Origin of the sequence: Spirillospora sp. NPDC127506 (genome assembly GCF_040302145.1) — a bacterium.
Taxonomy (GTDB): Bacteria; Actinomycetota; Actinomycetes; order Streptosporangiales; family Streptosporangiaceae; genus Spirillospora.
Genome location: NZ_JBEORG010000026.1, coordinates 1 through 56,590, shown reverse-complemented (window position 1 = coordinate 56,590; position 56,590 = coordinate 1). Strand labels below are relative to the sequence as shown.

Here is a 56,590-nt window from a genome sequence, read left to right as displayed (position 1 = left end):
GACCGCCTCGGCCGGGTCGTCGGCGCCGTAGACCGCGCTGCCGGCGACGAAGACGTCCGCTCCGGCGTCGGCGCAGCGCTCGATGGTCTCGGCGCTGACGCCGCCGTCGACCTGGAGCCAGACGGGGAGGTCGCGGCCCTTGATCAGCTCGCGGGCGCGGCGGATCTTCGGCAGCACGACGTCCAGGAACGGCTGCCCGCCGAAGCCCGGCTCGACGGTCATCAGGAGCAGCATGTCGATCTCGCCGAGGAGGTCTTCGAAGCCGTCCACCGGGGTGGCCGGGTTGACGCCGAGGCCCGCGCGCGCACCGGCGGCGCGGATGGCGCGCAGGGTGCGGACCGGGGCCTTCGCCGCCTCGGCGTGGATGGTGACGCTCTTCGCGCCGGCCTCGGCGTAGTCCGGCGCCCAGCGGTCGGGATCCTCGATCATCAGGTGGCAGTCGAGCGGGAGCGCGCTGTGCTTCAGCAGCGCCTGGACGACCGGCAGCCCCAGGGTCAGGTTGGGGACGAAGTGGTTGTCCATGACGTCGACGTGGACCCAGTCGGCGGAGTCGGCTATGCGCGCGACGTCCTCGGCCAACCGGGCGAAGTCGGCGGACAGGATGCTGGGTGAGATCTGAGGAGCCATGATGCCTCGGAGTCTATTGGCGCAGTTCCGCCCGCTCCTCACCCGGCCGGGTGACGGCGGGGGTGGGACGGGAGGCCAGGCGGAGGCGGACGAACGCCTCGGGCGCCCCGGCCGTGATCCACAGGGCGAGCGCCGCCTGGACGGTGAACGCCTGGACCAGGTTCGTTCCGGTGGTCAGCAGGTGGGGCAGGCCGAAGACGGCGGCGCCGGCGAGCCCCACCGGAAGCCGGGCCAGGCGCTGCCAGGCCCGGCCGCCGGGGTCGAACCAGCCGCGGGCCGCGAGGATGGACAGGCCGGCCAGGCCGCCGCACAGGCCGCCCGAGGCGCTGGCCGAGTCGACCAGGGTGATGGGCCCGGTCTCGCCCCCGGCGGCTTGGACGGCCTGCACCCAGGCGTCCGGCCATTGCCAGTCCCGGAGCGGGTGCCACGCTCCCCAGGCCGCTGCCAGCAGTAGCAGGGATATCACCAGCGAGAGGACCACCTGTACGGCCAGGTGCCGGCGGGTCCACCACGGGACGAGGACGGGTTCCACCGCGAGGGCGGCCACCAGGAGGGTCAGGCCGATGCCCCAGCCCGCGAGGACCTGGCCGATCGAGTGGACCCCCAGGTAGACGCGCGACGCCCCGATCAGGGCGATGATGACGGCGGCCCCCGGCCACAGGAGCCGCCGCTTGGTCTGGGCGGCGAAGAACCCCCAGGCCACGATGCCGTTCTGGGCGTGCCCGGACGGCATCCCGAAAGAGGACAGGGACTGCCCGCCCTTGACGGAGGGGTCCGTCCAGTAGGGGCGCGGTTCGTGGAAGACCAGCTTGAGGAGCGTGTTGAGCAGCGCGCCGAACAGCAGGAGCACCGACGCCCGCGCGGCGAGGCGCGGCGCCACGCACCAGAACAGCACGACCAGCAGCGGGACGTAGAAGCCCGCGCTCCCCAGGAACGACATGAAAAGCCAGAATCCGGTGAGCACGGGTCGGTCCCCCAGGGGCTAGGTCCGGCGCAGGAGGGCCAGGAACATCGCGTCCGTGCCGTGGCGGTGCGGCCAGAACTGGGCGTACGGGCCGTCCCCCACGCCGGTGAGGTTCGGGCTGAGCGACGTCAGAACGGCCGGCGCGTGGAGCCGTTCGACGTCCTCGCGCTTGCCCACGACGTCGTCCACCACTACACGGGTCTCGGCCAGATGGGGCGAGCACGTCACATAGGCGACGACGCCGCCAGGCCGGACGGACTCCAGTGCCGTGGTGAGCAGGCTCCGCTGGAGCGCGCCCAGCTCGGCCACCGATTCGGGGCCGCGCCGCCAGCGCGCCTCGGGGCGGCGCCGGAGCGCCCCCAGGCCGGTGCACGGCGCGTCCACCATGACGCGGTCGAACGACCCGGGCCGCCATGCGGGGACCGTGCCGTCGGCCGCCACCACGCCGGTGCGGTCGTCCACCGCGCGGCGGACGAGCGCGGCGCGGTGCGGCTGGACGTCGGCGGCCAGGAGCCGCGCATCGCGCTGGGCGGCGAGAGCGGAGAGAAGACCCGCCTTGCCTCCGGGGCCGGCGCACAGGTCCGCCCAGCGGGCGTCGGCGCCGTCCATGGGGGCCTCGGTCAGCGCCAGGGCGACCATCTGGCTCGCCTCGTCCTGGACGGCGGCGCGCCCCTCGCGGACGGCCGCGACGCCGGCCGGGTCCCCTTCGGGCAGCACGGCGGCGTAGGGCGAGTACGGGGCGGGTTCCGCACCGGACTCGCGGAGCTCCTCCACCGTGGCCCGGCCGGGGCGGGCGACCAGCGTCACCCGCGGGCGGGCGTTGTCGGCGGCGAGGAGTTCGCCGATCTCGCCCGGCCCGACGGCGTCGCGCAGCGCCGACACGATCCACTTCGGGTGGCTGTGCGCGACCGACAGGCGGGTCGTGACGTCGGCGTCGGACGGCGCCACGATCTCCAGCCAGGCGTCCATGTCGCGGGTGGCGACCTTGCGGAGCACCGCGTTGGCGAACTTCGCCTGGCCGGGGCCGGCGACGGAGCGGGCCAGCTCCACGGCCGTCCCCACGGCCGCGTGCGCCGGGATGCGGGTGGCGAGGACCTGGTGCGCGCCCAGGCGCAGGACGTCCAGCAGCGGGGCGTCGATGCGGCGCAGCTCCCGGTCGCTGCACAGCGCGAGCACCGCGTCGTAGGTGCCGCGGCCGCGCAGCGTCCCGTAGGTGAGCTCGGTGGCGAGGGCGGCGTCGCGCCCGGTGAGGCCGCGGTCGTGCAGGCGCTTGGGCAGCAGGAGGTTCGCGTAGGCGTCGCGGGTCTCCACCGCCCGGATCACGTCGAACGCCGTGCGGCGGACGAGGTCCTGGGGGCGGCCCGTCCTGCGGGGGCCGCCCGGCCTGCGGTTCGGAGCGCGTCGGCGGTCGCGGGCGGGCGGCATCAGTGCAGCGCGTCCTCACCGGTGAGGGCGGCGCCGCGGACCCAGTCGGCGGCGGGCATGCCGCGCTTGCCCTGCGGCTGGACCTCGCCGAGCGCGACCGGATGCGTCCCCGTCCCCACGAGCACCTCGTTCTTCCCCGCCCGGATCTCGCCGGGCGCCAGCTCCCCGGCGCCGGGCGCCGGGCGGACCGGGCCCAGCTTGAGGCGCGCGCCGCGGAACGTCGTCCACGCGCCGGGCGCCGGCGTGCAGGCGCGGACGAGGCGGTCGATGTGCAGCGCGGGGCTGTGCCAGTCGACGCGGGCGTCCTCGGGCGTCAGCTTCGCCGCGTGGGACACGCCCTCGGTCGGCTGCGGCCGGGGTTCGAGGACGCCAGCCTCGATGCCGTTCATCGTGTCGAGCAGGAGGCTCGCGCCGGCGACGGCGAGGCGTCCCAGCAGGTCCCCGGAGGTGTCGGTCGGCCGGATCGGCTCGGTGAGGACGCCGTAGACCGGGCCCGTGTCGAGGCCCTCCTCGATCAGGAACGTGGACGCCCCGGTCATGTCGTCGCCGTGCAGGATCGCGCGCTGCACGGGCGCCGCGCCGCGCCACGCGGGCAGCAGCGAGAAGTGGAGGTTCACCCAGCCGTGCCGGGGGATCTCCAGCGCCTCGCGCGGCAGCAGGGCGCCGTAGGCGACGACGGGGCAGCAGTCGGGCGCGATCTCGCGGAGCCGGCCGAGGAACTCCGGATCGCGGGCGGAGGCGGGTTTGAGCACCTCGACGCCCGCCTCGGCCGCCAGCGAGGCGACGGGAGAGGGCCTGAGCCGCCTCCCACGGCCCGACGGGCGGTCCGGCCGGGTCACGACCGCCGCGACCTCGTGCGAGGACCCCAGCAGCGCCGTCAGCGACGGGAGCGCGGTGTCGGGGGTGCCGGCGAAGACGAGGCGCACCTAGATCGCCTTCCCGAAGGTCCGGTGCGGCGACTCCTTGACGACGGGGACCGGGTCGCCGAACCACTCGGCCTCCCGGATCGCCTTCATCGCGGCCTTGCGCTGCTCCGGGTCCATCCGGTCGATGAAGATGATCCCGTCGAGGTGGTCGGTCTCGTGCTGGACGCAGCGGGCCAGCAGGTGCGTGCCCTCCAGCGTGACGGGCTCGCCGTGCATGTTGAAGCCCTTCGCCACCACGCCGACCGACCGCGGCGTGGGGAACGCCAGGCCGGGCAGGGACAGGCAGCCCTCGTCGTCGGTCTCCTGCTCGTCGGTGAGGTCCAGGGTGGGGTTCACCAGGTGCCCCAGCACGTCGTCGACGTAGTAGGTGAACACCCGCAGGCCCACGCCGAGCTGCGGGGCCGCCAGGCCCGCGCCGGGAGCGTCGATCATCGTGTCGGTGAGGTCCTTGACGAGCTGGCGCAGCTCCTTGTCGAAGTCCTTCACCGGCTCCGCGGGCGTGCGCAGCACGGGGTCGCCGAAGAGGCGGATGGGCTTGACGGCCAACGAGGACTCCGTTTCCTGCGAGGTTCTCCTGCGAACGGGACGTGCCCGTCCAGTCTACGGAGACATCCTGTACTGATTCACACGGCGCTTCACACGCCGCGGTGCGCGCTCTGGTGCGCCGAGCGCGCCTTGTAGGCGGCGGTGCGGGCCGCCTTGGCGGTCGCCTTGTCGGGATGGTGCGCGCCCAGGGCCTCCAGCACCTCGGCCACGCCCGGATGGTGGGTGCGCCACAGCTCGTCGACCATGACCTTCATCTCCGCCTCCGGCGGCGCGTCGATGAGCGCGGCCTCGACCGCCTCCTCCGGCTCGGCGGTCTCCAGCATCCCGGCGACGGTGTCGACGAACACCCACAGGTACTCCTCGCGGGCCAGCTCCCGCCCGGACGGGTCGCCGACGGCGTTCAGCCACAGCGCGGCGTACGGCGAGACCAGCGGGTGCTCCCGCGCCGCGCGCACCACGCCGGCGGCTTCGGGGCCGATGCGGTGCAGGACGGCGGCGGCCAGGTTGCGGGCGCCCGGGCCGCCGGTGCGCATGACGTCCAGCAGGTCGGCGGCGGCGTCCTTGGGGTCGTGCGCGGCCAGCCACCCGTCGATCTCCTCGTCGGCGGCCTCCGGCCGGTACCAGGTGAGCCCGGCGATGAGCTCGGACGCGCGCGCACCGGCCAGCTCGCCGATGACGGGGGCGGTGAAGCCGTCGGCCAGCAGCAGCTCGCGGACCGCCCACACGCCGAGCGGCGTCAGCGCGCGCCCGCCGCCGGACTCCTCGACGATCCCCCAGTCCGCGAGGGTCGCGAGCTCCAGGTGGAACGCGTCCCGGACGAGGGGCGCCATGGCCTCGGCGTCGGACAGGTCGTAGGCCTCCTCGACATGGCCGAGCAGCGCCCCGGCCAGGATCTGCGGGTCGGTGGGCTCCTCCTGCTCGTACAGGTGGATGAGGACGCCGGTCATCTCGTTCTGGACGAGCTCCAGCGCGTCGAGGCCGTCCGCGTAGTCGTGGCCGGGCACCACGACGGCCTCGAACAGCGGCAGCCACGCGGCGAGCAGCTCCTCGTCGTCGTCGGACCGGAGGCCCTCGCAGGCGGGCCCCGGCGAGGCGGCGCCGTCCTCGGCGGTGATGACGTTCGCCTCGACGGCGGCCCACCACAGCCGTTCCAGCTCGCCCTCGTCCTCCATCCGCCCGTGGCGGCGCGGGGCCTCCAGGCCGAGGGCGGCGCCGGCGGCGCCGATGTCCGCCTCGGTCAGCGTGTCGTGCTCGGTGAGGGCGCGCTCCCCCGTCCAGTCGGCCAGGGCCAGCATCGCCCGCGTCAGCCGCGACCCGCGCGCCGCCGCGGCCGCCTCCGCGCGGGGCACCGCGCGGACCGGCGGGACGACCAGCTCGCCGGCCCGCCGCAGGTACTCCTCGGTGCGGGCGTAGCGCTCCGCCTCGGGCAGCGCCTCGAACTCGCGCACCCACGCGTCGACGGCCTCCTGGTCGTCCAGGGACACCCCGTCGGCCTGCAGCAGCCCGCTGATCACCTCGGCGGCGGCCTGCCGCTCCTCGCCGTCGACCGCGGCGACGACCTCGGCGAACTCGGGCTCGGTCCGGTCGATCTCGGCGGCCAGCGCGGCGGCCTCCGGCGCGGTCACGGCGGCGGTGTCGCGCAGGTAGGCGACGATCGCGCGGAGGGCGTCCAGGACGGTGGGGACGTCGTCGCTCCCGGCGACCACGGTCTCCGGGAAGACCTCCAGCAGCAGCGCCCGGACCCCGTCCGGGGTCAGCTCCTCAGGCCCCGCGAGGCCCATCTCCTCCCGCGCGAGGCCGAGCAGGATCCCGGCGCCCTGCTCGTCCAGCGTCTCACCGCGTTCGTCCGCCCACCGGCGCAGGTCGCCGGCGGTGCTCTCCACCCAGTTGTCGGCCACCCGAGAACCCTATTGGTCAGATCAGCTCCAGGGGGTCGATCTGGACCCTAACCGTCTCGGCGGCCTTGCGCGCGCTGCGCACGCCCTGGGCCTCCTTCAGCGCGCGCGCCATGGCGTGCCCGGCGGCCCGCGGCACCCGGATCAGCGCGCGCTCCTTCTCCTGGGCGTCGGTCCCCGCCTGCGGGACGGGCACGGGCCCGAGGACCTCCGCCCCTTCCGGCAGCCGGGCTTCGGACAGGAGCTCCCGCACGGCGGCCGGGGAGCCGGTCAGCGACGCCATCCGCGCGGCGGGCGGGAACCCCGCCTCCCTCCGCTCGGCCAGCTCGCGCTCCGCGTAGGTGACCGGGTCCCACCGGACGAGCGCCTGGACGGGCGGGAGCGACCCTTCGGCGGCCACGATCACCGGCCCCTGCGGGCGGACGAGCGACGCCGCGTTCATCCAGCGCCGCAGCGCCTCCTCGCCGGCGCGCAGATCGGGGCGGCCCAGCAGGACCCAGCCGTCCAGCAGCAGGGCGGCCGCGTACCCCTCGTCCGCGGGCGGTTCGGCCCCCGGCGTGGCGACCACCAGGGCAGGGGCCGGGCCGATGCGTCCGAGGATCGCGTCCCGGCCGGACGTCCGCACCGGCACGCCGGGGAACGCCCGGCCCAGCTCCTCCGCCGTGCGCTTGGCCCCCACCACGACGGCCCGCACCTGGACGAAGCCGCACTCGGGGCAGTGCCAGTCGCCCGCGATGCGCCCGCACCAGCGGCAGTAGGGGGCGGCGTGGGACGACGCCAGCGACAGGGGCCCGCGGCACCCCCCGCACCGCGCCGGCGTGCGGCAGCGCCCGCATGCGATGCCCGGCACGTATCCGCGCCTCGGCACCTGGACCAGGACGGGCCCGCCCTCCAGCGCGCCGCGGGCCGCCTCGAACGCGACGTTCGGCAGGCGCGCCGTGCGGGCGGCGGGGTCGCGGGCGAGCTGCGCGTCCTCCCCCGCGTACCGGACGCGGGGCATCACCGCGCGGACCCGGTCCCGGCCGGCGGAGAGGGCGTGCGCCCAGCCGGTCTCCACCAGCTGCGTCGCGTCGGTGGTCCGGGTGAACCCGCCGATCAGCGCCCCCGCGTCCGCCCTGTGCGCGCGCAGCGCGAGGACGTCGCGGGGGTGCGGGTAGGGCGCGTGGGGCTCGGCGTGGACGTCGTCGCCGTCGTCCCACAGCACGACCAGCCCGAGATCGGCGACGGGCGCGAACATGGCGGCGCGCGTGCCGACGACCGCCCGCGCCCTGCCGCGCAGGACGGCGAGCCAGCGGCGGTAGCGCTCGGCGGGGCCGAGCTCCGCGGTCAGGGCGACGTGGAGGCCCTCCCCCAGCTCGGCCTTGAGCGCGGCGTCGACCCGCGCCACGTCGCGCCCGTCGGCGACCACCACGATGGCGCCGCGCCCGCCGCTCAGCGCGGCGGCGACGGCCCGCGCGATGGCGGCGGTCCAGCCGGGGCCGGGCAGCGCCGTCCAGACCGCGCGGGGCGCCCGCCCTCCGGCGAGGGCGCGCAGGAACGACGGGCCGGCCGGATAGTCCGCCCAGACGCCGGCGTCGACCGCGGCCGGCGGCTCCGGCGGCTCGGGGGGCTCGGGGGGACCGGTGGCGGGCTCGGCCTCCACCCGGGCGTGCCGGGGCGGGACGGCCAGCCGCAGCACGTCGGCGAACGAGCCCGCGTACCGGTCGGCCACCTCCCGGGCCAGCGCGGCGACCTCCGGCGTCAGGACCGGCTCGGACGAGGTGACCCGCTCCAGGTACAGCAGCTTCCCGTCGTGCCCGCTCTCGGCGGCCCGCTCCAGCAGGAACCCGTCGACGAGCTGCCCGGCGAACCGCACCCGCACCCGGCACCCCGGCACGGCCTCGGCGTCCAGCTCGGCGGGCACCAGGTAGTCGAAGGGCCGGTCGAGGTGCGGAAGGGACACGTCGACCGCGATCCGCGCCACGGGCAGCTCCGCGGCCGGGCTGCGCGCCCCCTTCTTCCGCGGCCTGGCCGCCTTCTTCCCCGCGCCCTTGCCCGCCCCCTTGCCCCCAGCCCGTCCGCCGGGTTCGCCGGCGGGCGGGCGCGGGAGGTCGGCCAGCCCCGGGATCAGGTCCGCTCCCCCGCCGTCCTTCGTCACGCTCACCGTCCTACCAGACCGACCCGACAGCCGGACCGGCCCGGCGGCCGGACGCGCACGCTAGGGTTGATCCGTTTGAAGGGCGCGCGCCCGCCGGCCCATTGCCCGAGGCCCCCCTCCGCGCCCACGCCGTCCGACGAGCCCGTGCAGGCGAAGTGACCACAGCGCATACTCGAGAGCGGGCGGACGCCCCGGTCCCGCACGGATCGCCGCGCCGTCCCGCCGGCCCCCCGTCCGCATGGGCCAGATGGAAGAAGCGGGCGCGCCACCCGGTGGTGGCGGCGACGGTCGCGGCCGCCGCCCTCCACCTGGTGTGGGGGCTGTTCCTGGCGGCCGAGGGCGGGGACCTCGCCGCCCAGGCCGCGTGGACCGACTTCGCCTGGGAGCACCCCGGCGCCGCGTACAGCTTCGCCTGGTACGGCGGGATGCATCCGGCGTCCTACAGCGTGATGTCGCCGTACCTGATGGCGCTGTTCGGCATACGCACGGTCGCGGTGGTGACCGGCACGCTCTCCGCCGCCCTGACCGCGCACCTGCTGAAGAGGTTCCGGGCGCCCGTGGCGCTGCCCGCCTCGCTGTGGGCGGCGTTCGCGCTGTCGTGCAACGCCGCCTCCGGCCGCGTCACCTTCGGCCTGGGCCTGACGTTCGCGCTCATGGCGACGATCGCGGCGTTCACGCCGCGCGGCACGCCCGCCCTGCGGGCCGCGGCGATGGCGGGGTGCAGCGTGCTCGCCTCGCTCGCCAGCCCCGTCGCCGGCCTGTTCCTGCTGGTGCTGGCCGCCGCGCTGTTCCTCACCGGCCGCCGCCGCGCGGGCGTCTGCGTCGCCGTGGGCCTGCCCCTGGTGGTGGGGACGACCAGCCTGCTGTTCCCCTTCAGCGGCGTCCAGCCGATCTCGCTCACCGCGATCGTGCTGCCCGCCGTGACCAGCGTCGCCGCGCTCCTGCTGTGCGCGCCGAAGAGCTGGACGTTCGTGCGCCTCGGCGCGGGCGTCTACCTGACCGGGATCATCCTGACCTGGCTGATCCCCTCCCCCGTCGGCAGCAACGTCGAGCGCCTGTCGCTGCTGTTCGGCGGCATGTTCCTGCTGTCGGCGGTGGCCCGCGCGCAGGGCACGTTCCGGATCGCCGTGCTGTCGCTGGCGTTCATCGTCACCGCGTCCTGGCAGGTCGTGAAGCCCGTCGACGACCTGATCCACACCGAGCCCGCGGCGGCCGCGGCCGGCCACGCCCGCGGCCTCGTCGCGGAGCTGGACGCGCTCGGCGCGGAGAAGGGCCGCATCGAGGTCGTGCCGCTGCGCTCCCACTGGGAGTCGTCCGGCCTCGCCCGCCACTTCGTCCTGGCGCGCGGCTGGAACCGGCAGGTCGACGCCGAACGCCACGAGCTGTTCTATGAGGACGGCGCGCTGACGCCCGGCTCATACCGCGACTGGCTGCACGAGTGGGCGGTGCAGTACGTCGTCCTGCCCGAGCAGGAGGTCGACTGGTCGGCGCAGGAGGAGGCCGCGCTCGTCGGGGGCGGCCAGCCCTACCTCACCGAGGTGTGGCGGGACGAGCACTGGCGCCTGTTCCGCGTCGCGCGCCCGACGCCGCTCGTCGACCGCCCCGCGTCCGTCCACGAGCTGAACGCCGGTGAACTCGTCGTCGACATGCCGTCCCCGGGATCCGTCCTGGTGCGGGTCTCCTGGTCGCCGTGGCTGAGCGCGACGGGCGGGGACGCCTGCCTGGCGCGCGCGGGCGACTTCGTCCGGCTGACGGCGCACGAGCCCGGCCGGTACACCATCGCCGCCCGGTACGGCCTGCACCGCGGCAACCACTGCCCAGCCTGAGCGGCCCCATGGGAAAGGCCCCGGGGGCGCCCCGGGGCCTTTCCGTGCCCGCGGGTCAGAGGCCGGCGGCGGAGGCCAGGTCCTTGGCGCGGTCCGTCGACTCCCAGGAGAAGTCGGGCTCGGACCGGCCGAAGTGGCCGTAGGCGGCGGTCTGCGAGTAGATCGGGCGGAGCAGGTCGAGGTCGCGGACGATCGCGGCCGGACGCAGGTCGAACACGTCGTCGATCGCCTTCTCGATCTTCTCGGGGGCGACCTTCTCGGTGCCGAACGTCTCCACGAACACGCCGACCGGGTGCGCCTTGCCGATCGCGTAGGCGACCTGGACCTCGGCGCGGTCGGCGAGCTGCGCGGCGACGAGGTTCTTGGCGACCCAGCGCATCGCGTAGGCGGCGGACCGGTCGACCTTGGACGGGTCCTTGCCGGAGAACGCGCCGCCGCCGTGCCGGGCCATGCCGCCGTAGGTGTCGACGATGATCTTGCGGCCGGTGAGGCCGGCGTCGCCCATCGGGCCGCCGATCTCGAAGCGGCCGGTCGGGTTGACCAGCAGCCGGTAGCCCTCGGTGTCGAGGTCGAACTGGGCGAGCACCGGGTCGACCACGTGCTCCTTCACGTCCGGCGCGAGCAGCTCCTTCAGGTCGATGTCGGGAGCGTGCTGGCTGGACACCACGACGGTGTCGAGGCGGACGCCGCGGTCGCCGTCGTACTCGATGGTGACCTGGGTCTTGCCGTCCGGGCGCAGGTAGGGGACGTCGCCGCTCTTGCGGACCGCCGACAGCCGCTGCGCGAGCCGGTGCGCCAGGGTGATCGGCAGCGGCATCAGCTCGGGCGTCTCGTTGGTGGCGTAGCCGAACATGAGGCCCTGGTCGCCGGCGCCCTGCCGGTCGAGGTCGTCGACGCCCTCGCCCTCGCGGGTCTCGTAGGCGTCGTCGACGCCCTGCGCGATGTCGGGCGACTGCGCGCCGATGGACACCGACACGCCGCAGGAGTGCCCGTCGAAGCCCTTCTTGGACGAGTCGTAGCCGATCTCCAGGATCTTCTCCCGGATCACGCCCGGGATGTCCACATAGGTCTCGGTGGTGACCTCACCGGCCACATGCACCTGACCGGTCGTGATCAACGTCTCGACGGCGACCCGGCTCTTCGGGTCGTCCTTGAGCATCGAGTCGAGGATCGCGTCGCTGATCTGGTCCGCGATCTTGTCCGGGTGTCCTTCGGTCACGGACTCGGAGGTGAACAGGCGGCGAGACACGTACGTGAACTCCTTGCAGCGGCTGCTGACTGACGTCGCAGGACGGATTCTTTGTCGAGTTCGGAGGGGGACGGCGCCCCCGCCGGGGTTCCCCACGGGTGTTAGGGCCAACGGGTGTCAGGATCGGAAGTCTAGCGGGATCGCCGCCGGTCCCGGCTACGCACGATCCGGGACGGGGGGTTTCAGGCGGGCGGCCACGAGGTCCCAGACGACCTCGGCGAGCGCCTCCTTGGCGCCGCGCGGGACCTCGGTCTGCGAGCCGTCCGCGCCGAGGATCACGGCCTCGTTGTCGGGCCGCCCGAAGGTCAGGTTCTCGCCGACCCGGTTGACGACGAGGAGGTCGCTGCCCTTGCGGGCGAGCTTCGCGCGGCCGTTGGCGAGGACGTCGTCGGTCTCGGCCGCGAAGCCGACGATGACCTGGCCGGGGCGCCGGGTGCGCCCGAGCTCGGCCAGGATGTCGGGGTTCTTCACGAGCCGGATCGGCTCCGGCTCGGCGCCCTCGGCCTTCTTGATCTTCGAGCCCCGGTAGCCGGCCGGGCGGAAGTCGGCGACGGCGGCGGCCATCACGACCGCGTCGGCGCCGGCGGCGGCCGCCGCCACGGCCTTGTGCATCTCCTCGGCCGACCCGACGGGGACGACCTCGGCGCCGGCGGGGTCGGGCAGCGCGACGTTGGCGGAGACGAGGGTCACCCGGGCGCCGCGGGCCACGGCGGTGCGGGCGAGGGCGTAGCCCTGCAGGCCGGACGAGCGGTTCCCGATGAACCGGACGGGGTCGATCGGCTCCCGGGTGCCGCCCGCGGAGACCACCACGTGCCGCCCGGCGAGGTCGCGGCCGCCGGCGCCGCGGGCCAGGACGTGCCGCGCCACCTCGAACAGCTCGGCGGGGTCGGGCAGCCGGCCGGGGCCGGTGTCCTTGCCGGTGAGCCGCCCGGAGGCGGGCTCCACCACGATCGCGCCCCGGGAGCGCAGCGTCGCCGCGTTGGCCTGGGTCGCCGGGTGCTCCCACATCTCGGTGTGCATCGCGGGCGCGAACACGACCGGGCAGCGGGCGGTGAGCAGGGTGTTGGTGAGCAGGTCGTCGGCCAGCCCCTGCGCGGCCCGGGCGAGCAGGTCGGCGGTGGCGGGCGCGACGAACACCAGGTCGGCGTTCTGGCCGAGCCGCACGTGCGGCACGTCGGCGACGCCGTCCCACACCCGCGTGGACACCGGGTTGCCCGACAGCGCCGCCCAGGTGGGCTCGCCGACGAAGCGGAGCGCGTCGGCGGTCGGCACGACGGTGACGTCGTGGCCCGACTCGGTGAGCCGCCGGAGCAGCTCGCACGCCTTGTACGCGGCGATGCCGGCGCTCACGCCGAGCACGACGCGCGGCTTACGGGAGGTCATGGTGACACTGTCCCATCAGGCGCCCGCACCGGCGGCACCGGGTCGCCCGGCCGCCCGGACGCGGGACGCTCAGCCCTCGATGGGCTCGGCGTTCAGGAGGCCCTCGCGCGTCTCGCGGAGCGCGATCGACAGGGGCTTCTCCTGCACCTGGGTCTCGACGAGCGGGCCGACGTACTCCAGCAGGCCCTCGCCCAGCTGGGCGTAGTAGGCGTTGATCTGCCGGGCGCGCTTGGCCGCGATGCTCACGAGGCCGTACTTGGTGTCGACGACCTCCAGGAGCTCGTCGATCGACGGGTTGGTGATGCCCTCATTGCTGGCTGCCACTCGGTGGCCTTCCGCTGGTAGGTCTCGCTACTGTTCGGCCATCAAGGCTAGCAGCTCGTCGCACACGTCCTGGACGGACGTGTTGACGAGGGTGACGTCGAACTCCTTCTCGGCGGCGAGTTCGACGCGGGCCGCCTCGAGCCGGCGCTCGATCACCTCGGGCGGCTCGGTGCCGCGGCCGGTGAGCCGGCGGACGAGCTCCTCCCAGCTGGGCGGGGCGAGGAACACCAGCCGCGCCTCCGGCATCGACGCGCGGACCTGCCGGGCGCCCTGGAGGTCGATCTCCAGGAGGACCGGCTCTCCGCGGGCGAGGCGCTCCTCGACGGGCCGGCGCGGGGTGCCGTAGCGGTTCCCCGCGAACTCGGCCCATTCGAGGAGCTCCCCTTCGGCGACGAGCCGGTCGAAACCGGCGTCGTCGACGAAGTAGTACTGCACACCATCGGTCTCACCCGGGCGGGGGGCCCGGGTTGTCACCGAGACCGACAGCCACACCTCGGGGTGTGATCGCCGGATCTCGGCGACGACCGTGCTCTTGCCGACGCCCGACGGCCCGGAGAGGACCGTCAGCCGCCGCGCGAGCGGGCCGGGCGCTGTGGAGCCTTCCGGCGCGTCGGAGGGTGCGCCGGAGCCGGGCGGGATGGTGCCGGGCCCGGGTCGCCCCGGGCCGGCCGCGGCGGCCTGACCGCCGCGCCCGCCCGTGAGTCGCGCGTCAGCGGTTCGCACTTCCGCCGAACTCACGCTCCAGGGAGGCGCGCTGGTTGGCGCCGAGGCCCCGCACACGGCGGGACTCGGCGATGCCCAGACGCTCCATGATCTGCTTCGCACGGACCTTGCCCACGCCGGGCAGGGACTCCAGGAGCGCCGACACCTTCATCTTGCCGATGACGTCGTCGGACTGACCTTCTTTGAGAACCTCGGCGAGCGAGGTTCCCCCGTGCTTCAGCTTGTTCTTAACCTCGGCCCGCTCCTTGCGGGCCTTGGCAGCCTTCTCCAGGGCTGCGGCGCGCTGTTCGGGGGTTAGGGGCGGAAGAGCCACGCCGGGTCACCTCAGGTTTCCACTCGACGGAGTCGGACGGGTTGGGAAACTAGCGAGTTCACCACCCATTAGGCAACGTGAAGTGCCGTTTAGCCCACCATAAATTCACGAAAATCACTCCCCGGAGTGTCCTGAATACAGAGTGTACCCAATCCGGGGGTGCCGGCGGCCCATCCCCTTGCCTTGCTGGGACTTTCGCATGATCGTGAAAATCCCCCCGATCCGACCCCAAATGCGGCGCTGGGTACCCTTATGTCACTGAGGTTCGCGCGCCCTCCGGGGCCGCCCCGCCGGCCCGCCGGCGGCCTCCGCGACCGTCCCCCGCCGCCCCCTGTGAGGTCTCCCACAACCGATCCCGACCGGGTGACACTCGTCACGCCGCGCCGTTCCGCACGTCGCGGCGGCACCGTTACTGTCATCCTCGACAACAACCGACCCGCCAAGATCGTCTCCCGCTCGGAGGGCCGCGCCACCCGCCACACAGCTCCCCGCCCGCCGCCAGGGCGCCGACATGGACGCGGAACGACCGGCGCTCCCGCCGGAGCCGTCCGGCCGGAATCGCCACTCCGCGTGAACGACTTCGTCGTTCGGCACGTACTCGCAATGCGAACACTCCGGCTCCGACATTCGCATGCGACTAAAACCACAATGCGCGATCCCGCACGCCCAACAACGCTCGAAACTTTCGCACCGAATGGAGTTATCTCCCATCGGGCGCCGCCGCGGAACCGCGCGCCGCGCGCGGCTGCCGCGCCGGTCAGGGGGTGTTGGCGCGGTCGGGGGCGGCGGCGGAGGTGCGGCGCAGGGCCGCGGCGATGGCCGCCGCGGCGGCGCCCGGATCGGGCGCGCCGGTGATGGGGCGGCCGATGACCAGCAGGTCGGCGCCGGCGGCGAGGGCGTCCTCGGGGGTGGCCACCCGCGCCTGGTCCTGGTTGGCGGCGCCGGCCGGGCGGACACCCGGCGTGATCAGCGTGATGCCGGGGCCGACCTCGGCGCGCACGGCGGCGGCCTCCTGCGGGGAGCAGACGAGGGCCTGCGCGCCCGCCTCGACCGACAGCAGCGCCAGCCGGCGGACGGCGTCCGGCGCCGGCCCGGCGAGACCGAGCGCGGTGAGGTCGGCCTCGCCGAGGGAGGTGAGGACGGTCACCGCCGCGATCCTGGTGGCGGGGGCGGCCTCCACGGCGGCGCGGATCATCGCCGGGCCGCCGGCGGCGTGCACGGTCAGGTAGGACGGCTTCAGGCGCGCCACGGCGCGGGCGGCGCCGCGGACGGTCGCCGGGATGTCGTGGAGCTTGAGGTCCAGGAAGACCTGGACGCGGCTGGCGCCGCGCACGCTGGCGACGGCGTCCGGCCCGTACCGCAGGTACAGCTCCAGGCCCACCTTGACGGTGGAGACGTGCGGCGTCACCAGGGTGGCCCAGCGCGCGGCCGTCTCCAGGTCGGGCGCGTCCAGCGCGACGGCGATGGGGGCGGCGGTCACAGCTTCTCCTTCTCGGGCTCTTGCGGGCGCACCTGGGGCGGGACGTACCCGGCGGGCTTGTGCGCGAGGCCGACGGCGTCGGCGAGGCGGCCGATGCGGCGGGCCGCGAGGGCCTCCTCCAGCTCGCGCAGGACGCGGGGGGCGGCCGCGGGGTCGTGGAACAGGGCGGTGCCGACGGCGACGGCGGACGCGCCGGCGAGGATGAACTCCAGCGCGTCGAGCCCGGTGGCGATGCCGCCGACGCCGATGATCGGGGTGCTGGGCAGCGCGGCGTGCACCTGGTAGACGCAGCGGACCGCGAGCGGCCGGATCGCGGGCCCGGACAGGCCGCCGGACACGCCGCTGAGCGCGGGCCGGAGCGTCCCCGGGTCGATCGCCATGGCCTCCACCGTGTTGATCAGGGTGAGGCCGTCGGCGCCCGCGTCGGCGCAGGCGAGCGCGATCGTGACGATGTCGGTCACGTCCGGGGCGAGCTTGGCGAAGACCGGGACGCCGGGCCGCGCGTGGGCGCGGACGGCGCGCACGACGGACGCGGCGGCGGCGGGGTGCCAGGCGAACACGCGGCCGCGGTCCTCGACGTTGGGGCAGGCGACGTTCACCTCGAGCGCGGCGATGCCGGGCACGCCCCGCAGCCGGCGGGCGACCTCGCCGTACTCCTCGACGCTGCCGCCGGCGATGGAGACGATCGTGCGGACGCCCTGCTCGATGAGCCAGGGCAGGTCGCGTTCCAGGAACGCCTCGACGCCGGGGCCCGGCAGGCCCATGGCGGTGAGGAGGCCGCTCGGGGTCTCGGTCACGCGGGGCGTGGGGCGTCCCGCGCGCGCCTGCGGCATCACCGACGTGGTGACGAACGCCCCCAGGCGGGCGGGGTCGAAGAACTGGGCGAGCTCGCGCCCCGTCCCGCCGCACCCGGAGGCCGTCATGACGGGGTTGGGCAGTTCCAGGGGCCCGAGCGTCGTCGTGACCCTGTCGCTCATTGGGAGCCCCCTTCGGAGACGCTCAGGACGCGCGGCGCGCCGAGCGCGTCGAACGGGATGGTGCCGAGGTCGCCCCAGCGGACGCGGTCGCCGCGCAGGACGGGCCCGTCCGCGCAGGCGCGCACCATGCGGGTGACGCCGTCGTCGCCGTGGACGGGGAGCATGCAGGTCATGCACACGCCGATGCCGCACGCGCCGGTCTCCCGCAGGAACTCCATGACCGACACCTGCGAGGGGAGGCCGAAGTCGCCGGCGATCTGGGTGACCGACCGCAGCAGGGCCGTGGGGCCGCAGCCGTAGACGACGTCGGCGCCGGTCTCCTCGATGACGCGGGGCAGGACGTCGCGGACGGCGCCCCGCTCCCCCATCGAGCCGTCCTCGGTGGCGACGGTCGCGCTGTCGCCGATGCGCTGCGCCATCCGGGACCCGAACACCTGCCGGGCGGACGGCCCGCCGAGCACGAAGTGGACCTGGCAGCCGCGCCGCAGCAGCGTGTCGGCGAGCGCGAACACCGCGGCGCCGCCCGGGCCGCCGCCGACGAGCAGGCAGGTGACCGGGTCGCGGGGCAGCCGGAACGGGCGGCCGAGCGGCCCGACGAGGTCGATCTGGTCGCGGGAGCGGCGGCCGGCGAGCCACGCCGTGCCGGGCTCGGTGTCGGCGAACACCAGCTCGACCGTGCCGCCGTAGTCGGACTTGACCTCGTGCACGCCGAAGCAGCGGCGGACCAGGCGGGACGTGTGCTCGCCGCCGACGGCGAGCGCCACGAACTGGCCCGGCCGGAACCGCTCGGCGACGGCCGGGGCCACCAGCGTCATCGCGTGGTAGTCCTGCACCTGGCGGACCGTCAGCACCGTCGCCGACGTCTGCACCGGCGTGTCGGACACCCGTCTCCCTCTCCTCGTCGTGCGCCGGGCGGGCCGGACGCGCCGCCCGGTCCGCCCGGCCCGTCCTCACCCGGCCGGGCCGGCGCCGGCACCGGCGGAGCCGGTGCGCCCGTGCGCGCCGCTGAGCCGCTCGGCGTGCTCCTGGAGGGAGCGGACGCCGACCTGGCCGCTCGCGACGGCCTCGATGCCCTGCACGGCCGCCGCGAGCCCCTGCACGGTCGTCACGCACGGTACGCCCCGCAGCACCGCCGCGGTGCGGATCTCGTAACCGTCGAGCCGCGGCCCGGACTGGCCGGGGCTGCCGAAGGGCGTGTTGACGATGAGGTCGACCTCGCCGTCCAGGACGCGCCGCACGATCGTGGGCTCGCCGGACGGGCCCGGACCCTCGCTGTGCTTGCGCACGATCTTGGCACGCACGCCGTTGCGGTGCAGGACCTCCGCGGTCCCTTCCGTGGCAAGAATCTCAAAGCCCAGGTCAGCGAGCCGCTTCACGGGGAACACCATGTGCCGTTTGTCGCGGTTCGCGACGGACACGAAGACGCTCCCCTTCGTCGGCAGGGAACCGCCGTAGGCGGCCTGCTGCGACTTGGCGAACGCGGTGCCGAACACCTCGTCGATGCCCATGACCTCGCCGGTGGAGCGCATCTCGGGGCCGAGGACGATGTCGACGCCCTGCCCGAGCTCGTTGCGGAACCGGTCGAAGGGCAGTACGGCCTCCTTCACCGCGATGGGCGCGTCCAGCGGCAGCGCGCCGCCGTCGCCCGCCTCCGGCAGCATGCCCTCGGCGCGCAGCTCGGCGATGGTGGCGCCCATCATGACGCGCGCCGCCGCCTTGGCGAGCGGCACGGCGGTCGCCTTGGACACGAACGGCACGGTGCGGGACGCGCGAGGGTTGGCCTCCAGGACGTACAGGACGCCCGCGGCCAGCGCGTACTGGACGTTCATGAGCCCGCGCACGCCGACGCCGCGCGCGAGCGCCTCCGTCGACTCCCGGATGCGGCGGATGTCGTCGTGCCCCAGCGTGATCGGCGGCAGCGCGCACGCCGAGTCGCCGGAGTGGATGCCGGCCTCCTCGATGTGCTCCATGACGCCGCCGAGGTAGAGTTCCTCGCCGTCGAACAGGGCGTCGACGTCGATCTCGATGGCCTCGTCCAGGAAGCGGTCGACCAGCACGGGGTGCTCGGGGCTCGCCTCCGTGGCGCGGGCCATGTACGACTCCAGCGTGGCGTCGTCGTACACGATCTCCATGCCGCGCCCGCCGAGCACGTACGAGGGCCGGACCAGGACCGGGTAGCCGATCTCGGCGGCGATCTCCAGCGCCTCCTCGTAGGAGGTGGCGGTGCCGTGCTTGGGGGCGAGCAGGCCCGCCTTGTGCAGGACGTGCCCGAACGCGCCGCGCTCTTCGGCGAGGTGGATGCTCTCCGGGGAGGTGCCCACGATCGGCACCCCGGCGTCCTTCAGCTTCTGCGCCAGCCCCAGGGGCGTCTGGCCGCCGAGCTGGACGATGACTCCGGCGACCTCGCCGGACTGCTGCTCGGCGTAGACGACCTCCAGGACGTCCTCCAGGGTGAGGGGCTCGAAGTAGAGCCGGTCGGAGGTGTCGTAGTCGGTGGAGACGGTCTCGGGGTTGCAGTTGACCATCACGGTCTCGTAGCCGGCCTCGGCCAGCGTGAAGGACGCGTGGACGCAGGAGTAGTCGAACTCGACGCCCTGGCCGATGCGGTTGGGGCCGCTGCCCAGGATGATGACCTTGGGCTTGGTCCCCGGCGGGACCTCGGTCTCCTCGTCGTAGGCCGAGTACAGGTACGGCGTCCGCGCCTCGAACTCGGCGGCGCAGGTGTCGACGGTCAGGTAGACGGGGCGGATCCCGAGCGCGTGCCGCACCTCCCTGACCACCTCCTCGGAGAGGTTGCGCAGCTCGCCGATCTGCGCGTCGGAGAACCCGTGCCGCTTGGCGCGCAGCAGCTTGTCCCTGGTGAGCGCGTCGTCGGCGGTGCGGATCTCCTCGGCGATCTCGTTGACGGCGGCGATCTGGTCGAGGAACCAGGGGTCGATGCCGGTCGCCTCGTACAGGTCCTGGACGCCCGCCCCGGCCCAGAGCGCGCGCTGGACGTCCCTGAGCCGCCCGTCGTGCGGGCGCCTGGCCGACTCGACCAGCGCCTGGGCGTCGGCGTCGCCGGCCCAGCTGAAGGACGAGTCCTTCTTCTCCAGGGACCGCAGCGCCTTCTGCAGGGCCTCGGTGAAGCAGCGCCCGATGGCCATGGCCTCGCCCACGGACTTCATGTGCGTGGTCAGGGTGCCGTCGGCCCCGGGGAACTTCTCGAACGCGAACCGGGGCACCTTCACCACGACGTAGTCGAGCGTGGGCTCGAACGAGGCGGGCGTCTCGCGGGTGATGTCGTTCGGGATCTCGTCGAGGGTGTACCCGATGGCCAGCTTCGCCGCGATCTTGGCGATGGGGAAGCCGGTGGCCTTGGACGCAAGCGCCGACGACCGCGACACCCGCGGGTTCATCTCGATGACGATCATCCGGCCGGTGGCGGGGTGCACGGCGAACTGGATGTTGCAGCCCCCGGTGTCGACGCCGACCTCGCGGATCACCGCGATCGCGACGTCCCGCATGTTCTGGTACTCGCGGTCGGTGAGCGTCATCGCGGGCGCGACCGTGATCGAGTCGCCGGTGTGCACGCCCATCGGATCGAGGTTCTCGATGGAGCACACGATGACGGTGTTGTCGGCGCGGTCGCGCATGACCTCCAGCTCGTACTCCTTCCAGCCGAGGATCGACTCCTCCAGGAGCACCTCGCTGGTCGGGGACGCGTCGAGCCCGGCACCGGCGATGCGGCGCAGGTCGTCCTCGCCGTGGGCGAAGCCGGAGCCGCGCCCGCCCATCGTGAAGGACGGCCGGACGACGAGCGGGTAGCCCAGCTCCGCGGCCGCCGCGAGGCACTCGTCCATCGTGCGGCAGATGGCCGACCGGGCGGACTCGGCGTTCAGGCCGTGCTCCCGCGCGACCTTGGCGACGACCTCCTTGAACCGCTCGCGGTTCTCGCCGGCCTGGATGGCGTCCACGTCGGCGCCGATCAGCTCCACGCCGTACTTCTCCAGGACGCCGCCCTCGTGCAGCGCGATGGCGGTGTTCAGCGCGGTCTGGCCGCCGAGGGTGGGCAGCAGCGCGTCCGGCCGCTCCCTGGCGATGATCTTCTCGACGACCTCGGGGGTGATCGGCTCGACATAGGTGGCGTCGGCGAACTCGGGGTCGGTCATGATCGTGGCCGGGTTGCTGTTGACCAGCGTGACCCGCAGGCCCTCGGCCTTCAGCACCCGGCACGCCTGGGTGCCGGAGTAGTCGAACTCGCACGCCTGGCCGATGACGATCGGCCCGGAGCCGATGACCAGGACGGACTTGAGGTCTTCCCTGCGGGGCATCAGTCCGCCGCCTCCATCAGCTCGCAGAAACGGTCGAAGAGCCCGGACGCGTCGTGCGGGCCCGCGGCGGCCTCCGGGTGGTACTGGACGCTGAACGCCGGCCGCTCCAGGAGCCGGAGCCCCTCGACGCAGCCGTCGTTGAGGTTGACGTGGCTGACCTCGCCGGGCCCGTACGGGGTGTCGAACGGGCCGTCGGCGGGGGCGTCCACGGCGAACCCGTGGTTGTGGGCCGAGACGTCGACCTTGCCGGTCGTGCGGTCCTGTACGGGCTGGTTGATGCCCCGGTGGCCGAACCTCAGCTTGTACGTGCCGAGGCCCAGCGCGCGGCCGAAGATCTGGTTGCCGAAGCAGATGCCGAAGAACGGCGCGCCGGCGTCGAGGACGCCCTTCAGCGCCTCGACGGCGTAGCCGGCGGCGGCCGGGTCGCCGGGCCCGTTGGAGAAGAACACGCCGTCGGGGCCGAGCGCGAGGATGTCCTCGGCGGTGCTGGTCGCGGGCAGGACGTGCACTTCGCAGCCCCGCTCCGCCATCCGGTACGGCGTCATCGCCTTGATGCCGAGGTCGACGGCGGCGACCGTGTAGCGCTTCTCCCCCTTGGCGGGGACGACGTAGGGCTCGGGGGTGGAGACGTCCCGCGCGAGGTCGGCGCCCTCCATCGAGGGGCTCTGCCGCACGCGCTCCACGAGGGCGCCTTCACCGTGCGCCAGGGCGTCCGCCCCGCTGAAGATGGCGGCGCGCATCGCGCCCCTGTCGCGCAGGTGCCGCGTCAGCGCGCGGGTGCCGGGGATGGCGATTCCCACGACCCCCTGCTCGCGCAGCGCGGACCCCAGCGAGCCGGTGGCGCGCCAGTTGGACGCCACACGGGCGGGCTCGCGCACCACGTAGCCGGCCACCTGGATGCGGCGCGACTCGGGGTCCTCGCCGTTCATGCCGGTGTTGCCGATGTGCGGCGCGGTCATCGCGACGATCTGGCGGGCGTAGGAGGGATCGGTGAGCGTCTCCTGGTAGCCGGTCATCCCGGTGTTGAAGACCATCTCGCCGAAGGTCTCCCCCACGGCGCCGTACGCGGTCCCGCGGAACACCCTGCCGTCTTCGAGGACGAGCAGCGCAGGGGTCATTGGAGCTTCCCTTCGAGGACGGTCGGCCGGCCGCGCAGGAACGCCGCGACGACCCGCCCGGGCAGCTCCAGCCCCGCGAACGGGGTGTTGCGGCTCTTGGAGGTCAGCGCGGACGGGTCCACGGCGCGGCGCGGCGACGGGTCGTACAGCGTGATGTTGGCGGGCGAACCTGCCTCCAGCGGACGACCCTGTCCGGAAAGGCGGCCGATGCGGGCGGGGCGGGCGGACATGCGGTCGGCGACCCCGGCCCAGTCGAGCAGGCCGGTCTCGACCATGGCCTCCTGGACGACCGGCAGCGCGGTCTCCAGCCCGACCATGCCCATCGCGGCCACGGCCCACTCGGTCTCCTTGGCCTCGACCGGGTGGGGGGCGTGGTCGGTGGCGACGCAGTCGATGGTGCCGTCGGCGAGGGCGTGCCGCAGCGCGGTGACGTCGTCGGCGGTGCGCAGCGGCGGGTTGACCTTGAAGATCGGGTCGTAGGTGCCGGCCTTGGCGTCGGTCAGCAGCAGGTGGTGCGGGGTGACCTCGGCGGTCACCGGGCAGCCCTTGCTCTTCGCCCAGCGGATGATCTCCACCGAGCCGGCCGTGGACACGTGGCAGACGTGCAGCCGCGACCCGACGTGCTGGGCGAGCAGCACGTCCCGCGCGATCACCGCCTCCTCGGCGACGGCGGGCCAGCCGCGCAGGCCGAGCGCGGCCGACATCTCGCCCTCGTTCATCTGCGCGCCCTCGGTGAGGCGCGGCTCCTGGGCGTGCTGGGCGACGACGCCGTCGAACGCCTTCACGTACTCCAGCGCGCGGCGCATGATGACCGCGTCGGACACGCAGTGCCCGTCGTCGGAGAAGACGCGCACCCGCGCGGCGGAGTCGGCCATCGCGCCGAGCTCGGCGAGCTGCTCGCCGGCGATGCCGCGGGTGACGGCCCCGACCGGCTGGACGTCGCAGTACCCGGCCTCGCGGCCGAGGCGCCACACCTGCTCGACGACGCCCGCCGTGTCGGCGACGGGATCGGTGTTGGCCATCGCGTGGACGGCGGTGTACCCGCCCATCGCGGCGGCCTTCGTCCCGGATTCGACGGTCTCGGCGTCCTCGCGGCCGGGCTCGCGCAGATGGGTGTGGAGGTCGACCAGCCCGGGGAGGGCGACGAGGCCGTCGGCGTCGACGGCCTGCGCGCCGGCCTCGTCCAGCCCGCGCCCGATCTCGGCGATCGCGCCCTCGCGGACCAGGATGTCGGCGGCCTCGCCGCCGAGGATCCGGGCGCCCCTGATGATGTACGCGGTCACTGGGAGACCTCCTGGCCGATGGCGGGCTCGGAGCCGCCGAGCAGCAGGTACAGGACCGCCATGCGTGCGCTGACGCCGTTGGCGACCTGCTCGACGATCGTGGAGCGGACCGAGTCGGCGACCTCGGCGGCGATCTCCACGCCGCGGTTCATCGGCCCGGGGTGCATGACGATGGCGTGCTCGGGGAGCTGCGCCATGCGGTCGGCGTCCAGCCCGTAGCGGCGGCTGTACTCGCGCACCGTCGGGAAGTAGGCGGCGTTCATGCGCTCCTGCTGGACGCGCAGCATCATGATGACGTCGCTCTTGGGGATGACGCCGTCGAGGTCGTACGACACCGAGCACGGCCAGGTGTCGATGGCGACGGGCAGCAGCGTCGGGGGCGCGACCACGGTGACGTCCGCACCGAGCGTGTTCAGCAGCAGGACGTTGGATCGTGCCACGCGGCTGTGCAGGACGTCGCCCACGATCGTGACGCGGCGGCCGTCCAGCCCGCCGAGGCGCTTGCGCATGGTGAGCGCGTCAAGGAGCGCCTGGGTGGGGTGCTCGTGCGTGCCGTCGCCGGCGTTGACCACGCTGCCGCGCACCCAGCCGGCGAGCCGGTGCGGCGCGCCCGAGGCGCTGTGCCGGATGACGACGCCGTCGGCGCCCATCGCCTCCAGCGTGAGGGCCGTGTCCTTCAGGCTCTCGCCCTTGGACACGCTCGACCCCTTGGCGGAGAAGTTGATGACGTCCGCGGACAGCCGCTTGGCCGCCGCCTCGAACGAGATCCGGGTGCGGGTGGAGTCCTCGAAGAACAGGTTGACGACCGTCCGGCCGCGCAGCGTCGGCAGCTTCTTGATGGAGCGGTCGGCGATCTGCGCCAGCTCCTCGGCGGTGTCGAGGACGAGCAGCGCGTCGTCGCGGGACAGGTCGGCGGCGGAGATCAGATGGCGGTTCACCGGGCACCCCCCGTCGTGCCGGGCGCGGGTCCGAGCAGGACCGCGTCGCGCCCGTCGTTCTCCTCGAGCAGGACCTTCACGGTCTCGCGCATCGAGGTGGGCAGGTTCTTGCCCACGTAGTCGGCGCGGATGGGCAGCTCCCGGTGCCCGCGGTCGACCAGCACGGCCAGCTGGACGGCGCGGGGCCGGCCGAGGTCGTTCAGCGAGTCGAGCGCGGCGCGCACGGTACGGCCCGAGAACAGCACGTCGTCGACCAGCACGACGACCTTGTCGTCGACGCCGCCGGGCGGCAGCTCGGTGCGGCCGAGGGCGCGGGCGGGCCGCATCCGCAGGTCGTCGCGGTACATGGTCACGTCGAGCGAGCCCCATGGCACCGGGCGGCCCTCGACCTCGCGCAGCGCCCCCGCCAGCCGCTCGGCCAGCGTCACGCCGCGGGTCTGGATGCCGAGCAGCAGGACGTCGTGGCCGCCCTTGGTGCGCTCGAGGATCTCGTGTGCGATGCGGGTCAGCGCGCGCCTGATGTCGGGACCCTCCAGAACGGCCTTGGGCCGGGGATCACCGTCCGCCACGCGCTGCTCCTGTCCGGAGGCAGCATTCACCGCCGAAACCTCCTTCCCCGCCTCACGGGACGGGCCTTAAAGGACGTTGTGTCGCCCCCACGTTAGCAGCCGGCCCGGACCGGCCCACCCCCGGACCGGTCCACGTCTTCGCAGGTGAGAGGCGTCACATTCGATCACCGGCCGGCGGGCGTGACCGACCCGGCACGCCGCGTCGGCACGGGGAGGCGGCGATCCGGACGGCCCGGATCGAGACCTGCGGATTCGACCGCTTTTTTCCAATCAGCTTGACCTGGGGCCGTACCCGTTTTACCGTCACTGTCCGTAACCATCCCTGGAGACAGACTCTTGAGGCCCCCTGGCTTCGTGAATCTGTCTCCCCCCGGTGACAACGACCGGGGTCCCGACGACGCTGAAAGTGAGCCTGGGGGGCCGAGAATGCCGTCTGAATACGCTAAGGCTCTCGGCGCGCGCCTGCGCGCCATCCGCACCCAGCAGGGCCTGTCCCTGCACGGGGTGGAGGAGAAGTCACGCGGCCGCTGGAAGGCCGTCGTCGTGGGTTCGTACGAGCGGGGCGACCGCGCCGTCACCGTTCAGAAGCTGGCCGAGCTCGCCGATTTCTACGGCGTGCCGGTTTCCGAGTTGCTGCCCGGCGGAGCCGCGCCGAGCCCGCTCGGGCCAACACCCAAGCTCGTGATCGATCTAGAGCGGTTGCAGCAGCTTCCGAAAGACAAGGCCGGTCCTCTCGCCCGCTACGCCGCGACGATCCAGAGCCAGCGGGGCGACTACAACGGAAAGGTCCTGTCCATCCGCCAGGAAGACCTGCGTTCACTCGCGGTCATCTACGACAAGTCCCCGACCGAGCTGACCGAAGAGCTGATCGGCTGGGGCGTCCTCGACCCGGAGGCGCGCCGCGCCGTCGAGTCCTTCTGATCCGCCCGCACCACCGAGACGGGGCCCGGCGTCGCCGGGCCCCGTTCCGCGTCGCGGGGCGTTCCGGGTTGCGGGGGCGTTCCGGGTTGCGGGGGTGTTCCGGGTTGCGGGGGTGTTCCGGGTTGCGGGGGTGTTCCGGGCAGCGAGTGTTCCGGGCAGCGGCGCCGTCCAGCGCCGAGGCCGCTCGTCAGAGCGCCTCCACGGCGCGCCGCCCGTCCACGTCGCGCACGCGTGCGCCGGCGAGGCGGCGGCGCGGGGCCAGCAGGGCCAGGGGGAGGACGGCGGCCATGGCGGCGGCGCTCAGCGCGAAGCCGGCGGTGTAGCCGCCCTCGCCGGGGACCGCCACGATGACGACCGCGCTGATCTGCGTCCCGAGGGACGCGCCGACCGTGCGGACGAGGGTGTTGACGCCGGTCGCCACCCCGGTCGCGCCCGCGGGCACGGCGGCGACGACGAGGTTCGCCACGGCCGCGTAGGCGAAGCCCAGGCCGATGCCCCTGGCCAGGCCGCCGACGTAGAGCTGCCACATGGCGGCGTGCTGGAAGACCACGAACGCGTAGCCGAGGCCGGTCGTCAGCGCGCCGCCGAGCAGCACCAGGCGGGAGCCGATCCGCCGGTCGAGCAGGCCCGCCGCCATGCCCGCCGCGGTCATGCCGATGCTCGCGGGGAGCTGGAGGAGGGCCGCCTGGGTCGCGGTCCCGCCGAAGCCGTAGCCGGTGTCCCGCGGAAGCTGCACGAGCAGCGGGAACAGCAGGCCGCCCGCCATGAGCGCGTAGCCGGACAGCAGGGACGCGGCGTTCGCCGTCCAGACGCCGCGCATGCGCATCACCCGCAGGTCGACCAGGGGCTCGGCGACGCGGCCCTCGACCCGCGCCCAAGCGCAGGCGGTCACGGCCGACAGCGCGAGCAGGCCGAGGACGCCCGGGGACGTCCAGCCCCAGTCCATGCCCTCGGTCAGCGCGGTGAGCGCGGCCACCAGCCAGGCGGCGAAGAGCGCGGCGCCCCACCAGTCGACCCCGACCGCCTTCTTCGGGGCCGGCCGCGGCACGATCCACCAGGCGAGGACCGCGCCGGGCACCAGCCCGATCACCGGCACCCAGAGCAGCCACCGCCAGCCGAGGAAGTCGATGATCGGCCCCGCCAGGCACCAGGAGACGGCCCCGCCGAGCCCGAGCATGGACGACATGAGGCCGACCGCGGACGCCGTCCGGGCGGGCGGCACGACGTCCCGGATGATCGTGTACGCGAGCGGGAAGACGCCGCCGCCGGCGCCGCTGAGCACCCGCCCCACCAGCATGACCGGGACGCTCGGGGCCAGCGCCGCGACGACCATGCCCGCGGCCGCGGTCACGAGCACGGCGAGCAGCACGCGGCGCGGCCCGTACAGGTCGCCCAGCCGCCCGACCACCGGCGTGGCGACCGCCGCGGACAGCGTCATCGCGGTGAGCGCCCACGCCGCGCCCGCCGGCGTGGTGTCCAGGCCGTCCTGGATCTGCGGCAGGGCGGGCGTCACCACGGCCATGGACAGCGAGTAGGCCATCACGCCGAGGAACGCCAGCAGCGGGACCAGCCCGCGCCCGCCCCGCGCCGCCACCGCACCTCCCGTACTTCGCAGCCCTAACATTCTCATATCGGGACAGAACGCCACCGCCCCGGCCCACCGTCTCGGGCCGGGACCGCGTCCCCCGCACGGCCGGGACTCCCCGCGGCGTCAGGGGGCCGCGATGGCGCCGATGCCGCGCAGAGCCTCGATGCGTTCCGGAGGCAGGTTCAGGACGTCCCGCAGGACCTCCTCCGTGTGCTCACCGAGCGTCGGCGCCGGTGCGGGAGGAAGGGAGGCGTCGCCGAGGCGGAGCGGGGAGCCGGGGGCCAGGTGGGGGCCGATGCCCGGCTGGTCGAGTTCGCCCATGAGGGGCTCGCGGTGCAGCGCGGCGGCCACTTCGGCGAAGTCGCGGTAGCGGGACCACAGGACGGACGTGCCCTCCAGGGCGTCCCCGACCTCGTCGCAGGTGCGGGACGCGAACCAGGGGGCCAGGACGCCGCCGAGGGCCTCGCGGCAGGCGAAGCGGTCGCCGGCGCGGCGGAAGTCGGCGCCGAGGGCGCGTTCGAGGGCGGCGCTCACCTCGGTGAGGCCCGTCGCCTCGACCAGGTCGCGCCAGTGGCGGGACGTGAGGACCGCCACCATCACGCGGCCGTCGGCGGTGGCGAAATCGCGCCCGAAATCGCCGAAGAGGTGGTTGCCCAGGCGCCGCCTGGGCTCGCCCAGCTGCGCCTCCGCGAGATATCCCAGGTTGCCCGCGGTGGCGAGGGCGACGTCCTGCAGCGCGACGCGGATGCTCTGCCCCTCGCCGGTGCGCAGGCGGTGCCGCTCCGCCGCGAGGAGGCCGACGGCCAGGTAGAGGCCGCACGCCACGTCCCAGGCGGGCAGCGCGTGGTTGACCGGCGCGTCCCGGCCGGGCGGGCCCGTGATCGCGGGGAAGCCGGCGGCGGCGTTCACCGTGTAGTCGACGGCGTTGCCGCCGTCGCGGGTGCCCTGGAGCTGGACGTGGATCAGGTCGGGCCGGGCCGCCTTCAGCTCGTCGTAGGCGAGCCCCCGGCGCGGCGGCGCGTTGGTCAGGACGATGCCGCTCTCCGCGGCGAGCCCGGCGACCAGCTCGCGGCCCTCCGGGGAGCGCAGGTCGACGGTTACCGACCGCTTGCCCTTGTTCAGCCCGGCCCAGTACAGGCTCCGGCCGGACGGGGCGAGCGGCCACCGGTCGATGTCGGGGCCGCCGCCCACCTGGTCGACCCGGATGACGTCCGCGCCGAGCTGCGCGAGCGTCATCCCGCCCAGCGGCGTCGCGACGAAGCTGGACAGCTCCACCACGCGCATCCCGTCCAGCGGCAGCGTTCCCGTCATGCAGCGATGTCTATCAGGCGCCCGCCGCGCGTCCCGGGACGGGTCGGGAGAACCCGGGCGGGCGGGGATCGCGCCGGCGGGGCCGGCTCGGGGGGATTGCGGCCGCCGCCGGCGCGATCGTCCGGGGATCCGCCGGAAACCGGGGCGCCGCCCGCGGGTGGGGGCCCGCGGCGGCCGCCCCCGGTCTCCGGCGCGGCCGGTCCCGTGGGGAGGGTGGGGACGGGCCTCCGGTAACGGCTAGCTGGCCTCCGGGACGGGCAGGGTCGGCTGCCCGTCGATGCCGAGGGTGTCCTCGACGAGGGTGACGAAGACCTCGGCGTCGTGCACGAGCTCCTCCGCCTCGCGCGGGGTGACGGCTCGCGGCAGGCCCGCCTCGGCGGCGGCGCGCTTGTCGGCGCCGGCGGCGAAGAACGCGGCCCACTCGCGCAGGGCGGGCTCGGCCTCGGGCAGCAGCACCCACACGCTGCGCGGCCGGCCGCGGCGGTGGGTCTCCAGTGGCTCCTTGGACGCCAGCACCGCGGCGGCGGCGCGCAGCGCGGCCAGGTGGGCGCAGACGTAGCGGACGGCGGGCGAGGAGGCCTCGGCCGCCTCGGCGAGGCCCATGCGGGCGGCGTGCAGCTGGCCGACGGCCGTGTGCGCCGGGCGCGGCGCGGGCAGCGGGCGGTGGCGCGGGCTCGGCGGCGGGACGGACTGGGCGGCGGAGTGGACTCCGCGTGCGGTCATCGTTCCGGACATGTGTGCCTCCTTCCGGGCTCGGGCCGGCCGGGCGGAGAGCTTCCCCTCACTCCGCCCGGCCGTCCGTCCCGCCGAAACACCGCGATCGGCGGGGACGTCGCCCTGGCGCGGGCCGCGAGTCCCGCGCCAACGTCGAACATAAGTTCGACGCATTCACAGTAAACCGCCCTGACGGCGATTCGTCAACGTGTTCGAAGGTGTGTCGCCACCCGCAGGTCAGCGGGCATGACGGCAGTACAGCAGCGGGGTACGACAGTTCGCGGAGGCGTGCTAGCGGGGCCGCCTGACGTGCACGGGGACGTTCGTCCCGAGCAGGCCCGGGAAGTACTCGGCGATGTGCATCGGCATCCGGACGCAGCCGTGCGACGCCGGGTACTTCGGCACGTCCAGCGCGCCGTGGAAGGCGATGCCGCCGTTGAAGTAGATCGGGTTGTAGAGCCGCCCGAGGGGCGAGGTCTCCCAGCCGGTGAAGCGGCGACCCGTCCGGAAGTCGCCCGTGCCCGTGGTGGCGTAGCGGCACCGGGGGACGGTGGCGCCGCGGTCCTTGGCGCAGTAGTACTCCCCCGAACCGGACGAGATGTGCGAGATGAGGCGCGGGCTGCCGTCCTTGTAGAGGACGAGGTACTGCCGCTTCAGGTCGACGTCGACCCGGTTCTTCTCGCGCTTCTTGGCCACCGGGCGCGGTTCCTTAGGCGCGTCCAGGGCCTTCCAGAAGGACTTGCCCAAGGTGCTGGTCTGCTTCATGCGGTTGACCGCCTGGAACGCCCACACGGCCATCTGCGTGGACGGCCCGTACTTCCCGTCCACCTTGCCGGGGTCGTAGTTGAGGTCCTTGAGGCGGCGCTGGAGCTCCTTGACGTCGTCGCCCTTCGCGCCCGGCTTCAGCTTGCGGTGCGTGGGCGTGGGGGTGGGCGTCGGCGTGGGCGTCGCCGGCGCCGTGGCGGCCGGCGTGCCCTCCTGTGCGCGGGGCGCCGCCTGCTCCGTCCCGTCGCAACCCGCAAGCGCTGCGGCCGCGACCAGCAGCACCGCGCCTTTCCGCACGTCGATCGGTATCCCGCGCATGGAGGAAGCTTAAAGTGCTTCCCATGCATCCGAATGCCGAAATCGTCGCGAAGGCCCTGCGGGACCAGGGCGCCACCGGGTCCATCATCGAACTCCCCGACTCCGCGCCGACCGCGCAGGCCGCCGCGGACCAGCTGGGCTGCGAGGTCGGCGCGATCGCCAACAGCCTGGTGTTCGACGCCGACGGGGTCCCGCTGCTGGTGATGACCAGCGGCGCGCACCGGGTGGACACCGCGAAGGTGGCGGCCTTCGTGGGCGCGGCGAAGGTGCGGCGCGCGACGCCGGAGTTCGTCCGGGAGGCGACCGGGCAGCCGATCGGGGGCGTGGCTCCGGTCGGCCACCCCGCGCCGATCCGTACGCTCGTGGACGTCTGGCTGAACAGGTACGACGAGGTCTGGGCGGCCGGCGGGCACCCGCACACCGTCTTCCCGACGTCGTACGAGGAACTGCTGAGGATCACCGGGGGGACCCCCGCGGAGGTGGAGTGATGGAGATCTGGCACAACCCGCGCTGCTCGAAGAGCCGCGCCGCGAAGGCCGCGCTGGACGAGGCGGGCGTCGCCTACACCGAGCGCCGCTACCTGGACGAGCCGCCCACCGCGGCCGAGCTGGACGAGGTGCTCACCCGGATCGGCGCCGAGCCGTGGGACGTGGCGCGGCTGAACGAGCCGGTCGCCAAGGAGCTCGGCCTCAAGGACATGGAGCGCGACCGGGCGCGGTGGATCGAGGTCATGGTGGCGAACCCGGTGCTGATCCAGCGCCCGATCGTCGTGACCGGGGACGGCGCCGTCGTGGCCAGGGACGACGAATCGGTGCGCAAGGTACTCGACAGTCGGTGACGGCGGTGTGATTCTGGGGAGTCGGGAGACGTCGGCGACGGTGACCTCCGGAGGTGCGATGACCGCGCAGATGCGCACGGGTCCGGCGGCGCGCGACCCGGAGTTCCGGGGCATCGACCCGCCCGCGCTCGACCGGGTCATCAGGCAGCTGCAGGACGCGCAGAACGCGATCCGGGGCTGGCTCGACGCGCACCGTCCCCCGCCGGGGGTGCCGGCCGCGGGCTACCGGCAGGCCGACCAGGTGGCGCAGTGGGCCGCCGACCAGCTCGGGATGCTGTCGCGCCGCTACAACTACGCGATCACCCATCCCTCCCCCGGCGGCGGGGTCGACGCCCCGCCGCCGCCCGCGCCCGCGCCGCCGCCGGGCGACCCGCGCACCGATCCGGTCGGCACGCCCCGGCCCGCGCAGCCGCCGCCCCGCAGGACGGCGCCCGGTGGAACGCCGCCCGGACCGACGCCGCGGGGCGCCGGGGACATCGGCGACTTCCCCACGAGGCAGGCCGCCGCGAAGGCCGCCAAGACCGACGCCCTGGCCGTCGTGGCCGCCGTCCAGGACGGCGGGCCCGTCCCCGACGCGGTCTGGAAGCACCTCCGGGCCAACGCCGACGATCCCGACTACACCGAGAAGCTGTACGAGCGGCTCGGCCCCGCGGCGGCCGCCGGCCTGCTGAAGGCGGCCGGCGGGGACGAGGCGAGGCTGAAGGCCGTCCGGGAGTCGCTCGGTACGGCGAGCCACCACGTGGTGATGGACGCGAAGTGGCTGCGCGCCTTCCTCGCCGAGGCCGACCGCGCCGGAGTCCGCCCCGCCGCCGTCCGGGCGGTCACGGGCGCCGGCATGAGCGAGCGGACGCGCGCGGCGGCCGGCGGGCTCGGCCTGCGCGGACCGGACGCGGCCGGCCCGAGGCGGTTCCACGTCGCCTGATCCACGTCGCCTGATCCACGTCGCCTGATCCACGTCGCCTGATCCACGTCGCCTGAGAGCCTGCGAGGCCGCCATGGCCGCTCCACCGCCTCCCGGGAGCCTGCCCGTGCCGCTGACCGGCGCCGCGGCGGCCGCGCTGCCGCCGGCCGAGCGGCCCAATCCGGAGTACCAGCGGCTGTACCAGGCGTACGCGGACGCCTACGGCGGGATCGACCGGCTCCGGGAGGCCCTCGACGCGCCGGCGAAGACCCTGCGCGGGACGGACGCGTGGCTGGGCCCGGAGGCGCGCGAGTGGGGCGGGCGGCTCGACGCCAACCGCGCGGCGCTGAAGAAGGCCGCCGACCGCATCCTCTGGGACATCTACGATCGGCTCTCCGCGACGCAGCGGACCGTCCCCCGGGTCTAGGCTCTGTCCGGTGAGGGACCCGAAACTCCGCGAGATCGACCGACGCGCCTTCCTACGCAGGCTCGATCCGATGCTGGAGGTGTACGCCGCGGCGATGGAGCCGCCGCACGAGCAGCTCCCCGGCCGGCACACGATCATGGAGCGGCACGCCTCGTATCCGGGGTTCCGCGCGTTCACGGTCGAGCGGCGCGGGGCGCTGCCCGGGCTGCCGGGACCGCTCCAGGGGTTCGCCTACGGGTTCCACGGGACGCGCGGCCAGTGGTGGCACGACGTCGTCCACCAGGCGCTGTCCGACCTTGAGGGGGCCAGCCACGCCGAGGCGTGGCTGGACGACGCGTTCGAGGTCGCCGAGCTGCACGTCCATCCGCGGGCCCAGGGCAGGGGCCTCGGCCGGGGCCTGCTCAACGCGCTGTGCGAGGGCAGGCCGGAGCGGACGGTCGTGCTGTCGACGCTGGACCGGACGCCGGACACCCCGGCCCGCAACCTCTACCGCTCGGTCGGCATGGTGGACCTGCTGACCGACTTCGAGTTCCCGGGCGGCGGGCCGCGCTACGCGGTCATGGGCGGGACGCTGCCCCTGGCGCCGTACTCGCCGGCGCCGAGGAGCGAGTAGACCTCGCGAGTCGCCGTCGACTTGTTGAACGTGATGAAGTGGATGCCGGGCGCGTCCTGGTCGAGCAGCTCGCGGCACAGCTCGGCGGCGTGCTCGACGCCGAGCCGCCGCACCGCCTCCGGGTCGTCGGCGACGGCGTCGAACCGGGCCCTGACCTCCGGCGGGAACGGCGCGCCGGACAGCTGCTCGGACCGCTCGATCGTGCTCATCCGGGTCACCGGCATGATGCCCGGCAGGATCGGCACGTCGCAGCCGGCGGCGGAGACGCGGTCGCGGAGCCGGAAGTAGTCCTCGGCGCGGAAGAACATCTGGGTGATCGCGTAGTCGGCGCCGGCCCGGCACTTCTCGACGAAGTACCGGACGTCGCTCTCGACGTCGGGCGAGCGCGGGTGCTTGTAGGGGAACGCGGCCACGCCGACGCAGAAGTCGCCGTAGGAGCGGATCATCCGGACCAGCTCGGCGGCGTACTCGACGCCGTCGGGGTGCTTGACCCACTCCCCCATCGGGTCGCCGGGCGGGTCGCCGCGCAGCGCGAGCACGTTGCGGACGCCGGCCGCGGCGAACCGGCCGATCAGGTTGCGCAGCTCCGCCTGCGAGTGGTTCACGGCGGTGAAGTGCGCGACCGGGGTGAGCGTGGTGTCGGTGGTGATGCGCTCGACGATGTCGACGGTCTTGTCGCGGGTGCCGCCGCCGGCGCCGTAGGTCACCGACACGAACGTCGGGTGCAGCGGCTCCAGCTCGCGGATGGCGCGCCACAGGTTCCGCGCGCCCTGGTCGGTCTTGGGCGGCATGAACTCGAACGAGAAGGACCGGCCTCCGGAGGCCAGCAGCTCTCGGACGGTCGGGGGCCGGTCGGGGCGTGCGCGTCGCATTCCCCAAGCCTACAGAAGACCCGGGGAGGGGCCCGGGACCGCCGATATGCGTGATGCTCGCCACACCTCACGGGCGTTATGTCCCTGTTTCCGAAGATTCAGTGACTTCTCACGTTCTGGCAGCAGGGTTGAATTCCCCCAGGTGGATACGATCTCGACATGTCGACCACCCGCATCCGCAAGGAGGTCGACGAGGCCCTCCTCGGGTTCGTCGACCGGCAGCGCCCCGCGCTGCTGACCATCAGCGACGACCTCGGGCCGCTGCTGTCCGCCCTCGACGCCCTGATGAGCGGCGGCAAGCGGCTGCGCCCGGCGTTCTGCTACTGGGGGTGGCGCGCCGCGGGCGGCGAGGACGGCCCCGGCATCGTGGCGGCCGCCGCGTCCCTGGAGCTGCTCCAGGCGAGCGCGCTGGTCCACGACGACGTGATGGACTCCAGCGACACCCGCCGAGGCCAGCCGTCCGCGCACCGCCGGTTCGAGGCCCTGCACCGCGCGCAGGCGTGGCCGGGCGACGCGGAGGCGTTCGGCGGCGGCGCCGCCATCCTGCTCGGCGACCTGTGCCTGGCCTGGTCGAGCGAGATGTTCGAGACCTGCGGGCTGGACGCCGAGCGCCGCAGCCGCGGCCGGGCCGTCTACGACCTGATGCGCACCGAGGTCATGTGCGGCCAGTACCTGGACATGCTGGAGGGCACCCGCGGCCGGGCGACCGTCGCGACGGCGCTGCGCGTGGTCGAGTACAAGAGCGCCAAGTACACGATCGAGCGCCCGCTGCACCTCGGCGCCGCGCTGGCCGGCGCCCGCCCGGACGTGACCGCCGCCCTCACCGGCTACGGGCTGCCGCTCGGCATCGCCTTCCAGCTCCGCGACGACGTGCTCGGCGTGTTCGGCGACCCGGCCGCGACCGGCAAGCCGGCCGGGGACGACCTCCGCGAGGGCAAGCGGACCGTGCTGATCGCGCTGACCCTGGAGCGCGCCTCCGCCGCGCAGGCCGCCGCGGTGCGGCGCCGGCTCGGCGACCCGGCCCTCGACCGCCCCGGCGTGGACGAGCTGCGCACGATCATCGAGGAGACCGGCGGGCTCGCCGCCTGCGAGGCCATGATCGAGCGGTACCAGCGGGAGGCGGAGAGGACCCTGGACTCGGCCCCCATCGACGACGAGTCCCGGCACGCGCTCCGGGAACTCGCGGTGGCCGCCACCACCCGCACCATGTGAGCACCCGCGCCACGTAAGTACCCAATGACACAATCCGGCCAAATTTTCCCGGTGCACTAGAACTTTCCCACTGATTGGTGGCACAAATGTCGCCATGTGCGCCGATACCCCGGGGACCCGCGTCCCGCGCCTCGACCCGCCGCCCGAGGACCGGTGGGACGACACGCCGAGGGCGGTGGCCGCCGCCACGGGGCCGCTGAACGTCTTCACCACGCTCGCCCGGCACCCCGAGCTGTTCCAGAACGAGGGGGAGCAGTGATGCGGACGGGACGGTGGCTCCCGGCGGCGGGGGCGCTCACGGCGGTGCTGGCGCTGGCGGCGGTCCCGGCGCCGCAGGACGCGCGGGCGGCGGCGGGACGCTGCGGCGACCCCGCGCAGCGGCCCTGGTGCGACGCCTCCCTCACGCCCGACCGGCGGACGGCGCTGCTGCTGCCGCGGATGACCGACGACGAGAAGATCTCGCTGCTGGCGTCCGACGACCCGTTCGGCGGCCCGCTCGGCGGCTTCTTCGAGGACGCGCACGCCGACACCGCCCACGGCGTCGAGCGGCTCGGCATCCCGCCCCTGTACATGTCCGACGGGCCGGCCGGCGTGCGGCAGGGCAAGGCGACCGCGCTGCCCGCCCCGATCGCGCTCGCGGCGGGCTTCGACCGGGACGCCGCGCGGCTGTACGGCCGGACGGTCGCGTGGGAGGCCAGGCACCGCGGCAACGACCTGGTCTTCGGCCCGACCGTCGACGTCCTGCGCACGCCGCGCAACGGCCGGACGTTCGAGGGCTTCGGCGAGGACCCCTACCTGTCGGCGACGCTCGGCGCGCCGTGGATCCAGGGCGCGCAGGAGCAGGGCGTGATGACGTCGGTCAAGCACATGGCCGTCTACACGCAGGAGCAGGACCGGCTGTCGCTGGGCATGGACGTCGACCCGCGCACGCTGCGGGAGATCTACCTGCCGCCGTTCGAGGCCGCCGTCAAGGAGGGCGGCACGGCGACCGTCATGTGCGGATTCGGCAAGCTGAACGGCCGGTGGGCGTGCCAGGACGGCGCCGTGCTCAACGGGATCCTGCGGTCGGAGTGGGGCTTCGAGGGGTTCGTGCCGTCCGACCACACCGCCGCTCAGGACACCGTGGGCGCCGCCAACGGCGGGCTCGACATGGAGCTGCCGATCGGCATGAAGTACAACGCGTTCATGCTGAAGCCGGCCGTCGCGCAGAAGAAGGTCGCGCAGGCGACCATCGACGGGCACGTCCGCAACATCCTGCGGACGATGTTCGAGTTCGGGGTGTTCGACCGGCAGGCGTACCCGAACGACCTGTCCCGCATCGACCGGACGGCGAGCGAGACCGCCGCGCGGCGGATCGAGGAGGCGGGGATCACGCTGCTGAAGAACGACGGCGCCCTGCCGCTGCGGGCGCCGGCGTCGATCGCGCTGATCGGGCGGGCCGCGCGGGAGAGCCCGGGCGGGTTCGGCTCGGCCAAGGTCGTGCCGTTCACGTCCGTCAGCGCGCAGGACGGCATCGCGCGGCGCGCCGGATCCGGCACCAGGATCACCTACAGCAGCGGCGACGACCGCGCCGCGGCCGCGAACGCGGCGCGGAGCGCCGACGTCGCGATCGTGTTCGCCACCGACAGCCAGGGCGAGTTCTTCGACAAGTCGTGCCTGACGCTCCAGTGCGGCGAGCCGCTCCGCGGCGACCAGGACGGGCTGATCTCCGAGGTCGCCGCGGCCAACCCCAACACGATCGTCGTGCTGAACACGGGCGGACCGGTGCTGACGCCGTGGGCCGGCCAGGTGAAGGGCATCGTGGAGGCGTGGTACCCGGGCCAGGAGGCGGGCAACGCCCTGGCGCGCGTCCTGTACGGCGACGTGGACCCCGGCGGGCGGCTGCCGGTGACGTTCCCCGTGGAGGAGAACGACGCGCCGGCGTCCGGCGACCCCGCGCAGTACCCCGGCGTCGACAAGACCGTCACGTTCTCCGAGGGCGTCATGGTCGGTTACCGGCACTACGACGCGAAGGGCATCGAGCCGCGGTTCCCGTTCGGGCACGGGCTGTCCTACACGACGTTCCGCTACAGCGGCCTCAAGGCGAGCGCCAAGGCGGTGCAGGTGACCGTCACCAACACGGGCGACCGCACCGGCGTCGCCGTCCCGCAGCTCTACATCGGGATGCCGTCGCCGGGCGTGGACGTGCCGCAGCCGCCGAAGCAGCTCAAGGGCTACGCCAAGGTCACGCTGGCGCCCGGCCGGAGCACCACGGTGACGTTCCCGCTGTCCTCGCGGTCGTTCGCCTACTGGAACGACGAGGCGAAGGCGTGGAAGGTCGCGGACGGCTGCTACCGGGTCATGGTCGGCTCCTCATCCCGACAGATAGCCCAAACAGGAACATTGGGCACATGCAGCTGAAAACAAAGATCTCGGTTCCCCTGCCGTGCTCAGCCGTCACGCGGTACAAATAAGGAAATCTTCGTCCGTCCCCGCCGAGTCGGAGTTATCCAGTGCCGCACGACACCTCCCGCGGGAGGACGACCCCCCATTCCCCGCGCTCCGCCGGCGCCCGGTCCGGGCGTCCCGCGCACCCGGGGCACTCCGGCCGCTCCGGCAAGGGCGCCGGCAAGCCCGCGGGCAAGGCCCGGCCGGGGCAGGGGCGGCAGAACGGCGCGTCCCGCTCCGCGCACGGGCGCGACCGGCGGCACGGGGCGCCGCTCGGCCCCGACGACCCGCGCGGCCTCGGCGGCTACACGCTGCTCGGCCGGCTCGGCGAGGGCGGCCAGGGCGTCGTGTACCTCGGCCGCGACGGCGACGGCGAGCTGGTCACCGTGAAGCTGCTGCGCGGCGGCGCGACGGCCGGGCAGCGGGCGCGCAGCCGCTTCGTGAAGGAGGCGGACGCGGCGCTGCGGGTGTCCGGGCGGCACACCGCGCGCGTCCTGGACGCCGACATGACCGGCGACCGCCCCTACATCGTCAGCGAGTTCGTCGAGGGCCCGTCGCTGCAGGACGTCGTCGCCGACCGCGGCCCGCTGCCCGCCCCGCAGCTGCGCAAGGTCGCGCTGCGCACGGCGGCGGCGCTCGCCGCGATCCACCGCGCCGGGATCGTGCACCGCGACTTCAAGCCCGGGAACGTGCTGCTCGGCCCGGACGGCGCCAAGGTCATCGACTTCGGCGTCGCCCGCACCGCGGACGCGACCCCGCTGACCACCGGCCCGATCGGCACGCCCGCCTACATGGCGCCCGAGCAGATCGAGGACGAGCCGGTCGGGCCGCCCGCCGACGTCTTCGCCTGGGGCGCGGTCATGGTGTACGCCGCGACCGGCCGCCCCCCGTTCGGCACCGGGCCGGGCGCGGCGGTCATGCGGCGCGTCACCTCCCGGCGGCCGGACCTCGGCGACATGCACGGCCCGCTGCGCGACCTCGCGGCCCGCTGCCTGGACAAGAACCCGGCCGCGCGGCCCACCGCGCCGCAGCTCGTCCGGGCGCTGCGGGAGGGCCAGGCCCCCGCGCCGAAGCCGCGCCCGACCCGGATACCGCGCTACCGGTGGCGGATGATGGTCGCGCTCGGCGCCGTCGTCGCCGCCGGGTTCGTGCTCGGCATGCTCTTCTGAGGGTCCGCCGGTCCCGAGGGACGGCGGCGGCGCGTCCTACCAGTGCGGCGGGCGGTCCTCCAGCAGGCGGGCGTCATCGTCGCCGCCGCCGCGCCACTCGCCCCAGCCCGTGTCGGTGTCGTCGGACGTCTGGTCGGGCAGGATCTCCAGGTCGTCGTCGAGGTCGACGATGCGGTCGTCGTCGGGTGCCACGCTCATGATCCCCATTGTGGGTGATCGTCCGCGCGGTCCGCACCGTGATCCGGGTCAAACCGCGACGACGCCCGCCCCCGCCGGGTCAGCCCGCCAGCCGCCGCGCGAACTCCGCGGCCGCGGCGCCGGGGTCGTCCGCCTCGGTGATGGCGCGCACCACGACGACGCGGGTCGCGCCCGCCGCCCGCACCTGCGCGAGGTTCTCCAGGTCGATGCCGCCGATCGCGAACCACGGCCGCGCCGCGTTCAGCGAGGACACGTACTCCAGCAGCTTCGGGCCGGGCGCGGGGCGGCCGGGCTTGGTCGGCGTGGGCCAGACGGGGCCCGCGCAGAAGTAGTCGGCGCCCGGCTCGGCGGCCGCCGCCGACGCCTGCTCGCCCGAGTGCGTGGACCGGCCGATCAGCATGTCGCCGCCGACGATCTCGCGCGCCGCGGGCACCGGCAGGTCGCCCTGGCCGAGGTGCAGGACGTCGGCGCGGACGGCGTGCGCCACGTCCGCCCGGTCGTTGACGGCGAGCAGCGCGCCGTGCCGCTCGCACGCCGCCCGGAAGATCTCCAGGTAGGTCATCTCGTCCCTGGCCTCCAGCCCCTTCTGGCGGAGCTGGACGATGTCGACGCCGTTCGCGAGGACGGCGTCGAGGAACTCGGGCAGGTCTCCCTGCCGCTCCCGCGCGTCGGTGCAGAGGTAGAGGCGGGCTCGGCTGAGCCGGGCGCGCAGCGCGACGGCGCGTTCGGAGGGGAGATGCCTGGACACGGCCGGGGAACGTCCTTTCACGGGGTCATGCGGGATCGCGGGGGCGCGCGGCGGAGGGTCCCGGCGCGCGCCCCCGCGATCGTGTCACGTGCTCTGTCTCAGATGTGCCTGTCTCGGATGTGCCTGTCTCGGCTGTGCCTTGTCTCAGACGTGCGTCGTCCCGGCCGGGCCGCCGGGTCAGAACGCGAGCGCCTGCGCCCTGCGCCGGACCTCGGTCCCCCGGTTCTCGGTGAGCGCCTCGACGGGCGTCCCCGGAAGGGTGTCGTCGGCGGTGAACAGCCAGCGGATGGTCTCCACGTCGTCGAACCCGGCGTCCGACAGGAGGGTGAGCGTGCCGGGGAGGCCCTTGATGACCTGGCCGTCCTTGATGAAGGCCGCGGGCACCATCGGCTCCCCGTTCCGGCGCACCGCGAGGATCCGGTGCTCGTGGACGAGCTGCTTGATCCGGTTGGGCTTGATCCCGAGCCGCTCCGCGGTCTCGCGGAGGGTGAGCCATTCGCCGGCGAGGGCGTCGGTCCGGGGGTCGAGTGCGCTGTCAACGGTTGCGTGCATCTGCGTCACGCCCCCTTGCTACCACGCCGCCGGAAATCTCAAACCCCCTGGACAGCCGTCGGCTTCCCGCCGCGATCGCGGTCAGCGGACGGCCTGGCGGACGGGGACGTCCGGGTCGGCGATCGCCTCGGGGTCAACGGGCGTCCCGGCGGCGATCACCCGCCTCGCCTGCACCAGGTCACGGGGCCTGCCGACGGTGAGGATCGCGTCGAGGCGGTCGCCGGTCAGCCACACCGCGGCCCACTTCCGGCCGGACGGGTCGCCGCGGTGGACCAGCCACTCGGACGCCGCGTGGCTGCCCGCGTACTGCACCATCCGCCCGAACTGCTCGGACCAGAAGTACGGGGCGGCGTCGTACGACGCGTCCTCGCCGAGAAGGGCCGCGGCGGCGGTCTCGGGGGCGTTGAGCGCGGTGTCCCAGTGCTCGACGAGGAGCCGCCGCCCGTACCGCCGCGACCACCAGGCCGCGCAGTCGCCGACCGCCACCACGTCCGGGCGGAGGGAGCCCGGCTCCTCCCCGCCGTGGTAGACGCGGAACGAGGCGTCGGTGACCACGCCGCGCTCCACCAGCAGGCCCGAGCCCTCCAGCCAGGACACCTCCGGGCGGACCCCGATGCCGGCCACGACCTCGTCGGCGTCGATCCGGCCTCCGCCGGCGAGCACGAGGCCGCCGCCGTCGACGGCCGCGACCTTGACGCCGGTGCGCAGCTCGACGCCCGCCTCGGCGTACCAGGGGGCGGTCAGCGCGCCCACTTCGGGCCCGATCGCGTTGGCGAGCGGGGTGTCGGCCGCCTCCACGACGGTGACGCGGCAGCCCCGCTTCGCGGCGGTGGTCGCGACCTCGGCGCCGATCCAGCCCGCGCCGACGATCACGATGCGGGCGCCCGCGGTCAGCCGGGAGCGCAGGTCGCGGGCGTCGTCGATGGTCCGCAGGACGCGCTGGCGGCCCTCGCCCGGCAGCGTGACCGGGGCCGCGCCGGTCGCGATGACCAGCCCGTCGAACCGCAGGTCGCCCGCCGTGGACGCGAGCACGCCGCCGCGCCCCGGCCCGTCCAGGCGCAGGGCGGTGGCGCGCTCGCCGAGCAGCAGCTCGCAGCGCAGCGCGTCCCAGTCGGCGTCGACGGTCGTGTCGTCGGACTCGCCCGCGAGGACGGCCTTCGACAGCGGCGGCCGGTCGTAGGGCCGGTGCCGCTCCGCCGACACGAGCGTCAGCGCGCCCTCGTACCCCTTGCTCCGCAGGGCCTCCACGGCGCGCACGCCGGCCAGCCCACCGCCCACGACGATGACCTTCTCCATGATTGGCCAGCCTAATGCGCCGCGAATTCCGGGTGGACACCTGTCCAGATGTTGGACGGCCGCACCAAGGTCGTAAGGTGGGAACCGGATAAACCAGTACAGAGCGCGGGAGTCCGGTGCGACCGGGCTGAGAGGGCGGCTGGAACGGGCCGCCGACCGCCGGACCTGATCCGGATCATGCCGGCGAAGGGAGCGCGAATGCAGGTCGTGATCGTGGGAGCCGGGGTCATCGGCCTCGCCACCGCCTGGCGCACCGCCGGGGGCGGCGCCCCGGCGAAGGACCGCACCGTCACGCTGGTCGACCCGGCGCCCGCGAGCGGCGCCTCCTCGGTGGCGGCGGGCATGCTCACCCCCGTCAGCGAGCTGACCTACGGCGAGGAGCCGCTGCTGCGGCTCGGTCTCGCGTCCCGCGACCGGTACGCCGGGTTCGTCGCGGAGCTGGAGGAGCTGACCGGCCTGGACACCGGCCACCGCACCGACGGGCTGCTCCAGGTCGCGTTCGACGCCGACGACCTGAAGTACCTGGACGACCTGCGCCGCTTCCAGGAGAGCCTCGGCATCCCCGCGCAGGCGCTGACCGGCCGGGAGTGCCGGCGGGCGGAGCCGATGCTCGCGCCCGGCGTGCGCGGCGGGCTGCTCGCCCCCGAGGACGGCTCGATCGACCCGCGCCGGCTCACCGCGGCGCTGCTCGCGGCGGTGGAGCGGCTCGGCGTCCGGCTGGTCCGCCGGCGGGCCGTGCGGATCGTCGTCGAGGGCGGCAAGGCGGCCGGGGTCGCGCTGGACGACGGGACCGTGCTCCGCGCCGACCGGGTCCTGCTCGCGGCCGGGCCGTGGTCGGGCGACCTCGAAGGGCTGCCGCCCGGGACCGTCCCGCCCGTCCGCCCGGTGAAGGGCCAGGTGATCCGGCTCCGCACCCGCGTGCCGTTCCTCAAGCGGACCACGCGGGGGCTGGTGAAGGGCTCGTCGGTCTACCTGGTGCCGCGCGCGGACGGCGAGGTCGTCCTCGGCGCGACCCAGGAGGAGATGGGCTTCGACACGCGGGTCACCGCGGGCGGGCTGTGGGAGCTGCTGCGGGACGCCCGCGAGCTGCTGCCCGGCATCACCGAGCTGGAGTTCGCCGAGGTCACCGCCGGGCTGCGCCCCGGCTCCCCGGACAACGCGCCGGTGATGGGGCCGACGGCGCTGCCCGGCCTGCTCGCCGGCACCGGGCACTTCCGCAACGGCATCCTGCTGGCCCCGGTGAGCGCCGACATCCTGTCCGCGATGCTGCTGGACGGCCCCGTCCCCGAGATCGCCGCGCCGTTCGCCCCCGACCGGTTCTCCGAGGTGGGCGCATGAAGGTGACCGTCAACGGCGAGCCGCGCGAGCTGCCGGAGGACGCGAGCGTGGCCGACGCGGTCGCGTCCGTCACCGCGGCCCGGACCGGTGTGGCCGCCGCGCTGAACGGCGAGGTCGTCCGCCGTTCGGCGTGGGAGACGACGGCGCTCCGCGACGACGACCGCCTGGAAGTGCTGACCGCCGTGCAAGGAGGGTGAGATGTCCGACCCGCTGGTGATCGCCGGGGAGGAGCTGGGCTCGCGGCTGATCATGGGAACGGGCGGTGCGCCCAGCATGCGGGTGCTGCGGGAGGCGCTGACCGCGTCCGGCACGGAGCTGACCACGGTCGCGATGCGGCGGGTGGACCCGGCCGCGCGCGGGTCGGTGCTGGACGTCCTCGCCGAGTGCGGCATCAGGGTGCTGCCGAACACGGCGGGCTGCTTCACCGCCGGGGAGGCCGTGCTCACCGCGAAGCTGGCCCGGGAGGCGCTCGGCACCGACTGGGTCAAGCTGGAGGTGATCGCGGACGAGCGCACGCTGCTGCCCGACCCGATCGAGCTGGTGGAGGCCGCCGAGCAGCTCGTCGACGACGGCTTCGTCGTGCTGCCCTACACCAACGACGACCCGGTGCTGGCGCACCGCCTGGAGCAGATCGGGTGCGCCGCCGTGATGCCGCTCGGCTCGCCGATCGGGTCGGGGCTCGGCATCCGCAACCCGCACAACATCGAGCTGATCGTCGAGCGGGCGGGCGTCCCGGTGATCCTGGACGCCGGGCTCGGCACCGCGTCCGACGCGGCGCTCGCCATGGAGCTGGGCTGCGACGCCGTCCTGCTCGCGACCGCCGTCACCCGCGCGCAGCACCCGGCGCGGATGGCCGCGGCGATGCGACACGCGGTGGAGGGCGGACGGCTCGCCCGGCTGGCCGGGCGGATCCCGAAGCGCCGCTACGCGCAGGCGTCCTCCCCGTTCGAGGGCCTCGCCACGTCGTAGCAACGCTAAATGGTTGACTGTAGGAATATTCGCTGGACCTGAAACCTCATTGTGACGAGACTGGGGCGGGTTCACCCGGGCATGCCGCGCAACCCGGCACGTTCCTTCGGTGTTCATGGAAACGACCCATACCTAAGGTGCGTGACATGCAGCAGGAGAACCCGGGTCGCGTCGACAGGCGCGCGGTCGCCGCCGCCACCGTCACGGTGGTGCTGTGGGCGTCCGCCTTCGTCTCGATCCGCAGTGCAGGCGCCGAGTACGGGCCCGGCGCGCTCGCCCTCGGCCGCCTCCTGTCCGGCACGGTCGTCCTCGGCGCGCTGTGGCTCGTCCGGCGCGAGGGGCTGCCGCCGAAGGCCGCCTGGCCGGGCATCATCGCCGCCGGCGTCCTGTGGTTCGGCGCCTACATGGTGGCGCTGAACTGGGGCGAGCAGCTCGTGGACGCGGGCACCGCCGCCCTCGTCGTCAACATCGGGCCCATCCTGATCGCGCTCCTCGGCGGCTGGCTGCTGAAGGAGGGCGTCTCGGCCCGGCTGCTGACCGGCCTGGCCGTCTCGTTCGCCGGCGCCGCGGTCGTCGGGCTGTCGATGTCCGGGGAGGGCCGCGCGTCCGTCGGCGGGGTGCTGCTCTGCCTGGTCGCCGCCGTGACGTACGCGGCGGGCGTCGTCAGCCAGAAGCCCGCGCTGCGGCACGCGTCCGCGCTCCAGTTCACCACGTTCGCCTGCGCGATCGGCGCGCTGGCCTGCCTGCCCTTCTCCGGGCGGCTGATCTCCCAGGCCGCCGGCGCCCCGGCCGGCGCCACGCTCAACATGGTGTACCTGGGCGTCTTCCCGACCGCGATCGCGTTCACCACCTGGGGCTACGCGCTGGCCCGCACGTCCGCCGGGAAGATGGGCGCCACGACCTACGCCGTGCCCGCCCTCGTCGTCGCCATGTCGTGGCTGCTCCTCGGCGAGGTCCCGGGCCTGATCACGCTCGGCGGCGGCCTGCTCTGCCTGGCCGGCGTGGCCGTGTCCCGCGGCGGCGGCCGCCGCGTCCCGCCTGCCGCTTCCGGACCGGGCGTCCCGGAGGAGCCGGCCCCCGGGCTCATCGATGCTCATACTCGCGAGTGATGAAGTCCCCCGCGTTTCGCCCGTAAACTCGCACCGATGGACACGACGGTCGCTGATCCACTCGTCGGGCGGGTGCTCGACGGGCGCTACCGCATTGAGTCCCGCATCGCGCGCGGCGGGATGGCCACGGTGTACGTCGCGCGCGACCTCCGCCTCGACCGCACCGTCGCGATCAAGGTGATGCACGGCGGGCTCGCCGCCGACGAGGACTTCGTCGCCCGCTTCATCGGCGAGGCGAAGGCCGCGGCGGCGCTGTCGCACCCGAACGTCGTCGCGGTCTACGACCAGCGCACCGACGGCGAGCACGTCTTCCTCGTGATGGAGTACGTCGCGGGCCGCACGCTCCGCGACGCGCTGACCTCGCTCGGCCGGTTCGGCCCGCGCGCCGCGCTGGAGATCATGCAGCCGGTGCTGGCCGCGCTCGGCGCCGCGCACCGCGCCGGCCTCGTGCACCGCGACGTCAAGCCCGAGAACGTGCTGATCACCGAGGACGGCCAGGTCAAGGTCGCCGACTTCGGGCTCGCCCGGGCCGAGACCGCGAGCAAGATGACCAAGACCGGCATGATCATCGGGACGGTCGGCTACCTCGCGCCCGAGCAGGTGCTGTCCGGCAGCGCCGACGTCCGCTCCGACGTGTACGCCGCCGGGATCATGCTGTTCGAGCTGCTGACCGGGCGGCTCCCCCACCAGGCCGGCACGCCGCTCGCCGTCGCGTACAAGCACGTGAACGAGACGGTGCCGCCGCCGTCCACGGTCGTCCCCGGCATCCCGCGGCGGGTCGACGACCTGGTCACGGACGCGACCAGCCACGACCCGGCGCGCCGCCCGCAGGACGCGAACCAGTACCACGCCGAGGTCGCCGAGGTGTTCGGCGGCCTCCCCCGCGACTTCGACCGGCGGATGGAGGAGTCCACCCGCGGCGCCACCAGCGTGCTGGAGACCCCCGCGCCGGGGCACACCGCCGTCCTCGACCCGCGCACGATGCCCGTCGACGACCCCGCCGGAGGGTACGTCCCGGGGCGCAGCCGCACCGACCGCGCGATCGGCGCGCTGACCGGCCGCTACGTCCTGGTCGCCATCGGCGCGGTCGCCGCGCTCCTCCTCGGCTGGGCCGTCTGGTACCAGACGTCCGGCCAGTACGAGCACGTCCCGTCGTCGATCATCGGCATGAAGGTCGCCGACGCCCGCGACCAGCTGGAGTCCAAAGGCCTGGACGTGCGGACGGCCAAGGCGGTCTACGACGACCGCGTCCACAAGGGCGGCGTCGCCAAGTCCGACCCGCCGGCCGGCGCCCGCGTCGCCAAGGGGCAGACCGTCACGCTCACGCCGTCCAAGGGCATCACGCCCCGCGAGGTCCCCGACGTCGAGGGCAAGTCCCTCGCCGACGCCAAGAGCGCCCTGGAGGACAAGGGCTTCAAGGTGGGCCGGACGAGCACCAGCCCGTCCCAGACCGTGGCCAAGGACCGGGTCATCAGCACCGACCCGGAGGCCGGCGAGAAGCAGTCCCCCGACGAGCCCGTCGACATCGTCGTCTCGACCGGCATGTCGATGCCCCGCCTCATCGGCGAGAACGGCGACGACGCCGCCAACCGGCTCCGCTCCATGGGCCTGAACGTCACCGTCGAGAAGAAGAAGGTGGACGGCAAGGAGCCGAACACCGTCATCGACCAGGCCCCCTCCGAGGGGACGGGCGTCTCCCGCGGCGACGACGTCACGATCGTGGTCAACAAGCGCGACTGCATCATCGACGCGGGCCCGGTCCAGTTCGGCTGCGACGACGGCGGCGGCACCGAGAACATCCCCGTCCCCGACGTGACCGGCCGCACCGTGCGGGACGCCCGCAAGGCGCTGCGCGAATCCGGGTTCAAGGTCAACGTGACGGGCTTCGGCGGCGACATCGTCCGGTTCCAGTCGCCGTCCGGCGGCGAGGCTCCGCGCGGGTCCACCGTCACCATCGTGCGGGGGCCGTGACCGGCTAGGCTGAAGCCGCCATGACCGCACAGTCCAGCCCCGTCGGGGCGCACGTCCCCGTGGCCGGCGGCCTCGCCACCGGCGGCCTGAAGTACGCCGCCGAGATCGGCGCCGAGGCGATCCAGGTGTTCGTCGCGAACCCGCGCGGCTGGGCGCTCCCCGAGGGCAGGCCCGCCGAGGACGCCGAGCTCCGCGAGCACGGCGTCCCCGTCTACGTGCACGCGCCGTACCTGGTCAACTTCGGCTCCCCCACCCCGGCGACCCTCGCCAAGTCGATCGCGACCGTCCGCCACTCCCTGACGCGGGGCCGGGCCATCGGCGCCCGCGGTGTCGTCGTGCACACCGGCTCGGCCGTGACCCAGACTTACGACCAGGCCATGGCGCAGATCCACGAGAACGTCCTCCCCCTGCTGGAGGAGATCCCCGACGACGGCCCCGACCTCCTCCTGGAGCCCATGGCCGGGCAGAACAACATGCTCTGCGCCAAGGTCCAGGACCTGGGCCCGTTCTTCGAGAAGCTGGAGCACCATCCGAAGCTGGGCGTCTGCTTCGACACCTGCCACGCCTTCGCCGCCGGCCACGACCTGGCCGCCCCCGGCGGCGCGAAGGCCACCCTCGACGCCCTGGTGGCGACCGTGGGCGAGGGCCGCCTGAAACTGATCCACGCCAACGACTCCAAGGACCCCTGCGGCTCCGGCAGGGACCGCCACGAGAACATCGGCGCCGGCCACATCGGCGAGCAGCCCTTCGCCGACCTCTTCGCCCACCCGGCGGCGCAGGGCCTGCCCTTCCTGATCGAGACCCCGGGAAGGGCCCCCGAACCCCACGCCAAGGACATCGAGACCTTGAAGCGCTTGCGCGACGGGTGAACCACAGCGGGAAACGCGAGAGGGCGCATAAGACTCGGGCGCCGCTGGACAACCCCCCGACTGTTCAGCGACGCCCGAGCCACAGGCCACCGGATCCCACCCCCCCGGTACGGGATCCGGCGACTCCGATCCGGCCTGCGCCGGATCTCCGGGATTTGCCTTTGTGGCGTGGTGCCACTGAGAACACTAGACGCGCGGCCCGGCCGGGCGGCACCAGGAAAACACGGCCGTCGATAAGCGGTGCGTAATCAGAGATGTGCGTAGCGTAGTCATGCGATGAACGGTCGGTCCGGCGGGACGAGCGGTCGCGGACCGGCGCGGCGGCCGGTCCCCGGGTCGGGAGGGCAGTGCAGCCGGCGCAGCGCGCGGTCGGTGTGCCGGGGGACGCGGCGGCGGGTCAGCAGGGACACCGCGACCATGGCGGCGAACGCGCCCGGCGCGATCAGGAGGGCGGGCTCCGCGAGGAGGGCCGCCGGCCAGCCGGCGGGGGCGGCGCGGCAGAGGCGGGCGGCGCCGGCGGCCACGGCGAGCCCGCCGCCGGCGAGGAGCCCGGCGGCGGCTCCGGCGGGGGTCAGCCCGCGCCACCAGATGCCGAGGACGAGCAGCGGGCACAGCGAGCACGCCGACACGCCGAGGGCCACGGTGACGAGGCCGGCGGCGCCGTGCGCGCCGGTGCCGGGCAGCAGGGCGAGCGGCGCGGCCAGCGCGACCGCCACGCCGGCGCGGAACGCCGCCGGGTCGGTGCGGCGCGCGCACTGCGCGAGCGTCCCGCCGACGGCGACGGCGAGGCCGCAGGACGTCGAGATGAACGCGGCGAACGCGCCGGCGGTGACGAGGCCGGTGAGCAGCGACCCGGGCGCGCCGGGCAGCATCCGGCCGGGCAGCAGCAGGACGGTCGCGTCGGTGTCGCCGGTCATGAGGAGTTCCGGCGCGTACAGGCGTCCGAACGTCCCGTAGAGCGCGGGGAACACGTAGAACAGTGCGAGCAGGACCGGCACCAGCGCGGCCGTGCGGCGGGCGGCGCTCCCTGACGTGCTGGTGTAGAAGCGCATCAGGATGTGGGGCAGCCCCATGGTGCCCAGCATGACGCCCAGCATCGCCGAGTAGGTGCGGTACAGCCCGTGCTCCTCGCCGCGGGCGAACGGAGTCGCCCAGGTGCCGGAGTCCTGGGCGGGCAGCCGTTCGGCGTGCGGCACCGCGGCGCCGGCGGGGAAGACCACGTCGGTGCCGCGCCCGATGGTGTGCCGGCCCGCGGCCAGCGCCAGCGGGCCGCCGTCGCGGCGGGCGCCGTCCACGCGGCCGCGCGCGGTGACCGTGACGTCGGCGGGCACGGTGACGGCTGCGTCGGTGCGCATGTGCACCCGGGTGGTGCGGTCGAACCGGGGGACGCCGTCGCCGAGCGGGCCGGGGCCGCCGGACATGTGCCACAGGCCGAGCAGGGCCGCCGCGGGCACCGCCACGGCGGCCAGCTTCACCCAGAACTGGACGGCCTGGACCATGGTGATGCTGCGCATCCCCCCGGACAGCACCAGCGCCAGCGTGACGGCGACGACCACGGCCCAGCCCGCCCAGACGGGCGCGCCGGTCAGCACGCGCAGCGTCACGCCGGCCCCCTCGAACTGGGGCAGCAGGTAGAACCAGCCGATGAAGCAGACGCAGGCGGTGACGATGCGGCGGACGGCGCGGGAGCCGAGCCGCCACTCGGCGAAGTCGGAGACCGTGTAGGCGCCGGAGCGGCGCAGCGGCGCGGTGACGAACGCCAGCAGCAGGACGTGCCCGGCGGCCGCGGCGATCGGGAGCCACAGCATGTCGGCGCCGTAGGCGAGGACGAGCCCGGCGGTGCCGAGGAACGACGCGGCGGAGATGTACTCGCCGCTGATCGCGGACGCGTTCCACCACGGGGTGACGCCGCGCGAGGCGACGAGGAGGTCGGACGCGGTGCAGGCCGCGCGGCGGCCGCAGGCGCCGAGGGCCGCGGTCAGGCCGAGCAGCGCGGCGAGGGCGGTGAGCGCCCCCACGGCCGGCACCGTCACCCGCGGCCCATCGCCCGCTCGGCGCGCTCGGCCCGTCTCAGCTGCCGGAACGCGATCGCGATCCAGAACGGCTGGACGCCGCCGATGAGGACGAGCCAGCACAGCGGCACGCCGTGCACCCGCGCCCGCGCGACCGCGGGGACGAGCGCCAGCAGCGGCAGGCCCGCCAGGACGGCCGCGACGATCGCGCAGGTGCCGAGGGCGGTCCGCAGCTGGGCGCGGATCAGGGCGCGCACCTCGGCGGCCCCCGGAGCCGGGGCGGTTTGGAGGGCGGTATGGAGGGGGTCGGGGCGGGGCGGGCCGGCGCCCGCCGCCCGCGGGACGGCGCTCCGGGCGCCGCCCTTCTCCGGCCCGCGTGCGCGGGGCGCCGCCGTCACGGCCACGCGTTCAGCGGCCATCGCCGGCCTCCTCCGCCCCGTCCCCGTCCCTGTCCGCCTTCCCGTCCCCGTCCGCCTTCCCGTCCCCGTTCTCGTTCTCGTTCTCGTCCGGGTGGTGGAACCTGCGCACCAGGCGCTCCCGCACCTCGCGGGTGTGCCGGCGGCTGACCTGCAGGATCTCGTCCCCGATCCGGACGGCCGCGCGGCCGCCGTCGAACCGCACCTCGGTGATGTGCGCGGCCGCGACCAGGGTGCTGCGGTGGATGCGGATGAACCCGGCCGCCTCCCACCGCCTGGTCAGCGCCGACAGCGGCATCCGCACCAGGTAGCCGCCGTCCGCGGTGTGCAGCCGGACGTAGTCGCCCTGCGCCTCCACGTGCGTCACCGTCCGGCGGGAGACGAGCCGGGTCCGGCCGCCGAGCTCGACGGGGATCAGCTCGTCGTCGGGGTCGGCGGCCGCCGCCGGCGGGCCCGTCCGGTGCACGGCCTCGGCGACCCGGCGGACCGACTCGGCGAGCCGCTCGGGCCGGACCGGCTTCAGCAGGTAGTCGAGCGCGCCCAGCTCGTAGGCGGTGACGGCGCAGTCGTCGTGCGCGGTCACGAAGACGACGTGCGGCGGCGCGGCGAACCCGGTGAGCAGCCGGGTGAAGTCGAGGCCGTCGAGCCCCGGCATCCGGATGTCCAGGAACACCGCGTCGAGGTGCTCGCCCGCCACCAGCAGGCGGCTGAGGTCGCGGAGCGCGGACGAGGCGTCCCCCGCTCCGGTGACCTGCCCGATCCGCGGATCCTGCCGGAGGAGATAGGACAGCTCCTCCAGTGCGGGACGTTCATCGTCGACGGCGAGGACGTGGAGCATGAGGGCGACTTTGCCGCGATTACCGTCCGTCCGCAATCGATTCCAGGAAGTGAGTATCCCGCCCCGCCGCCCGGGCGTCACTCCGGAAACACGCCAGGACGGTACTTGGGAACGCGCAGATTGACCTTGGTCCCGGCGCCGGGCGCTGTCTCGACGGTGAGCCCGTACTCGTCGCCGTAGACCCGGCGCATGCGCTCGTCGACGTTGGCGAGGCCGATGCCCGGGTCGGCGTGCCCGTCGCGCCGGGGCCGGGCGGCGCCGCCCCAGCCGGCCGGGCCGGGCCGGCCGAGCGGCGCGGACAGGATCTCCCGGAGCCGCTCGGGATCCATGCCGGCCCCGTCGTCCTCGACGCTGATGGCCGCCTCGGCGCCCGAGTCGCGCGCGGTGATCGTGATGTGGAACGGCGTGCCGCCGCCCGCCATGCCGTGCCGGACGGCGTTCTCCACGAGCGGCTGCAGCGCCAGGAACGGGACGGCGACCGGCAGCACCTCGGGCGCGACGTCGACGCTGCAGGTCAGCCGCTCGCCGAACCGGGCCCGCTCCAGCAGCAGGTAGCGGTCGATGGAGCGCAGCTCGTCGGCGAGGGTGGTGAAGTCGCGGGGGTTGCGGAAGGAGTAGCGGGCGAAGTCGGCGAAGTCGAGCAGCAGGGCGCGGGCGCGGTCGGGGTCGGTGCGGACGAACGAGGCGATCGTGGTCAGCGAGTTGTAGACGAAGTGCGGGGAGATCTGCGCGCGCAGCGCCCGCGCCTCGGCCTCGCCGAGCCGGACGCGGGCGGCGTCCAGCTCGGCCAGCTCCAGCTGGGCGGCTCGTCGGCGGCCCGCCGCCCGGGCGGGGCGGATCGGCGCCGCCGACGCGCGCCGCCAGTACGCGGTCAGCGCGCCCTCCACCCGCCCGTCGACGGTGAGCGGCGCGGTCAGCGCCGTCCGGACGGGGCAGTGCGGGTCGGCGCAGCCGGCCGGCTCCGGCGCGGCGACCCGGGGGCGGCCGGACGCGAGGACGGGCAGCGCGTGCCGGACGGCCTCCGCCGCGTGGACGCCGCCGCCCGCGCCGTCCCAGGCGAGCAGCCGCGGCGCGGCCCGGACCCGGCCGCCGGCGCCCGCGGCGCCCTCCGCGGCGCCCTCGCCCGCGTCCTCCGTCGCGTTCCCCGGCGGGCGCACCGCGACCAGCGCGACCGCCTCGGCGCCCAGCAGCGGCCGGAGCCGCCGCGCCGCCCGGCGCGCCGCGTCGTCGGTGAGCCCGCCGCGCAGCGGCTGCGCCGCCCGCGCGACCAGGTGCAGGGCCGCGAACGCCGCCTGCTCGGCCGGGTCGGCGGGCGCGCGCTGCACGCGCAGGCAGCCGGACGGCAGCGGCAGGCACCGGCGCAGCGCCCAGACCCCGGAGGCGGCGCCGGCCGCGGTCGCGTACACCACGGCGTCTGCGACGGACGGTAGGACCATGACGACTTACGGTAACGGCTACCGTCCCCGCCGGTCCGCCCGTTGCAGATTTACGAATGTCTCGAACGGGCCACACCCGGCCACGCGTCCGGCCCCGGCCCGCGGCCCGTCACAGGGGCGGCGACTCGCCCTCGTCCTCCTGGTAGGAGTAGCGCTGCTCCCGCCACGGGTCGGCGACGTTGTGGTAGCCGCGCTCCTCCCAGAAGCCGCGGCGGTCCTTCACCAGGTACTCGACGCCCCGGACCCATTTCACGCTCTTCCACGCGTACAGGTGCGGGACGACGATGCGGACCGGGAAGCCGTGGTCGGCGGTCAGCCGCTCGCCGCCGTGGTGGGTGGCGAACATCGTCCCGTCGGCGAGGAAGTCGCTCATCCGGATGTTGGCGCTGTAGCCGTACTCGGCCCAGACCATCACGTGCGTGGCGTCCGGCGCGGGCGGCGCCAGCTCGGCGATCGCCGCGCCGGGGACCCCCTCCCACTCGATGCCGGGGATCGTGAACTTGGTGACGCAGTGGAAGTCGGCGACCGACCTGACCCTCGGCAGCGCGTCGAACTCCTCCCAGGTCCAGCGGTGCTGCGCGCCCGACGCGGTGGCGCCGAAGACCCGGAAGTCCCAGTCCGCGGGACGGAACTTCGGCACGGGGCCGTAGTGGAGGACGGGCCAGCCCCGGGGGACGTACTGGCCGGGCGGCAGATCCGGCGGCGGCGGTGCGGAGTCTTCGGGGTGGGTCATGACGCGGCCATCCTGCCATCCGGCGTGAGCTGAGCCATATTCGGGGGTCGGTGCGAACGCGCTCCGCGGGCATCGGCTACGCTTGGGCGCGTGCGCAACGTCGTCTATTTCTTTTGGTACGGCCAGCCCGGACGGCTGGTCTGCCAGACGCTGCGCTGACAGACCACGGAATGAGAAGCCCCGGGCCCAGTGGCCCGGGGCTTTCTCTGTTCCAGGGGTCGTCCGCGGGGCCCACCGGGGTTCCGGGCGAGACAGGAGAGGCAGCACACCAATGGTCGTCGTCATGGCCCCGGAGGCCAACGAAGCGGATGTCAGGGCCGTCGTCTCACTGGTCGAGACGGCGGGAGGCGACGCCTTCGTCAGCCGCGGCGTGGAGCGGACCATCGTCGGGCTGGTCGGCGACGTCCAGCAGTTCGGCTCGCTGAACCTGCGCGGCATGCGCGGCGTCAGCGACGTCATCCGCATCTCGGCGCCCTACAAGCTGGTGAGCCGCGAGAACCACGCCGAGCGCTCGGTCGTCCGGGTCGGCGGGGTGCCGATCGGCCCCGGCACCATGACGCTGATCGCCGGCCCGTGCGCGGTGGAGACGCCCGAGCAGACGCTCGGCGCCGCGCAGATGGCGCAGGCGGCGGGCGCGACGCTGCTGCGCGGCGGCGCGTTCAAGCCGCGCACCTCCCCGTACGCGTTCCAGGGGCTCGGCGAGGCCGGGCTGCGCATCCTCGCGGACGTGCGGGCGGAGACCGGCATGCCGATCGTCACCGAGGTGGTGGACGCCGGCGACGTCGAGCTCGTCGCCTCCTACGCGGACATGCTGCAGATCGGCACCCGCAACGCGCAGAACTTCTCCCTCCTGCAGGCCGCGGGCGAGTCCGGCAGGCCGGTCATGCTGAAGCGCGGCATGAACGGCACGATCGAGGAGTGGCTGATGGCGGCCGAGTACGTCGCCCAGCGCGGCAACCTCGACATCGTGCTGTGCGAGCGCGGCATCCGCACGTTCGAGAACGCGACCCGCAACACCCTCGACATCTCCGCGGTGCCGGTGGCGCAGCGCCTCTCCCACCTGCCGGTGATCGTGGACCCGTCGCACTCCGGCGGCAGCCGCGACCTCGTGCTCCCGCTGACCCGCGCCGCGGTCGCGGTCGGCGCCGACGGCGTGATCATCGACGTGCACCCGCACCCGGAGACCGCCCTCTGCGACGGCCCGCAGGCCCTGGTGGACGGCGACCTCCGCGAGCTGGCCAAGCTCGTCCGCGAGCTGCCCCCGATCGTGGGCCGCTCCCTGACCCAGGCGCAGGACCCGGACACCGTCCCGGCCTGAGCGGCGCGGTATCGTCCGATACGTGGCCTACTGGGTTTCCGACTGCGGGCCGCCGCGCTCCTGACGGGGCGCGGCGACCGCACTCGTGACGGCATGTGACACGGCCCGGCGCGGGACGCGCCCGGCCGCGTCCTCCTGCGCCCCGAATCCGGATCTTCCCCTTCCGATTCGAGGTCAGGAGCCTCCGTGTCACAGCATTCCGCACGCACGCGCGCGTCCGCGCGGGACCCCCGCGTCCTCCGGTTCGGCGGCGGCGCCGACGTCCTGCTGGCGGCGTCCCTGTGGGGGACGACCGGGACCGTCCGCACCTTCGCGGGCGGCGCGTCCGCGTTCTCCATCGCCGCGAGCCGCATCGTCATCGGCGGCGCCGTGCTGCTCGCGCTCGCGGCCTGCACCCGCCGCGGCGCCGGGCTGCGCCGCCTGCTCGGGAACCGCCGCAACCTGCCGCTGGTCGGCGCCGGCGCGGCCGCGATCGCGGTGTACCAGTCGGCCTTCTTCGTCGCCGCGGGCCGCACCGGCGTCGCGGCCGGCACCGTCGTCACGATCGGCAGCGCGCCCGTGTTCGCCGGCGCGATCGGGCTGCTGACCCGCCGGTCGCGCCCGGCGGGCCGCTGGGCGGCGGCGACCGCCGGGGCGGTCGCGGGCTGCGCGCTGCTCATCGGCGGCGGCCGGGACGCGGGCGTCGAGCCGGCCGGCATCGCCCTGGCGCTGCTGTCCGGGCTGTCGTACGCGGTGTACGCGACGGTCGCGTCGGCCCTCATCTCCCGGGGCGAGGAGGACCGGGCCGTCGTCGGCGCGCTGTTCGGGGCGGCGGCCGTCCCGCTGCTCCCGGTCCTGCGCACGGGATCGGGCTGGCTGCTCACCGGGGAGGGCGCGCTGATCGCGCTCTACCTCGGGGTGGTCGCCACGGCCGGCGGCTACCTGCTGTTCGCGCGCGGCCTGCGCACCACCCCGGCCACGACGGCCACGACGCTGACGCTGGCGGAGCCGGCGGTGGCCGCCGCGCTCGGCACGGTGCTGCTGGGCGAGCGGCTGGGCGCCGCCGCGCTGGCCGGCCTGGCGCTGCTGGCGGCGAGCCTGGTCGCGGCGGTCGCGCCGGCCCGGCCGGGAACGCACCGGTAACAAATTGGTCTGAACCATTGGCCGGAACGGGCGCGGCGAGGATGATGTCCGGCATGACAACGGGCGATGGTGACGCCGGGGGGCGGCTGTTCCCGGAGGATCTGGACGGCGTCGACCCGGTCGCCGCGGTGATGCTCGCGGACGCGTGCCGCGCCCTCACCGCCTACCCGCAGCTCGTGGTCGTGGGCACGCTCTTCACGGCCGCCGAGCGCGTCCCGGGCGGCTGGCAGGTCGTGTGCCCGTGCGACCCGCTGCCGCAGGGCGCGCGGGAGCTGCTCGCGGGGCGGCTGGAGGACCTGGCGGCGCTGGAGGGCGGCACGGCCGAGCGCGAGCTGCTCGGCGCGGCGCGCACGGTGCAGCACGAGCAGGTCGACGAGGTGGCCGCGGGCGGGCGGCGGTTCCGCATCGTGCGGGTCGAGCAGCTCGTCCGCACCGGCCCGGACGGGCCCGAGCCGCCCCGCCCGACGGACCTGGATCCGCTGCCGGGGGGGGGGGGGCCCGCGCGCGGCGCCCCCCCACGCCCCCACCGCCAGTACACGGGCCCCCGACGCACCGCGCCGGGCCAGTGGCGGG

54 protein-coding genes and 1 riboswitch (1 of these 55 cut by a window edge) are annotated in these 56,590 nt (G+C 74.6%); of the genes, 20 read left to right on the top strand and 34 right to left on the bottom strand.

The annotated features are described in order from the left end of the window. The 7 genes from rpe to ABTW95_RS23495 form a co-directional block, all read right to left on the bottom strand. Positions 1–627, bottom strand: the 5' portion of a protein-coding gene (gene rpe / locus ABTW95_RS23525) for a ribulose-phosphate 3-epimerase (RefSeq protein ID WP_396448041.1). 51 nt of this gene lie to the left of the window's left edge; the window shows 627 of its 678 coding nt (coding positions 1–627); the start codon lies at positions 625–627; its stop codon lies beyond the left edge, outside the window. Positions 628–640: 13 nt separating this feature from the next. Beyond that, on the bottom strand, positions 641–1,567 hold the full coding sequence (locus tag ABTW95_RS23520) for a phosphatase PAP2 family protein (RefSeq protein ID WP_500227403.1): 927 nt from the start codon (positions 1,565–1,567) through the stop codon (positions 641–643). Between the two features lie 42 nt (positions 1,568–1,609). Beyond that, a complete protein-coding gene (locus tag ABTW95_RS23515) occupies positions 1,610–3,016 on the bottom strand; it encodes an RsmB/NOP family class I SAM-dependent RNA methyltransferase (protein ID WP_500227402.1) in 1,407 nt (468 codons plus the stop codon). Next, the gene (gene fmt / locus ABTW95_RS23510) at positions 3,016–3,942 is read right to left on the bottom strand and encodes a methionyl-tRNA formyltransferase (RefSeq protein WP_500227401.1); all 927 of its coding nucleotides are present in this window, start codon (positions 3,940–3,942) and stop codon (positions 3,016–3,018) included. Before fmt ends, ABTW95_RS23515 begins: the two co-directional genes overlap by 1 nt. After that, on the bottom strand, positions 3,943–4,488 hold the full coding sequence (gene def / locus ABTW95_RS23505) for a peptide deformylase (protein WP_396448037.1): 546 nt from the start codon (positions 4,486–4,488) through the stop codon (positions 3,943–3,945). 89 nt (positions 4,489–4,577) lie between these two features. Continuing rightward, a complete protein-coding gene (locus ABTW95_RS23500; protein ID WP_500227400.1) occupies positions 4,578–6,386 on the bottom strand; it encodes a hypothetical protein in 1,809 nt (602 codons plus the stop codon). Positions 6,387–6,402: 16 nt separating this feature from the next. Then, positions 6,403–8,520: a primosomal protein N' gene (locus ABTW95_RS23495; protein WP_500227422.1), complete on the bottom strand. Its 2,118-nt coding sequence runs from the start codon at positions 8,518–8,520 to the stop codon at positions 6,403–6,405. A 155-nt stretch (positions 8,521–8,675) separates the two neighbouring features. On the opposite strand from ABTW95_RS23495, the gene ABTW95_RS23490 reads away from it, so the two are divergent. Next, a complete protein-coding gene (locus ABTW95_RS23490) occupies positions 8,676–10,346 on the top strand; it encodes a DUF8823 domain-containing protein (RefSeq protein WP_500227399.1) in 1,671 nt (556 codons plus the stop codon). 55 nt (positions 10,347–10,401) lie between these two features. On the opposite strand, the gene metK is transcribed toward ABTW95_RS23490, so the two are convergent. From metK to pyrR, 13 genes are all read right to left on the bottom strand, one after another. Next, positions 10,402–11,595, bottom strand: coding sequence for a methionine adenosyltransferase (metK, locus tag ABTW95_RS23485; RefSeq protein ID WP_396448033.1), 1,194 nt, complete (start codon positions 11,593–11,595; stop codon positions 10,402–10,404). A gap of 156 nt (positions 11,596–11,751) precedes the next feature. Continuing rightward, positions 11,752–12,978: a bifunctional phosphopantothenoylcysteine decarboxylase/phosphopantothenate--cysteine ligase CoaBC gene (gene coaBC, locus ABTW95_RS23480; protein WP_396453797.1), complete on the bottom strand. Its 1,227-nt coding sequence runs from the start codon at positions 12,976–12,978 to the stop codon at positions 11,752–11,754. Positions 12,979–13,047: 69 nt separating this feature from the next. After that, complete coding sequence (rpoZ, locus tag ABTW95_RS23475) at positions 13,048–13,302, bottom strand: DNA-directed RNA polymerase subunit omega (RefSeq protein WP_021597645.1); 255 nt, start codon at positions 13,300–13,302, stop codon at positions 13,048–13,050. 27 nt (positions 13,303–13,329) lie between these two features. Next, positions 13,330–13,941, bottom strand: a complete 612-nt coding sequence (gmk, locus tag ABTW95_RS23470) for a guanylate kinase (protein WP_396453828.1) — start codon at positions 13,939–13,941, stop codon at positions 13,330–13,332. 70 nt (positions 13,942–14,011) lie between these two features. Next, positions 14,012–14,338 carry an integration host factor, actinobacterial type gene (gene mihF, locus ABTW95_RS23465; RefSeq protein WP_021597647.1) on the bottom strand — a complete coding sequence of 109 codons (327 nt, stop codon included), beginning with the start codon at positions 14,336–14,338 and terminating at the stop codon, positions 14,012–14,014. Positions 14,339–15,095: 757 nt separating this feature from the next. After that, positions 15,096–15,818 (bottom strand): orotidine-5'-phosphate decarboxylase, encoded by a 723-nt coding sequence (gene pyrF, locus ABTW95_RS23460; protein ID WP_396448030.1) that lies wholly within the window; start codon positions 15,816–15,818, stop codon positions 15,096–15,098. Next, complete coding sequence (locus tag ABTW95_RS23455; RefSeq protein WP_396448029.1) at positions 15,815–16,795, bottom strand: dihydroorotate dehydrogenase; 981 nt, start codon at positions 16,793–16,795, stop codon at positions 15,815–15,817. Before ABTW95_RS23455 ends, pyrF begins: the two co-directional genes overlap by 4 nt. Beyond that, positions 16,792–17,679, bottom strand: a complete 888-nt coding sequence (locus ABTW95_RS23450) for an iron-sulfur cluster-binding protein (protein WP_396448028.1) — start codon at positions 17,677–17,679, stop codon at positions 16,792–16,794. The genes ABTW95_RS23455 and ABTW95_RS23450 overlap by 4 nt, the downstream gene beginning before the upstream one ends. Positions 17,680–17,745: 66 nt before the next feature. Continuing rightward, positions 17,746–21,108: a carbamoyl-phosphate synthase large subunit gene (gene carB / locus ABTW95_RS23445; protein ID WP_500227398.1), complete on the bottom strand. Its 3,363-nt coding sequence runs from the start codon at positions 21,106–21,108 to the stop codon at positions 17,746–17,748. After that, a complete protein-coding gene (gene carA / locus ABTW95_RS23440) occupies positions 21,108–22,226 on the bottom strand; it encodes a glutamine-hydrolyzing carbamoyl-phosphate synthase small subunit (protein WP_500227397.1) in 1,119 nt (372 codons plus the stop codon). The genes carB and carA overlap by 1 nt, the downstream gene beginning before the upstream one ends. Continuing rightward, positions 22,223–23,509 (bottom strand): dihydroorotase, encoded by a 1,287-nt coding sequence (locus tag ABTW95_RS23435; protein WP_500227396.1) that lies wholly within the window; start codon positions 23,507–23,509, stop codon positions 22,223–22,225. The genes carA and ABTW95_RS23435 overlap by 4 nt, the downstream gene beginning before the upstream one ends. Further along, entirely contained in the window at positions 23,506–24,447 is a 942-nt protein-coding gene (locus ABTW95_RS23430; RefSeq protein WP_396448024.1) for an aspartate carbamoyltransferase catalytic subunit, read from the bottom strand. Before ABTW95_RS23430 ends, ABTW95_RS23435 begins: the two co-directional genes overlap by 4 nt. Next, the gene (gene pyrR / locus ABTW95_RS23425) at positions 24,444–25,016 is read right to left on the bottom strand and encodes a bifunctional pyr operon transcriptional regulator/uracil phosphoribosyltransferase PyrR (RefSeq protein WP_396448023.1); all 573 of its coding nucleotides are present in this window, start codon (positions 25,014–25,016) and stop codon (positions 24,444–24,446) included. The genes ABTW95_RS23430 and pyrR overlap by 4 nt, the downstream gene beginning before the upstream one ends. Before the next feature lie 426 nt (positions 25,017–25,442). On the opposite strand from pyrR, the gene bldD reads away from it, so the two are divergent. Then, positions 25,443–25,937 (top strand): transcriptional regulator BldD, encoded by a 495-nt coding sequence (gene bldD / locus ABTW95_RS23420; RefSeq protein WP_021597992.1) that lies wholly within the window; start codon positions 25,443–25,445, stop codon positions 25,935–25,937. Positions 25,938–26,124: 187 nt separating this feature from the next. Here bldD and ABTW95_RS23415 read toward each other — a convergent pair whose 3' ends face one another. From ABTW95_RS23415 to ABTW95_RS23400, 4 genes are all read right to left on the bottom strand, one after another. Continuing rightward, positions 26,125–27,531, bottom strand: a complete 1,407-nt coding sequence (locus ABTW95_RS23415; RefSeq protein WP_500227395.1) for an MFS transporter — start codon at positions 27,529–27,531, stop codon at positions 26,125–26,127. A gap of 117 nt (positions 27,532–27,648) precedes the next feature. Next, positions 27,649–28,836: a CoA transferase gene (locus ABTW95_RS23410; RefSeq protein ID WP_500227394.1), complete on the bottom strand. Its 1,188-nt coding sequence runs from the start codon at positions 28,834–28,836 to the stop codon at positions 27,649–27,651. Between the two features lie 237 nt (positions 28,837–29,073). Then, a complete protein-coding gene (locus ABTW95_RS23405; protein ID WP_396448019.1) occupies positions 29,074–29,571 on the bottom strand; it encodes an SAV_6107 family HEPN domain-containing protein in 498 nt (165 codons plus the stop codon). A gap of 270 nt (positions 29,572–29,841) precedes the next feature. Continuing rightward, entirely contained in the window at positions 29,842–30,633 is a 792-nt protein-coding gene (locus tag ABTW95_RS23400) for a L,D-transpeptidase family protein (RefSeq protein ID WP_396453802.1), read from the bottom strand. Between the two features lie 23 nt (positions 30,634–30,656). Here ABTW95_RS23400 and ABTW95_RS23395 point away from each other — a divergent pair, with 23 nt between their 5' ends. The 5 genes from ABTW95_RS23395 (at position 30,657) to ABTW95_RS23375 (ending at position 33,412) form a co-directional block, all read left to right on the top strand. Beyond that, the gene (locus ABTW95_RS23395; RefSeq protein WP_396448015.1) at positions 30,657–31,121 is read left to right on the top strand and encodes a YbaK/EbsC family protein; all 465 of its coding nucleotides are present in this window, start codon (positions 30,657–30,659) and stop codon (positions 31,119–31,121) included. Continuing rightward, positions 31,121–31,471: an arsenate reductase (glutaredoxin) gene (arsC, locus tag ABTW95_RS23390; protein WP_396448014.1), complete on the top strand. Its 351-nt coding sequence runs from the start codon at positions 31,121–31,123 to the stop codon at positions 31,469–31,471. The genes ABTW95_RS23395 and arsC overlap by 1 nt, the downstream gene beginning before the upstream one ends. Before the next feature lie 58 nt (positions 31,472–31,529). Beyond that, positions 31,530–32,393: a hypothetical protein gene (locus ABTW95_RS23385; protein WP_500227393.1), complete on the top strand. Its 864-nt coding sequence runs from the start codon at positions 31,530–31,532 to the stop codon at positions 32,391–32,393. Positions 32,394–32,466: 73 nt separating this feature from the next. Further along, positions 32,467–32,799 carry a hypothetical protein gene (locus tag ABTW95_RS23380; RefSeq protein ID WP_396448011.1) on the top strand — a complete coding sequence of 111 codons (333 nt, stop codon included), beginning with the start codon at positions 32,467–32,469 and terminating at the stop codon, positions 32,797–32,799. Between the two features lie 10 nt (positions 32,800–32,809). Beyond that, positions 32,810–33,412 (top strand): GNAT family N-acetyltransferase, encoded by a 603-nt coding sequence (locus ABTW95_RS23375; protein ID WP_500227392.1) that lies wholly within the window; start codon positions 32,810–32,812, stop codon positions 33,410–33,412. Here ABTW95_RS23375 and metF read toward each other — a convergent pair. Then, positions 33,349–34,284 (bottom strand): methylenetetrahydrofolate reductase [NAD(P)H], encoded by a 936-nt coding sequence (gene metF / locus ABTW95_RS23370; protein WP_396448009.1) that lies wholly within the window; start codon positions 34,282–34,284, stop codon positions 33,349–33,351. The two genes, ABTW95_RS23375 and metF, sit on opposite strands and share 64 nt — an antisense overlap. Before the next feature lie 159 nt (positions 34,285–34,443). Between metF and ABTW95_RS23365 the strand changes: the two genes are divergently transcribed. The 4 genes from ABTW95_RS23365 (at position 34,444) to ABTW95_RS23350 (ending at position 39,092) form a co-directional block, all read left to right on the top strand. Further along, positions 34,444–35,496, top strand: coding sequence for a polyprenyl synthetase family protein (locus ABTW95_RS23365; protein ID WP_396448008.1), 1,053 nt, complete (start codon positions 34,444–34,446; stop codon positions 35,494–35,496). A gap of 94 nt (positions 35,497–35,590) precedes the next feature. After that, positions 35,591–35,755: a hypothetical protein gene (locus tag ABTW95_RS23360; protein WP_396448007.1), complete on the top strand. Its 165-nt coding sequence runs from the start codon at positions 35,591–35,593 to the stop codon at positions 35,753–35,755. Beyond that, entirely contained in the window at positions 35,755–37,896 is a 2,142-nt protein-coding gene (locus ABTW95_RS23355; protein ID WP_500227391.1) for a beta-glucosidase family protein, read from the top strand. The genes ABTW95_RS23360 and ABTW95_RS23355 overlap by 1 nt, the downstream gene beginning before the upstream one ends. Positions 37,897–37,988: 92 nt before the next feature. Continuing rightward, positions 37,989–39,092, top strand: a complete 1,104-nt coding sequence (locus ABTW95_RS23350; RefSeq protein WP_500227390.1) for a serine/threonine-protein kinase — start codon at positions 37,989–37,991, stop codon at positions 39,090–39,092. 36 nt (positions 39,093–39,128) lie between these two features. Here ABTW95_RS23350 and ABTW95_RS23345 read toward each other — a convergent pair whose 3' ends face one another. From ABTW95_RS23345 to ABTW95_RS23330, 4 genes are all read right to left on the bottom strand, one after another. After that, entirely contained in the window at positions 39,129–39,290 is a 162-nt protein-coding gene (locus ABTW95_RS23345; RefSeq protein ID WP_396448004.1) for a hypothetical protein, read from the bottom strand. 79 nt (positions 39,291–39,369) lie between these two features. Beyond that, on the bottom strand, positions 39,370–40,038 hold the full coding sequence (gene thiE, locus ABTW95_RS23340; protein WP_396448003.1) for a thiamine phosphate synthase: 669 nt from the start codon (positions 40,036–40,038) through the stop codon (positions 39,370–39,372). Between the two features lie 177 nt (positions 40,039–40,215). Then, the gene (locus ABTW95_RS23335) at positions 40,216–40,590 is read right to left on the bottom strand and encodes an Rv2175c family DNA-binding protein (protein WP_396448002.1); all 375 of its coding nucleotides are present in this window, start codon (positions 40,588–40,590) and stop codon (positions 40,216–40,218) included. Between the two features lie 81 nt (positions 40,591–40,671). Further along, positions 40,672–41,886, bottom strand: a complete 1,215-nt coding sequence (locus tag ABTW95_RS23330) for an NAD(P)/FAD-dependent oxidoreductase (protein ID WP_500227389.1) — start codon at positions 41,884–41,886, stop codon at positions 40,672–40,674. Positions 41,887–41,981: 95 nt separating this feature from the next. Then, positions 41,982–42,095: riboswitch (TPP riboswitch) on the top strand. Between ABTW95_RS23330 and thiO the strand changes: the two genes are divergently transcribed. The 6 genes from thiO to ABTW95_RS23300 all read left to right on the top strand — a co-directional run bounded on the left by thiO (position 42,085) and on the right by ABTW95_RS23300 (position 48,142). Beyond that, complete coding sequence (gene thiO / locus ABTW95_RS23325; RefSeq protein WP_500227388.1) at positions 42,085–43,224, top strand: glycine oxidase ThiO; 1,140 nt, start codon at positions 42,085–42,087, stop codon at positions 43,222–43,224. (Overlaps the previous riboswitch by 11 nt.) Then, positions 43,221–43,421, top strand: a complete 201-nt coding sequence (gene thiS, locus ABTW95_RS23320; protein ID WP_396447998.1) for a sulfur carrier protein ThiS — start codon at positions 43,221–43,223, stop codon at positions 43,419–43,421. Before thiO ends, thiS begins: the two co-directional genes overlap by 4 nt. Position 43,422: 1 nt before the next feature. Further along, positions 43,423–44,193: a thiazole synthase gene (locus ABTW95_RS23315; protein ID WP_396447997.1), complete on the top strand. Its 771-nt coding sequence runs from the start codon at positions 43,423–43,425 to the stop codon at positions 44,191–44,193. A gap of 146 nt (positions 44,194–44,339) precedes the next feature. Continuing rightward, positions 44,340–45,302, top strand: coding sequence for a DMT family transporter (locus tag ABTW95_RS23310; protein WP_500227387.1), 963 nt, complete (start codon positions 44,340–44,342; stop codon positions 45,300–45,302). A gap of 36 nt (positions 45,303–45,338) precedes the next feature. After that, the gene (gene pknB, locus ABTW95_RS23305) at positions 45,339–47,273 is read left to right on the top strand and encodes a Stk1 family PASTA domain-containing Ser/Thr kinase (RefSeq protein WP_396453811.1); all 1,935 of its coding nucleotides are present in this window, start codon (positions 45,339–45,341) and stop codon (positions 47,271–47,273) included. 20 nt (positions 47,274–47,293) lie between these two features. Then, positions 47,294–48,142: a deoxyribonuclease IV gene (locus ABTW95_RS23300; RefSeq protein ID WP_396447994.1), complete on the top strand. Its 849-nt coding sequence runs from the start codon at positions 47,294–47,296 to the stop codon at positions 48,140–48,142. A 269-nt stretch (positions 48,143–48,411) separates the two neighbouring features. Here the strand turns inward: ABTW95_RS23300 and ABTW95_RS23295 are convergent, their stop codons facing one another. From ABTW95_RS23295 to ABTW95_RS23275, 5 genes are all read right to left on the bottom strand, one after another. Beyond that, entirely contained in the window at positions 48,412–50,175 is a 1,764-nt protein-coding gene (locus tag ABTW95_RS23295) for a sodium:solute symporter family transporter (RefSeq protein ID WP_500227386.1), read from the bottom strand. Next, entirely contained in the window at positions 50,172–50,573 is a 402-nt protein-coding gene (locus ABTW95_RS23290) for a hypothetical protein (RefSeq protein ID WP_500227385.1), read from the bottom strand. The genes ABTW95_RS23295 and ABTW95_RS23290 overlap by 4 nt, the downstream gene beginning before the upstream one ends. Next, complete coding sequence (locus ABTW95_RS23285; protein WP_500227384.1) at positions 50,563–51,408, bottom strand: LytR/AlgR family response regulator transcription factor; 846 nt, start codon at positions 51,406–51,408, stop codon at positions 50,563–50,565. Before ABTW95_RS23285 ends, ABTW95_RS23290 begins: the two co-directional genes overlap by 11 nt. Positions 51,409–51,485: 77 nt before the next feature. After that, positions 51,486–52,844, bottom strand: coding sequence for a histidine kinase (locus ABTW95_RS23280; RefSeq protein WP_500227383.1), 1,359 nt, complete (start codon positions 52,842–52,844; stop codon positions 51,486–51,488). A 109-nt stretch (positions 52,845–52,953) separates the two neighbouring features. Then, on the bottom strand, positions 52,954–53,577 hold the full coding sequence (locus ABTW95_RS23275) for a sulfite oxidase-like oxidoreductase (protein ID WP_500227382.1): 624 nt from the start codon (positions 53,575–53,577) through the stop codon (positions 52,954–52,956). Between the two features lie 271 nt (positions 53,578–53,848). Here ABTW95_RS23275 and aroF point away from each other — a divergent pair, with 271 nt between their 5' ends. From aroF to ABTW95_RS23260, 3 genes are all read left to right on the top strand, one after another. Continuing rightward, the gene (gene aroF / locus ABTW95_RS23270; protein WP_500227381.1) at positions 53,849–54,895 is read left to right on the top strand and encodes a 3-deoxy-7-phosphoheptulonate synthase; all 1,047 of its coding nucleotides are present in this window, start codon (positions 53,849–53,851) and stop codon (positions 54,893–54,895) included. A gap of 186 nt (positions 54,896–55,081) precedes the next feature. After that, complete coding sequence (locus tag ABTW95_RS23265; RefSeq protein ID WP_500227380.1) at positions 55,082–56,017, top strand: EamA family transporter; 936 nt, start codon at positions 55,082–55,084, stop codon at positions 56,015–56,017. Between the two features lie 53 nt (positions 56,018–56,070). Continuing rightward, positions 56,071–56,590: DUF5954 family protein (locus ABTW95_RS23260; RefSeq protein WP_500227379.1), on the top strand; the 520-nt coding region annotated here is incomplete at its 3' end.

Coding starts and splice junctions, on each gene's coding strand:
- ABTW95_RS23520 (WP_500227403.1), bottom strand. CDS start 1,567: ATGTCGTTCCTGGGGAGCGCGGGCTTCTACGTCCCGCTGCTGGTCGTG.
- ABTW95_RS23515 (WP_500227402.1), bottom strand. CDS start 3,016: ATGCCGCCCGCCCGCGACCGCCGACGCGCTCCGAACCGCAGGCCGGGC.
- coaBC (WP_396453797.1), bottom strand. CDS start 12,978: ATGACCTCCCGTAAGCCGCGCGTCGTGCTCGGCGTGAGCGCCGGCATC.
- ABTW95_RS23455 (WP_396448029.1), bottom strand. CDS start 16,795: ATGAGCGACAGGGTCACGACGACGCTCGGGCCCCTGGAACTGCCCAAC.
- carB (WP_500227398.1), bottom strand. CDS start 21,108: ATGCCCCGCAGGGAAGACCTCAAGTCCGTCCTGGTCATCGGCTCCGGG.
- carA (WP_500227397.1), bottom strand. CDS start 22,226: ATGACCCCTGCGCTGCTCGTCCTCGAAGACGGCAGGGTGTTCCGCGGG.
- bldD (WP_021597992.1), top strand. CDS start 25,443: ATGCCGTCTGAATACGCTAAGGCTCTCGGCGCGCGCCTGCGCGCCATC.
- ABTW95_RS23410 (WP_500227394.1), bottom strand. CDS start 28,836: ATGACGGGAACGCTGCCGCTGGACGGGATGCGCGTGGTGGAGCTGTCC.
- ABTW95_RS23405 (WP_396448019.1), bottom strand. CDS start 29,571: ATGTCCGGAACGATGACCGCACGCGGAGTCCACTCCGCCGCCCAGTCC.
- ABTW95_RS23400 (WP_396453802.1), bottom strand. CDS start 30,633: ATGCGCGGGATACCGATCGACGTGCGGAAAGGCGCGGTGCTGCTGGTC.
- ABTW95_RS23395 (WP_396448015.1), top strand. CDS start 30,657: ATGCATCCGAATGCCGAAATCGTCGCGAAGGCCCTGCGGGACCAGGGC.
- arsC (WP_396448014.1), top strand. CDS start 31,121: ATGGAGATCTGGCACAACCCGCGCTGCTCGAAGAGCCGCGCCGCGAAG.
- ABTW95_RS23385 (WP_500227393.1), top strand. CDS start 31,530: ATGACCGCGCAGATGCGCACGGGTCCGGCGGCGCGCGACCCGGAGTTC.
- ABTW95_RS23380 (WP_396448011.1), top strand. CDS start 32,467: ATGGCCGCTCCACCGCCTCCCGGGAGCCTGCCCGTGCCGCTGACCGGC.
- metF (WP_396448009.1), bottom strand. CDS start 34,284: ATGCGACGCGCACGCCCCGACCGGCCCCCGACCGTCCGAGAGCTGCTG.
- ABTW95_RS23365 (WP_396448008.1), top strand. CDS start 34,444: ATGTCGACCACCCGCATCCGCAAGGAGGTCGACGAGGCCCTCCTCGGG.
- ABTW95_RS23360 (WP_396448007.1), top strand. CDS start 35,591: ATGTGCGCCGATACCCCGGGGACCCGCGTCCCGCGCCTCGACCCGCCG.
- ABTW95_RS23355 (WP_500227391.1), top strand. CDS start 35,755: ATGCGGACGGGACGGTGGCTCCCGGCGGCGGGGGCGCTCACGGCGGTG.
- ABTW95_RS23345 (WP_396448004.1), bottom strand. CDS start 39,290: ATGAGCGTGGCACCCGACGACGACCGCATCGTCGACCTCGACGACGAC.
- ABTW95_RS23335 (WP_396448002.1), bottom strand. CDS start 40,590: ATGCACGCAACCGTTGACAGCGCACTCGACCCCCGGACCGACGCCCTC.
- ABTW95_RS23330 (WP_500227389.1), bottom strand. CDS start 41,886: ATGGAGAAGGTCATCGTCGTGGGCGGTGGGCTGGCCGGCGTGCGCGCC.
- thiO (WP_500227388.1), top strand. CDS start 42,085: ATGCAGGTCGTGATCGTGGGAGCCGGGGTCATCGGCCTCGCCACCGCC.
- thiS (WP_396447998.1), top strand. CDS start 43,221: ATGAAGGTGACCGTCAACGGCGAGCCGCGCGAGCTGCCGGAGGACGCG.
- ABTW95_RS23315 (WP_396447997.1), top strand. CDS start 43,423: ATGTCCGACCCGCTGGTGATCGCCGGGGAGGAGCTGGGCTCGCGGCTG.
- ABTW95_RS23310 (WP_500227387.1), top strand. CDS start 44,340: ATGCAGCAGGAGAACCCGGGTCGCGTCGACAGGCGCGCGGTCGCCGCC.
- pknB (WP_396453811.1), top strand. CDS start 45,339: ATGGACACGACGGTCGCTGATCCACTCGTCGGGCGGGTGCTCGACGGG.
- ABTW95_RS23300 (WP_396447994.1), top strand. CDS start 47,294: ATGACCGCACAGTCCAGCCCCGTCGGGGCGCACGTCCCCGTGGCCGGC.
- ABTW95_RS23290 (WP_500227385.1), bottom strand. CDS start 50,573: ATGGCCGCTGAACGCGTGGCCGTGACGGCGGCGCCCCGCGCACGCGGG.
- ABTW95_RS23285 (WP_500227384.1), bottom strand. CDS start 51,408: ATGCTCCACGTCCTCGCCGTCGACGATGAACGTCCCGCACTGGAGGAG.
- ABTW95_RS23280 (WP_500227383.1), bottom strand. CDS start 52,844: ATGGTCCTACCGTCCGTCGCAGACGCCGTGGTGTACGCGACCGCGGCC.
- ABTW95_RS23275 (WP_500227382.1), bottom strand. CDS start 53,577: ATGACCCACCCCGAAGACTCCGCACCGCCGCCGCCGGATCTGCCGCCC.
- aroF (WP_500227381.1), top strand. CDS start 53,849: ATGGTCGTCGTCATGGCCCCGGAGGCCAACGAAGCGGATGTCAGGGCC.